The organism is Sphingomonas degradans, from assembly GCF_053502645.1.
In genome coordinates this window covers 3048405-3103346 of record NZ_CP177172.1, presented here as the reverse complement: position 1 = coordinate 3103346, position 54942 = coordinate 3048405, and the positions used below count along the sequence as shown (strand labels likewise).

The following is a 54942-nucleotide window of genomic DNA, read 5'->3' as shown; positions in this document are numbered from 1 at the left end:
TGCTGTCGTCGAAGCTGTTGCCGGTGATCTCCACCCGGCGCGCGCGCAGCTTGATGTAATGGCCGCCGGTGCCGCGTTCGAAGCGCGAGCGCGTGACCGTCACCAGCCCGTCGACCGCGAGGTAGATCGAATGGCTGCAATTCTCGGTCTCGCACTGGCCAAGGCCCGAAAAGGTACTGCGGTCGATCGTGATGTGCCGGACCGTCTCGTGCCCGCCGCCAAGGATGCCTTCCTGACTGTCGAGGAACATCGCGTTGGTGACGGTCAGGTCGCCCATCTCGATGCGGATGCCCGCGCCATTGCCGTCGGGGACGCTGTATCCCCGGAACACGATGCCATCGACCGCCGATCCGCGCCCGCGCAGCACGAACGCCGCCTTGTCCTCGCACACTTCGCGCTCGAAGATCGCCGTGCCGGGTTGCACCGCCTTGAACGTGATCTTGCCCCCGGTCTGCACCGTGCATTCGCGATAGGTGCCGGGCGCGATCAGGATGGTGGCGGTGCCGTCGCGCACCGCAGTGACGGCCTGGTCGAGATGGGCGAAGCCTTGCCCCGTCTCGGCGATGACGAAGGGCGCCCGCTGCTGGGCGGCGGCGGGGGTGGCGAGGGCGAGGAGCAGGATCAGGGCGCGCATGGCTTTGCCTTAGCCTCGGACCGTTAACATTCCGGCACGCGGGGCCGCGTGCGTTTGGGCGCAAGCATCGGGGCGTGCGCGGCGCGCGCCTGTTCTAGCCCGGCGGCTCCACAAACGGAGTTGCAGGAATGAAGCTGATCGAAGGCAAGATCGCAATCGTCACGGGCGCGAGCGCCGGTATCGGGCGCGCGGCGGCGCGGCTGTTCGCGGCAAATGGCGCGGCGGTGGTGCTGGTCGCCCGGCGTGGGGACATGCTGGCGGCGCTGGCCGATGAGATTCGCGGCGCGGGCGGGCGCGCGCTAGCGGTCGCGGGCGACGTGACCGATCCGCAGACGCATCACGACGCCGTGGAAGCCGCGCTGGCCACCTTCGGGGGCCTCGACATCGCCTTCAACAATGCCGGGCTGGTCGGGGCAATGCGCCCGTTGGCCGAACTGGAGCCGGGGGAATGGGGTGCGGTGCTCTCCGCCAACCTGACTGCCGCGTTCCTGGGGGCCCGTGCGCAGATCCCTGAGATGCTGGCGCGCGGGGGCGGGGCGATGGTGTTCACGGGCAGCTTCGTCGGCAACAGCGTGGGGCTGCCCGGCATGGCGGCCTATGCCGCGGCAAAGGCCGGGCTGATGGGGCTGGTCCGGGGAATCGCCGCCGATTACGGCGCGCAGGGCATTCGCGCCAACGCGCTGCTGCCGGGCGGGACCGCAACCGACATGGCCGGCGATGTCGACCAGCGCGCCTGGGCGGCGGGGCTCCATGCGATGAAGCGCCTCGCCGAACCGGAGGAAATCGCCCGCGCCGCGCTGGTCCTGGCCAGCGACATGGCCAGCTTCGTTACCGGATCGGCGCTGTGGGCCGATGGCGGCAACGCGGCGGTGAAGCTGTGACCGGCCTCAGCGCAGCGTCTTGATGATGCCGGAAAAGTCGAGGCCCGCGCCTTCGCCTGCGACGAACGCCTCGTACAGCTCGGCTGCCCGTGCGCCCATCGGCGTGTCGGCGCCGACGCTGGCCGCCGCCGCCATCGCGAGGCGCAGGTCCTTGAGCATCAGCGGCGCGGCGAACCCGCCCTGATAGTCGCGGTCGGCGGGGGTTTCCGGCCCCACGCCGGGGACCGGGCAATAGCTGGTCATCGACCAGCTCTGCCCCGAGCTGACCGAGGCGATGTCGTAGAAGCGCTGGAGGTCGAGCCCCAGCTTTTCCGCCAGCACGAACGCTTCGCAGGTCGCGATCATCTCGGCGCCGAGCAGCATGTTGTTGCAGATCTTGGCTGCCTGGCCCGCGCCGCTGCTGCCGGCGTGGATCACGGTCTTGCCCATATCCGAGAGGAACGGCTCGGCGCGGTCGAACGCCGCCTGGCTGCCCCCGACCATGAAAGTGAGCGTCCCGGCATTGGCCGCAGCGATTCCGCCCGAGACGGGAGCGTCCACGGCGCTCAGCCCGCGCACCTGCGCGGCCTCGGCGACGCGGCGCGCAGTCTCCACGTCGATCGTCGAGCAATCGATCAGGATCGTCCCCGGCTCGGCGGCGTCGAACACGCTGTCGGTATAGAGGCTTTCGACATGGGTGCCGGCGGGCAGCATCGTGATGACGGCCTCTGCCCCCGCCACTGTCTCGGCGGCGCTGGCCATCGGCAGGCACCCCGCCTTTTTCGCGCGATCGAGCGCGTCGACGGACAGGTCATAGGCGCGGACGTCGTGCCCCGCCTTGGCGAGGTTCGCGGCCATCCCGCCGCCCATATTGCCCAGGCCGATAAATGCGATGCGAGTCATGTCTTCTTCCTTATCCCCCTCCCGCCTGCGGGAGGGGCTAGGGGAGGGGCCGCGCGTGCGCGGCGCTTCTTCTACGTCAGGCCCTCCCCCGGCCCCTCCCGCAAGCGGGAGGGGAGCAGAAGAAGGGGGAGGGAAATTCACTATTTCCCCGACCAGTTCCCCGGACGCTTCTCGACGAACGCCGCCATGCCTTCCTTCTGGTCCGCCGTGCCGAACAGCGCGTGGAACAGGCGGCGCTCGAACTGGACGCCCTGCGCCAGCGTCGTCTCGTACGCGGCGTTGACCATTTCCTTGTTCGCCTTGACCGCCAGCGGCGCCATGCCCGCGATCAGCGCCGCGGTCTTGACGGCTTCCTCGACCAGCTCGGCGGCGGGGAGGATGCGGCTGACCAGCCCGGCGCGCTCGGCCTCGTCGGCGTCCATCATCCGGCCCGTCAGGCACATTTCCATCGCCTTGGCCTTGCCCACTGCGCGGGTGAGCCGCTGCGAGCCGCCCATGCCGGGGGAGACCGCCAGCTTGATCTCGGGCTGGCCGAACCTGGCATTGTCCGCCGCGAGGATGAAGTCGCACATCATCGCCAGCTCGCATCCGCCGCCCAGCGCATAGCCCGAAACGGCGGCGATCACCGGCTTGCGCGTCGCGGTGACGCGATCATAGCCCGCGAAGAAATTGCCGCCGTACATGTCGGCAAAGCCCTTCGACGCCATTTCCTTGATGTCGGCGCCCGCCGCGAACGCCTTTTCGCTGCCGGTCAGCACCGCACAGCCCTGGCTGTCGTCGGCGTCGAATGCCTCCAGCGCGGCGATCAGCTCGGCCAGCACCTGGCTGTTGAGCGCATTGAGCGCCTGGGGCCGGTTGAGCGTGATGAGCGTCACCGCGCCGCGTTGTTCGACCAGCAAAGTTTCGTACGACATGTCTGTTCCTCAGGCCGGTGCCCAGGCCTCGGCCTCGGGCAGGGGGGCGAAAATCTGTTCGATCACATGATCGCTGACGCCGTCCAGCGTGGGCGGTTGCCAGCGGGGGGCATTGTCCTTGTCGACGATAACCGCGCGGACCCCCTCGCGGAAGTCCGGGCGCTGTACCACGCGGGTGCCGACGGCATATTCCTGGCGCATCTCGTCCTCGAAGGTCGGCATGTGACGCCCGTCTTGGAGGAGTCGCAGCGATACCTTCATCGCCTGGGGCGACTTGGTGGCGAGCGTGGCAAGCTGCGCGCGTGCCCAGTCGCTGCCATCGGCTTCCAGCGCGGCGACGATGCCCTCGACTGTCGCGGCGGCGAACAGCCGGTCGATCGCGTCGCGGTGCGCAAGGATCGCGGGTTCGGGGGCGGGGGCGGACAGCGCCGCCAGTGTTTCGGCGATCGCCTGCGGATCGGCGAGGATCGCTGCCTTGGCCTCCTCCAGCCGCGCGGCGGGGAGGAAGTGGGTGGCGAGGCCGAGCGCGAGGCACTCGGCCCCGTCGAGCCGTGCGCCGGTCAGCGCGATATACTCGCCCATATGGCCGGGCAGGTGCGCCAGATACCAGCCGCCGCCGACATCGGGGAACAGGCCGATGCCGGTTTCCGGCATCGCGAATTTCGTGTGCTCGGTCGCGACGCGGAACTTTGCGGGCTGCGAAATGCCCACGCCGCCGCCCATCGTCACCCCGTCCATGAACGCGACGACCGGCTTGGCGTAAGTGAACAGCCGGTGGTTGAGCTGATATTCGATGCGGAAGAATTCGCGTGCCGCCGCGCCGTCACCCGCGCCGCTCTCACCGATCATGCGGATGTCGCCGCCTGCGCAGAAACCGCGCCCCTCGGCGTGGTCGAGGATCACGGCCTCGATCGCGGGATCCGCGCGCCATGCGCCCAGCGCCTCGAGCATCGCCGCGCACATCGCGGTGTTGAGCGCGTGGAGCGCTTTTGGCCGGTTGAGCCGGATGCGGCCGACCCGGCCTTCGGTGGAGATCAGGACGTCTTCGGTCATTGGGTTCTCACGCGAAGGGGGCGAAGGGGCGGGGAGGGAGAAGGAAAGAAGATAGTGGTTCGCGCGGAGGCGCGGAGGCGCAGAGGGGCAGGTTATCTGGCGGCGACAGCCGCTCCTTAAACACCGTTGCCGCTTGGCACGCGAAGGGCAGGGAGGGCCGCTGGCGCGGCAAAGCGAAACGCTCTGCGCCTCCGCGCCTCTGCGCGAACCTCTTATTCTTCGCGTCTTCGCGCCTTCGCGTGAAAATCATTCGCGCACCAGCTCGCGTCCGATGATCATCCGCATCACCTGGTTGGTCCCCTCCAGGATCGAATGCACCCGCAGGTCGCGCCAGAAGCGTTCGATCGGATAGTCCATCAGATAGCCGTAGCCGCCATGGAGCTGGAGCGCGCGGTCGACCACGCTGCTGCCGGTGTCGGTGGCGAAACGCTTGGCCATGGCGGCGAACTGGGTCTTGTCGGGGGCGTTTGCCGTCACCTTGGCGGCGGCGAGGTACAGCAGCGCGCGGGCAGCCTCCAGCTCGGTCGCCATGTCGGCCAGCATGAACTGGGTGTTCTGGAAATCGGCGATCGCCTTGCCGAACTGCTTGCGGTCGCGGGTATAGGCAATCGCTTCGTCCAGGCAGCGCTGCGCCCCGCCCAGCGAACAGGCGCCGATGTTGAGCCGCCCGCCGTCGAGCCCCATCATCGCGATGCGGAATCCCTCGCCCTCGGCGCCGACCAGATTGGCGACGGGGACGCGGACGTCCTCCAGGATCACCTGCGCGGTCGGCTGCGAATGCCAGCCCAGCTTGCGCTCGTTCGCGCCGAAGCTGACGCCGGGCGTGTCCTTTTCGATGAGCAGGCAGGAAATGCCCTTCGGCCCGTCCTCGCCGGTGCGGACCATGACGAGGTACACGTCGTTCGCGCCCGCGCCCGAGATGAACTGCTTGGTCCCTGTCACCACATAGTGATCGCCATCCCGCACCGCCCGCGTCTTGAGCGCGGCGGCATCGGAGCCCGATCCCGGCTCGGTCAGGCAATAGCTGGCGATGCGGTCCATCGTGACAAGGTCGGGGAGATACCGGTCCTTCAGGTCCTGCGACCCGAAGCGATCGACCATCCACGCCGCCATGTTGTGGATCGAAATGAACGCCGAAGTGGACGGACAGCCATAGGCCATCGCCTCCATGATGAGCGCGGATTCGAGCCGCCCCAGCCCGATCCCGCCCGATTCCTCGGACACATAGATCGCGGCAAAGCCCTGTGCGGCGGCGGCACGGATCGTGTCACGCGGAAAGACGTGCTTCTCGTCCCATTCGGCAGCGAAGGGCGTGATCGCATCGGCAGTGAATTTGCGCGCCATGTCCTGGATGGCACGCTGGTCGTCGGTGAGGTCGAATTGGGTCATGGTTTGTCCGTTCCATCGGCACGCTGCGACACGGGCTCGTCGCCCAACAGCATGTCCCAGCCATAGGCGTATCGGCGCGCGCAATTTGCGGGCGTGGGTGAATGAAAGGTGATGCGGTTCAGGATAGGAAGATCGCGACGGTCGCCCTTCAGCATGGTCCCATCCAGCCACAGGACAGGCTCTCTTTCACCTCCGCTGTACTCCGGGACGGCCCAGAGCACGTAACGACCGAGCGCCTTTCCCCGGGATCTGAGAATAGACCAGCCCCCTCGATCCACGACCAATGCTCCGCGACGGCGATTGGCCCAGTGGTTGCCGTGCCGCAGCACGAGTTCTCCTGCTGCGCCATCGACGCGCAATGTGGCGGCGTGAATACCTGCATATTGCAGCGTCGCTGTTTCTCCGGTGTCCAGGTCTATCGCGATATCTTGCAGGCAGATGCGCGCGGGCCCTTTGTCCTGGAAGTCGGCAACCGGGCCGAGGATTTCATCGTTCACCGTCCTTGGCGGCTCGGCGTCTTGCGCGCGCGCGGCGCTGATGTTCATCACCAGCGCAACCGGCAGTAGCCAGTTCACTCCGCCCCCTCATGCAGCACGCGCTGCGCGAAAAGGGCGTTGGCGAGTTTGATCGTGTTGCGTTCGTACCAGCGCGGTGCGGGCAGGCCCTTTTCCCAGGCCATCGACTCGAGCAGCGTGCCCTGTGCGGAGGGCACGTCGGGCATCGCGGTGTGGATCGGATCGGCATAGGCCTGATCCGGCGAAATGATCTGCCAGCCGCGCCGCCGCAATTCGCGGATCACGTCGCCGATGTACAGCGCCGCCAGATCGGTTTCGTGGAGCAGAATTACCTGTGCGGGCTGGCGGCCGAGTGTCTTGATCGCCAGGCCGTCGGCGAACTCCGCCGCCTCGACCATCGTCTCGACATAGAGGTCGCGCAGCGCGGCGCGGTCGATCGTCTTGCCCGCCTTCACCGCCTGAATCGTGTTGCTCTCCATGTTCCAGTCCGACCCGTCCACCGTGACATAGCCGTTCTGGAGGCCCCGCGCCTTGAGCGCCGCGCGCAGGGCGTCGCGCTTCGCCTTGTCGCCGCGCCCTTCGTCGAGAAAGGGGAAGCGATACCAGGGGCGATAGCCGGGCTGCGGCTGCAACCACGCCTCGGCGCGGTCGAGATCGGCGAGATAGGTGTCCACCGGCGTCGCGGAAAGCGACAAATGGCTATAGCCATGGTTGGCGATCACATGCCCCGCGCGCACATAGCGCGCGATCCGCTCCGCCCCGCCGACGCCGTCCTCAACGCCGATCTGGCCGGGGTTCACGAACAGCCCGACCTTCACCCGCGCCTTGCGGAACGCGGCGATCAGCCGGTCGGTGCGTTCTTCGGGCGTCAGGAACGCGCCCCGGCTGCGCGGCACGTCGTCAAAGGTCAGCGCGATGCGCTTCTGCGCATGCGCCGGCGCGGAGAAGGCGAGCAGCGCGACCAGCAGCAGGATCAGCCGACGCATGGGCTCACCCCATCGTCGGGATGACGAACGCGCTGTCGCCGGTACCGCCGCCGTCGGGCCAGCGCTGGGTGACGGTCTTGGTCTTGGTCCAGAAGCGGACGCCCTCCATCCCGTGCTGGTTGATGTCGCCGAACGCGCTCCGTTTCCACCCGCCAAAGCTGTGATAGGCCACCGGCACCGGGATCGGCACGTTGATGCCGACCATGCCGACATTCACCCGCGCGGCGAACTCGCGGGCGGCATGGCCGTTGCGGGTGAAGATCGCGACGCCATTGCCGTACTGATGCTCGCTCGGCAGGCGCAGCGCGGTTTCGAAATCGGGCGCGCGGACGATCTGGAGGACCGGGCCGAAAATCTCTTCCTTGTACGCGCGCATATCGGGCGTGACGCGGTCGAACAGCGTGGGGCCGACGAAGAAGCCCTGCTCATGCCCCTGCAAGGTAAAGCCGCGTCCGTCCACGACCAGCTCGGCGCCTTCGTCCACGCCGGTCTGGATCCAGTTCTCGACGCGCTGCTTGTGCGCGGCGTTCACCACCGGACCGTAATGCGCCTCCGCATCGGTCGACACGCCCACGCGCAGCGCCCGGATCGCGGGAATCAGCTTTTCGCGCAGCGCCTCGGCGGTCTTGTCGGTCACCGGCACCACCACGGGCAGCGCCATGCAGCGCTCGCCCGCAGACCCGAACGCGGCGCCCGACAGGTCGGCGACGACCTGGTCCAGATCGGCGTCGGGCATGACGATGCCGTGGTTCTTGGCGCCGCCCATCGCCTGCACCCGCTTGCCCGCATCGACACCGCGCCGATAGACATAGTGCGCGATGTCGGACGATCCGACGAAGCTCACCGCCGAAATCGCCGGATGATCGAGGATCGCGTCGACCATTTCCTTGTCGCCGTGCACGACCTGAAGCACGCCTTCGGGCAGGCCCGCCTCCAGCATCAACTCGGCGAGGCGCACGGGGACGCTGGGGTCGCGTTCGCTGGGTTTCAGGATGAAGGCATTTCCGACCGCGATCGCCACGCCGAACATCCACATCGGGATCATCGCCGGGAAGTTGAACGGCGTGATGCCCGCGCCGATGCCCAGCGGCTGGCGCATCGAATAGACGTCGATGCCCGGCCCGGCGCCCTGGGTATATTCGCCCTTCAGCACATGCGGGATGCCGCAGGCGAATTCGATGACTTCCAGTCCGCGCTGGATGTCACCCTTTGCATCGGCGATCACCTTGCCATGTTCGGACGAGAGCAGATGGGCAAGCGCGTCCATGTTCGCCTCGACCAGCTCCTTGAAGCGGAACATCACGCGGGCGCGGCGCTGGGGGTTGGTTGCGGCCCATGCGGGCTGCGCGGCCTGCGCGGCGGCGATGGCGCGGTCGAGGTCGGCGGCGGTCCCCAGCGGCACCTGTGCCTGCACCTGGCCGCTATTGGGATCGAACACGTCGCCGTGCCGCGTCGCGGCCGCACCCGACGGGCCCATGATGAGATGGTCGATCCTGCGCATCAAAACTCTCCTTCGGCGGCCGGGTTCGCCCGACTCGCCTCGTGTAATTTTGTTGCGCAATGCCACAGCCGGGTCCGGCTGTCAGCCCTTGGTGCGGCCAATCGGTACGGGGAGAAGGCGACCCTGTTCGTCGGGGATCACCATCACCTCGACGCCGAACGCCTCGCGCAGCGGCTGGTGGGCCAGTGCCTCGGCGGCAGCGCCGAAGCGGACGACTTCGCCCGCCTTGAGCAACAGCACGTCGTCGGCAGCGCGCGCGGCCTGGACCAGGTCGTGGAGGACGATCACCACCCCGGTGCCGGTTGCGGCGATGGCGCGGAGCTGTTCGAGCATGTCGAGCTGGTGGACGGGGTCCAGGCTGGCGAGCGGCTCGTCCGCCAGCAGCCATTGCGGCGCCCCGGCGATGACGCGCGCCAGCAGTACCCGCGCGCGCTCGCCGCCCGACAGCGCATCGGCGCCGCGCCCGGCAAGGTGCGTCGTATCGGTCGCCGCCATCGCGTCCTGCACCGCCGCGCGGTCCGCCGCCGATGCCCCGGCAAAGGGCGAACGGTGGGGCAGGCGGCCCAGCGCCACCAGTTCCTCCACCGCGACGTTCCAATGCACCGATGCGTCCTGCGGCAGATAACCGATCAGCCGCGCCCGCTCGCGCGGCTCGATCCGCGCGACAAGGCGGCTGCCCAGGCGCACCTGCCCGCGATCGGCATCGACCAGCCCGGCCAGCGCGCGGACCAGCGTGGTCTTGCCCGAACCGTTGGCGCCCAGAATCGCCGTCACCCGACCGGGGCGGAAGCGTGCGGCCACGCCGCGCAAGACGCTGCGCTTGCCCAGACTGACCGACAGGTCGCTGACGCTCAGTTCCATGCCGATCGCCTGTGCTTCAGGAGGAGAAGGAGGAAGAACGGCGTGCCGATCAGCGCCATGGCGACGCCCAGCCGGATTTCGGCGGCGCCGGGGGCAAGCCGCACCAGGCTGTCCGCCGCCAGCACCAGCGCCGCGCCGCCCAGCGCGCTCGGCACCAGCAGCGCCGAGGGGCGCGCGCCGACCAGCGGGCGCATGACATGCGGCACGATCAGCCCGACGAACCCGACCACGCCGGTCACCGCGACGCCCGCACCTACGCCCAGCCCGGAGCCGAGCACCACCAGCATCTGCACCCGCGCCAGCCGCACGCCCAGCGAGCGCGCCGCATCCTCGCCCAGCGTCAGCGCATCCAGCGCGCGCCCGGTGAACAGCAGCGCCGCGCACCCCGCTGCCATGAAGGGCAGGGCAAGCTGCACCTCGGCAAAGCTGCGGTCGGTCAGCGATCCCATGATCCAGTCGATGATCTCCGCCGTCGCATAGGGATTGGGCGCGATCGAGATGAGGAACGCAGTCAGCGCGCCGCCCAGGCTGGCGAGGACAGTGCCCGCCAGGATGAAGGTCACCGCGCTGTCGGCGCGCCATGCCAGTCCGGCGAGCAACAGCATCGATCCGCACGCCGCCGCCATTGCGCAGCCGAAGATCACCAGCGGCGCGCCGGTGCCGAGCAGCACGATGGAGGCAACCGCGCCCAGCGCCGCGCTGGACGACACGCCCACCACCGCCGGATCGGCCAGCGGATTGCGCAGATAGCCCTGCAGCACCGCGCCGGTCAGCCCCAGCGTCGCGCCCAGCGCCAGCCCCAGGATCGCGCGCGGCAGCCGCAGACCGATCACGATCCACCAGCGCGGATCGCCGCCGAACCAGGCGTCGAGCGGCACCCACACCTTGCCCGCCATCAGCGATCCGGCGAACAGCAGCGCGACGAAAAGCGCCAGCCCGGCGATCAATGCCCCGCGCTTCACGGCGTCACCGTGCGGCGAATATCGGCCAGCCGCGTCATCGCGCGCGCGATCACCGGCCCGCCGCAATTGACGAGCGTGCGCGGGAACTGCGCCTGCACTACCCGCGCCCCGCTATGCGCCAATGCCCAGCCGCGCATTTCCGCCGCCCGCGACGATGCGGCGCGGCCCGGCGCGTCGGGCACCAGCATCACGCGCGGCGGATCGGCGACGACATGCTCGATCGGCAGCGTGCCGGTGTGCTGGAGCCCATAATGCGCGGCATGGTCGCTGAACCCTGCGCGCACCATCATTTCATCGAGCAACGTACCACCCCCGGAAACCAGATTGCCGCTGATCCACAACAGCGCGGGGACCGGAGCATCGGCGCGTGACGCCTGCGTGACGGCGCGCTCGATCCGCGCGACCATCGCCTCGCCCGCCGGCACGGCATCGACGGCGCGGGCGAGTTCGCGGACCTGCGCCACGCTGGCGGCGATCGTGTTCGGCGAATCGAGATACAGCGTTTTCAGCCCCGCGCGGGCATAGGCCTCGCGCGTGCTGGGCGGCGTGAACGTGCTGGCGATCACCAGTGCCGGGTGCAGCGCGATCACTTCCTCCGCCGTGCCGGTGGTCGCGCGGAAGCGGCGGGCGAGGGCGAGGTCGATCGACGTCGCGCTCGGGTCCTGCGAATAGCGGCTGATCGCGGCGATCCGGGACGGCGGCACCAGTTCGATCAGCATCGCGTCGGCGCACGGGTTGGTCGAGACGATCGCGCCGCCATCGCGCGGCGGCGGCGCGGCGCATCCGGCAAGCGCTGCGCACGCCAATAGCGCGGCGGGGCGGAAAGGGCGGAGCCGGCGCGCGCGCTGCATTGTTTTCCCGCCCCCCATCGCCCTGCGCTCTAGCCGGGGTGCGTGCCGGGCAGCAAGCCCACGAAAAACCGTGCTTTGTCTCGGGAGTGTAACACGCGGAAAAGACGGCGTTTACCAAAAGGCCGCTAGGCAGCGGGCATGTACCTCGCCGCATCGCTTCGCGACATCGCAGAATCCGAACCCTCGCTTGCCCGGTGGCTGACTCCGGCGGAGACGGCGGCCCCCGCGCTGCCGCACGATTCGTCGCTGGCGCGCGCGGTGCGGGTGTTCACCGACAATATCGCACTGCGGCTGGTGCCCGTGCTCGATGCCGAGGATCGGCCGATCGGGGCGATTTTCGAAGAGGATGTGCGGCGGCTGCTGCTCAATCCGTTCGGGCACGCGCTGATGCACAATCCCAGTTATGGCCATGGCATCCGGCGGCATATCCGCCCCTGTCCGACGGCCGAACTGACCGAGGGGCGGCAAAAGCTGCTCGACGTCTATCGCGGCGCGGGCGGCACCGAGGGGATGATCCTCACGCGCGGCGGGCGGCTGTTCGCCGTCCTGTCCAACCGGCGGATGATGCAGCTGGCCGCAGAGCATGCGCGCGAAGGGGCCGAGCGTCGGCTGGCGCGCGCGGCGCGGATCGAAGCGGCCAGCGCCGGATTCGAGGCGCAGGCGACCACGCTGGTGCGCGCGATGGAGGCGCTGGCGTGCGATGTGAAGCACGATGCCGGCGGCACGGCGGACCGGGCGACCGGGCTGGGCGAACGCGCGGTCGCGGTGGCGAGCGCGGCGGCGCAGACCTGTGACAACATGGCCGAGATCGCCGCGCGCGGTCGCGAACTGGCGCAGGCGCTCGCGGGGATCGGCGACAGCGCACGCGGCGCCCGCAATGCCGCGAACGGTGCCTCGGATCTGGTCGCGACCGGCAGCGCGCGCACCCGCGAACTGCTCCGCGCGGCGCAATCGATCGACTCGGTCATCGCCCTCATCAGCGACATCGCCCGGCAAGTGAACCTGCTCTCGCTCAACGCCACGATCGAAGCGGCGCGGGCGGGAGAGGCGGGGCGCGGCTTCACGGTCGTCGCCAACGAAGTGAAGCAGCTATCGACTCAGACCGGCACGGCGGCGGCACGGATCACGGCGCTGGTCCACGACCTCCGCCGGGGAATCGACGACGTGGCATCGGGCCATGCCGAGGTGGAACATGCCATCGCGGCGATGACGGCAATGGCGGTCTCGGTCGAGGATGCGGTGGCGCTGCAGGAGACCGCGACTCGCACGATCGCGCGCAATGTGGACGAGGCGGTCAGCGCCAGCACCGGCATCCAGCACGATGTCGAGGCGATCGGCGACACGTCGTGCGCCGCGTCCGACACGGCGCGTTCGATGCGGCTATTGGCCGAACGGCTGGAGGGGGAGGCGGGGGCGCTGTCGCGACACGTCGATGCGTTTCTGCTCGAAGTGCGCGACGCCTGATCCGCGCGCACTGGCAGCGATTCGCCGCCGGTGCCGAGTCGCGGAATGGGTGCGTGGTCTGCGTCAGGCGGCTTCTTCGTTCGCGGCGACCGGCTGCGGCGCGGCGAGGGCGCGCGGCGCTGCTGCGGCGACGGGCGCTGCGTCGAGGTTGCTCATATGCTTGAGCCGCCCGTCGACATGGCCGCCATTCTCGACCGTGATCGTCTCATATTCCACATCGCCGCTGATTCGGGCCGAGCGCTCGACCGTCAGCGTCTTGACGCGCACCGTGCCTTCGATCGCGCCGGCGATCCGCGCGACGTCGGCAGTGACGCTGCCGAAGATCTGGCTGTCGGCGCCCTGGGCCAGCGTTCCGCACGTCACGTCGCCCTCGATCCGGCCATCGATATGCAGGTCCGCCGTCGCGGCGAGGTTGCCGGTGACGACCACGTCGGGGCCGATCACCGAAAACATGCCGCGCCCGCGACCGCCGCCATTCTGCGACGGTGCCGCCGGCATGGCCGAGCGATCATCGCGGCCCCCGCGATTGCTGCTCTTGAACATTGGTTTACTCCCCATAGCTCGGACCCCGGGTCCCCGCGCGCTGCGTAGCATATTGCGCCGCATCGGGCAGCATCCAAATCCCCCCGGTGCGTTCCACCCGGGGATTGTCGTTGGCGGCGCCCATGGGCCGCAAAGCGATCAGGAAGCACGCGGAACCAAGCATCGTAACCGAGCCGAAACAACCCGCCAGCGGGCTCTGAAGCGCCACCGCGACCAGCCCCGCCAGCGCGCCGATCGCCCCCGCCAGCGCGACCGCGCGCTGGCCCGCAGGCGCGGGTCGGAGCAGCAGCAACGCGGCCACCACCAGCGGCACTGCCAGCGCGCCGGCGCCCATGCCGGGGATCGCCGCGACCGGGATCAGCGCGGCGACCAGCGGCGCGCGCCACCCCCGCGTGCGCGCCGCGACTCGCTCGCCTGCCACGCACGCCAGGTGAAAGGCGAGCAGCCCCGCGCCGCCTGCGACAAGCAGCCCCAGCAGCCCGACAAGCGGCGTGCCGCGCAGCACGTCCCACCATCCCGGTATCGTCGCCCCGAACCCGCCGAGCGCGAGCACCCCCGCGACGGCGGCGGTCGACGCCGGCATCGCCGGCCAGCGGCGGAGGGCGCGCAACAGCGTTGCCGACCCATATTTGAGATGCACGATCATGCTAGGTGGGATAGACGCCAAGTCGTTAGCGCCCGGTTATCCGCTCGCTTGCCGTCTGCCGCTTTCGGCCCGTCGGGGCGGCCATTGACCGCTATTGCTTGCGACGCTATAGGCGCCACCGTTCCACAAGGGGGCCATATGGCCATTTGCCCTCGCGGAACAAAGAGCTGAACGTTGCTGGAGACGCAATGGCCCGGGGGGTCAAGGACACCCGGGGCCTTTTCGTATTCTCATCTCAGGGCTCCAGCAAAAGTAACCGCCGGGCTGTCCGGTAACGCAAAAGGTGAAGGGCTTCATGCCAACGATCAACCAGCTGGTCCGCAAGGGCCGCGAGCCGCAGAAGGCCAAGTCCAAGGTCCCTGCGATGGAACAGAACCCGCAGAAGCGCGGCGTCTGCACCCGTGTCTACACCACGACCCCGAAGAAGCCGAACTCGGCATTGCGCAAGGTTGCGAAGGTCCGCCTGACCAACCAGCGCGAAGTCATTTCGTACATTCCGGGCGAAGGCCACAACCTTCAGGAGCACTCGGTGGTCCTGATTCGCGGCGGCCGTGTGCGCGATCTTCCCGGCGTTCGCTATCACGTCCTGCGCGGCGTGCTCGATACGCAGGGTGTGAAGGATCGCCGTCAGTCGCGTTCCAAGTACGGCGCTAAGCGTCCGAAGTAAGCCGGTCGGCTCCAGCAGGCGTAAGGGCCGCTGGAGCGTCAGACCTCAAAGGCTGAAGTTTAGAAGGAAAAACCAATGGCTCGTCGTCGTCGTCCCGAAAAGCGGGAAATCCTGCCTGATCCCGTGTACGGGGATGAGGTTCTCACCAAGTTCATGAATTCGGTCATGCTGGACGGCAAGAAGTCCGTGGCCGAAGGCATCGTCTATTCGGCACTGGAAACGGTCGAGCAGCGCGCCAAGCGCGAGCCGATCGGCGTGTTCCACGATGCGCTGAACAACATCAAGCCCGGCATCGAAGTCCGCAGCCGCCGAGTCGGTGGTGCGACCTATCAGGTCCCCGTCGAAGTGCGTCCGGAGCGTGCACAGGCACTGGCGATCCGCTGGCTGATCTCGTCGGCGCGCAACCGCAGCGAGCACACCATGTCGGCACGCCTTTCGGGCGAGCTGATGGATGCCGCCAACAACCGCGGCAACGCGGTGAAGAAGCGCGAAGACACCCATCGTATGGCCGAGGCGAACCGCGCCTTCAGCCACTATCGTTGGTAAGCCCAATCCGGCGGTGAAAGCCGCCGGGCTGGCGCTGGCAAAAACCGACCCTATATCGTGCGGAGCCGGATCGTCCGGCTCCCCACATCGCTAAGGAAGCAACGATCATGGCCCGCAGCCATCCGCTCGAGCGTTATCGCAATATCGGCATCATGGCGCACATCGACGCCGGCAAGACGACGACCACCGAGCGCATCCTCTATTACACCGGCAAGTCCTATAAGATCGGCGAAGTGCATGAAGGCACGGCGACGATGGACTGGATGGAGCAGGAGCAGGAGCGCGGGATCACGATCACGTCCGCTGCCACGACGTGCAAATGGCGCGCGTCCGAGGGCAAGGGCGAAGAGCATCTGATCAACATCATCGACACCCCCGGCCACGTCGACTTCACGATCGAAGTCGAGCGTTCGCTGCGCGTGCTCGACGGTGCGGTCGCGTGCTTCGACGGCGTTGCCGGCGTTGAGCCGCAGTCCGAAACCGTGTGGCGTCAGGCCGACAAGTACGGCGTGCCGCGCATGTGCTTCGTCAACAAGCTGGATCGCACCGGCGCCGACTTCTATTTCTGCGTCAACTCGATCATCGAGCGCCTAGGCGCCCGTCCTGCCGTGCTGTATCTCCCGATCGGCATCGAAGGCGGCTTCAAGGGCCTGGTCGACCTGGTCGAGAACCGCGCGATCATCTGGCTCGAAGAGAGCCTGGGTGCGAAGTTCGAATATCAGGAAATTCCTGACGATCTTAAGGAAAAGGCCGCGAAGTATCGCAGCGACCTGATCGAAATGGCCGTCGAGCTCGACGATTCGCTCATGGAGGCGTATCTCGAGGGCAACGAGCCCAGCACCGCCGACCTGAAGAAGCTGATCCGCAAGGGTACGCTCAGCATGGCGTTCGTGCCGGTCGTGTGCGGCTCGGCGTTCAAGAACAAGGGCGTGCAGCCCCTGCTCGACGCCGTCGTCGACTATCTGCCTTCGCCGCTGGACGTTCCGGCGATCAAGGGCGTCAAGCTCGACGGCGAGACCCCGGACGAGCGTCCTTCGTCGGATACCGAGCCCTTCTCGGCGCTGGCGTTCAAGATCATGAACGATCCGTTCGTCGGCACGCTGACCTTCGCGCGCATCTATTCGGGCAAGCTGGAATCGGCTTCGACCGTGCTGAACTCGGTGAAGGACAAGAAGGAAAAGGTTGGCCGCATGCTGCTGATGCATGCGAACAGCCGCGAGGACATCCAGGAAGCGTTCGCGGGCGACATCGTCGCGCTGGCGGGCCTGAAGGACACCACCACGGGTGACACGCTGTGCGCGCAGAACGCACCGATCATCCTGGAGCGCATGGAATTCCCCGAGCCCGTGATCGAGCTGTCGGTGGAGCCGAAGACCAAGGCCGACCAGGAAAAGATGGGCGTCGCGCTCAATCGCCTGGCACGCGAAGATCCGTCGTTCCGCGTGTCTTCGGACGCCGAGAGCGGCCAGACCATCATCAAGGGCATGGGCGAGCTCCATCTCGAGATCCTGGTCGATCGCATGAAGCGCGAGTTCAAGGTCGAGGCGAACGTCGGCGCGCCGCAGGTGGCGTATCGCGAATATCTCGCGAAGCCGGTCGACATCGACTACACGCACAAGAAGCAGTCGGGCGGCACCGGCCAGTTCGGCCGCGTGAAGGTCAAGCTCACGCCGGGCGAGCGCGGTTCGGGCTTCGTCTTCAAGGACGAGATCAAGGGCGGTAACATTCCGAAGGAATATATCCCCGCGATCGAAAAGGGCTTCCGCGAGACGGCTGCTACGGGTTCGCTGGTCGGCTTCCCGATCATCGACTTCGAAGTGCTGCTGTATGACGGTGCGTACCATGACGTCGACTCGTCGGCGCTGGCCTTCGAAATCACGGCGCGTGCCGCGATGCGCGAAGCAGCGCAGAAGTCGGGCATCAAGCTGCTCGAGCCGATCATGAAGGTCGAAGTCGTGACCCCGGAAGACTATCTGGGCGACGTCATCGGCGACATGAACAGCCGCCGTGGCCAGATCCAGGGCACCGATACGCGCGGCAACGCGCAGACGGTGGACGCGATGGTGCCGCTGGCGAACATGTTCGGCTATGTGAACGCGCTCCGCTCGTTCACCCAGGGCCGCGCGCAGTACAGCATGCAGTTCTCGCATTACGATGAAGTGCCCGCGAACGTCGCCGACGAAGTGAAGGCGAAGCTGGCGTAATCACAAAACTGTCGCTATGGGGCCGCGTCCGGCGATTCCCATAGCGGCGCGGAATTGAGAATCAGAAGGTAGGAAAACAATGGCGAAGGCAAAGTTTGAGCGGAACAAGCCGCATCTCAACATCGGCACCATCGGCCACGTCGACCATGGCAAGACGTCGCTGACGGCCGCTATCACGAAGGTCCTGGCTGAGACGACCGGCGGCACCGCCGTCGATTTCGCCAACATCGACAAGGCGCCGGAAGAGCGCGAGCGCGGCATCACGATCTCGACCGCACACGTCGAGTACGAGACGAACGCACGCCACTATGCGCACGTCGATTGCCCGGGCCACGCCGACTATGTGAAGAACATGATCACCGGCGCTGCGCAGATGGACGGCGCGATCCTGGTCGTGTCGGCAACCGACGGCCCGATGCCGCAGACCCGCGAGCACATCCTGCTCGCCCGTCAGGTCGGCGTGCCGGCGATGGTCGTGTTCATGAACAAGGTCGATCTGGTCGACGACGAGGAAATCCTCGAGCTCGTCGAAATGGAAATCCGCGAGCTGCTCAGCTCGTACGAATTCCCGGGCGATGACATCCCCATCATCCGCGGTTCGGCTACCTGCGCGCTCAGCGGTTCGAACGACACGTTCGGCAAGGACGCCGTTGTCGCGCTGATGGCAGCGGTTGACGAATACATCCCGCAGCCGGAGCGTCCGCTGGACAAGCCGTTCATGATGCCGATCGAAGACGTGTTCTCGATCTCGGGTCGCGGCACCGTGGTGACCGGCCGCGTCGAGACCGGCATCATCAAGGTTGGCGAGGAAGTCGAGATCGTCGGCATCCACGACACCCGCAAGACCGTCGTGACCGGCGTGGAAATGTTCCGCAAGCTGCTCGACCAGGGCCAGGCTGGCGACAACGTCGGTGCGCTGCTGCGCGGCGTGGGTCGTGAAGAAGTCGAGCGTGGCCAGGTTCTGGCCAAGCCGGGTTCGATCACGCCGCACACCGAGTTCAAGTCGGAAGTGTACGTCCTGTCGAAGGACGAAGGCGGTCGTCACACGCCGTTCTTCGCGAACTATCGTCCGCAGTTCTACTTCCGTACCACGGACGTGACCGGCACCGTCGAGCTGCCCGAGGGCACCGAAATGGTGATGCCGGGCGACAACGTCGCGCTGGGCATCAAGCTCATCGCGCCGATCGCCATGGACGTCGGCCAGCGCTTCACCATCCGTGAAGGCGGCCGCACCGTCGGCGCCGGTGTCGTCAGCGGCATCGACAAGTAAGCTAAAAAGACAAAGCAGCCGCTCGGTACCCTCCAAAAAGAGGGTGCCGGGCGGTTGCCTTTTTATAGAGGCCCCTGTAAGGGCGCCCCTCCAGTTTTTAAGTAACAGCAAGTGCCTCGCACAGAGGCCCGCTCTTTCGCATCGGTAGGGACCATGGAAACGCAGAATATCCGCATTCGCCTTAAGGCGTTCGATCACCGCGTGCTCGACCAGGCGACCGGCGACATCGCCGACACCGCCCGACGCACCGGCGCCCTCATCCGTGGCCCGATCCCCCTTCCGACTCGCATCGAGAAGTTCACGGTCAACCGTGGCCCGCACATCGACAAGAAGTCGCGTGAGCAGTTCGAAGTCCGCACCTACAAGCGCATGCTGGACATCGTGCAGCCGACTCCGCAGACCGTCGATGCGCTGATGAAGCTCGACCTCGCCGCCGGCGTCGACGTCGAAATCAAGCTGGCCTGATCCGGCACTGCCCCCATCGCTTTCCGCCCACCGCAACGGGGGCGGGAAGGGGTGGACAAGGAAGCGGTGCTGACGTAAAGGCGCCCCTCCAAAGAGATTCGCGACCCTCCTTGTGAGAGTCGCAGGTTCCTCGACCGGATCGATCCCCGATCCAACGCAAGGAGCGCGAGGGCGCAGAACGCGCACTCAAAAACGCATAGGGATACCGCCGGTGCCGGCCTTTGTGGTTGGCATCGGGTCTGCGTCCCCCGTCGTCTCCGCCCTTGGGCGGGGTTCAGCCCGGACGGGGGCTCGCATTACATTTTGGGCTGAGTCACGCACCCGAGGGAATGGTCCTGAGGGTGCCTCTGTATAGGAGCAATGGATCATGCGCACTGGCGTGATCGCGAAGAAGTTGGGGATGACCCGCCTGTTCCAGGACGACGGCCGCCACGTGCCGGTTACCGTTCTGGCCCTCGAAGGCGTTCAGGTAGTCTCCATCCGCGAACAAGATCGTGACGGTTATACGGCCGTCCAGCTCGGCGCCGGCACGGCGAAGAGCAAGAATGTCGCCAAGCCGCAGCGCGGCCACTTCGGCAAGGCCGAAGTCGAGCCCAAGGCGGTTCTCGCCGAATTCCGCGTTGACGCGGACGGCCTTCTGGAAGTGGGCGCCGAGATTTCGGCCGACCATTATGTCGCGGGCCAGCTCGTCGACATCCAGGGCAAGACGCAGGGCAAGGGCTTCCAGGGCGGCATGAAGCGCTGGGGCTTCGGCGGTCTGCGCGCCACGCACGGCGTGTCCGTGTCGCACCGTTCGCTCGGTTCGACCGGTCAGCGCCAGGATCCGGGCAAGGTCTTCAAGAACAAGAAGATGGCCGGCCACATGGGCGACAAGAACCGCACGCAGCAGAACCTCGAGATCGTCGGAACCGACGTCGAGCGTGGCCTGATCTTCGTGAAGGGCTCGGTGCCCGGCTCGAAGGGCGGCTGGCTGCTCGTCAAGGACGCGGTCAAGGTTTCGCGCCATGCCGACGCTCCGTTCCCCGCCGGCCTGAAGCAGGTCGCAAACAACAATGACGCCCCTGCGGAAACCCCGGCTGTGACCGAGGCTCCCGAGGCGACCGAAGGCCAGGAGGGCTGAACGTGAAGGTCAAGGTTCAAACCCTCGACGCGACCGGCAACGGCGACATCGAGCTTCAGGACGATATTTTCGGTCTGGAGCCCCGCGCTGACGTGCTGCACCGCGTCGTCACCTGGCAGCTCGAAAAGCGTCGCGGCACGGCCCGCGGCACGCGCGAGCGCTCTGACGTCGCCCGCACGGGCAAGAAGTTCGGTCGCCAGAAGGGCGGCGGTACCGCCCGTCACGGCGATCGCCGCGCTCCGGTGTTCATCGGCGGTGGTAAGGCGCACGGCGCCCGCGTTCGCGACTTCAATCCGTCGCTGAACAAGAAGATCCGCACGCTGGGCCTGAAGATGGCGCTGTCGAGCCATGCCAAGGCAGGTTCGCTGGTCGTCATGGACAACCTGACGATCGACGCCAAGACGAGCGCGCTCAAGGGCAGCTTTGAAAAGCTGGGCTTTGGCAAGACCCTGGTGATCGACGGCGACACCGTCGAGACGAGCTTCGCTCTGGCTGCGGGCAACCTGCACCAGATCAACGTGCTCCCCGCGATCGGCGCCAACGTCTATGACATCCTGAAGCACGACACGCTGGTCCTGACCCGCGCTGCCGTCGAGAAGCTGGAGGCGCGCCTCAATGGCTAAGAAGCAGACTGCGGTCGACAACCGTCACTATGACGTGATCGTTGCCCCGCACATCACCGAGAAGTCGACGCTCGTCTCCGAGCACAACGCCGTTGTGTTCAAGGTCGCCGGCGACGCCACCAAGCCCGAGATCAAGGCCGCCGTCGAGGCGATCTGGAACGTCAAGGTGACCGGCGTCAACACGATCGTCCAGAAGGGCAAGACCAAGAAGTGGAAGGGCGCTCCCTACAAGCGTTCGGACATCAAGAAGGCTATCGTGACGCTCGCTGAAGGCGATCAGATCGACGTGACCTCGGGGGTCAACTCGTAATGGCACTCAAGAATTATAATCCGACGACGCCGTCGCAGCGCGGGCTGGTCCTGATCGACCGTTCGAGCCTGTACAAGGGGCGTCCGGTCAAGGCTCTCACCGAGGGCAAGACCAAGACGGGTGGCCGCAACAACAAGGGTCACGTCACGTCGCGCGGCATCGCCGGCGGCCACAAGCAGCGCTATCGCATCGTCGATTTCAAGCGCCGCCTGTGGGACGTCGAGGGCACGGTCGAGCGGATCGAGTACGATCCCAATCGCACCGCGTTCATCGCGCTGATCAACTACGGCGAAGTCGAAGGTAAGGCGCACGTAGCCTACATCATCGCGCCGCAGCGTCTGGCGGTTGGCGACAAGGTGATCGCCGGCAAGAAGACCGACGTGAAGCCGGGCAATGCCATGGAGCTGGGTTCGGTCCCGGTCGGCACCATCGTCCACAACGTGGAGATGAAGCCGGGCAAGGGTGGCCAGATCTCGCGTTCGGCCGGCACTTATGTGCAGGTCGTGGGTCGCGACAAGGGCATGGTGATCGTTCGCCTGAACTCGGGCGAGCAGCGCTATATCCACTCGAACTGCATGGCGACGGTCGGTGCGGTGTCCAACCCGGACAACCAGAACACCAACCTGGGCAAGGCCGGTCGCAACCGTTGGCTGGGCAAGCGCCCGCTGACCCGCGGCGTCGCCAAGAACCCGGTCGACCATCCGCACGGCGGCGGCGAAGGCCGTACCTCGGGCGGCCGTCACCCGGTTACCCCCTGGGGCAAGCCGACCAAGGGTGCGCGCACCCGCCACAACAAGGCGACGGACAAGATGATTATCCGTTCGCGTCACGCGAAGAAGAAGGGCTGATAGATGGCTCGCTCCGTATGGAAGGGTCCCTTTGTGGACCTGCACCTTCTCAAGAAGGCCGAGACCGCTCAGGACTCCGGCGGTCGTTCGGGTCCGATCAAGACCTGGTCGCGACGCTCGACGATCCTGCCGCAGTTCGTTGGCCTGACCTTCAACGTCTACAACGGCCGCAAGTTCGTGCCGGTGTCGGTGAACGAGGACATGGTTGGCATGAAGCTGGGCGAGTTCGCTCCCACCCGCTTCTTCCCCGGCCACGCAGCCGACAAGAAGGGTAAGCGCTAATGTCTAAGCCCAAGGCTCCCCGTCGCGTCGCCGACAATGAAGCATTGTCGGTCGGCACGCAGATCCGCGGTTCGGCGCAGAAGCTCAACCTGGTTGCGGGCCTGATCCGCGGCAAGAAGGCTGGCGACGCGCTGAACATCCTGTCCTTCTCGAAGAAGGCAATGGCTGAAGACGCGCGCAAGGTGCTGGCATCGGCCATCGCCAACGCCGAGAACAACCACAACCTCGATGTCGACGCGCTCGTCGTCGCCGAGGCGTCGGTCGGCAAGTCGATCACGATGAAGCGCTTCGCGACTCGCGGCCGTGGCAAGTCCACCCGCATCCTGAAGCCGTTCAGCCGTCTTCGCATCGTCGTCCGCGAGCAGGAAGAAGCATAATGGGTCACAAGAGCAACCCGATCGGTCTGCGTCTTCAGATCAACCGCACCTGGGACAGCCGCTGGTTCGCCGAGGGCGCGGACTATGGCCGCCTGCTGCTGGAAGATCTCAAGATCCGCCAGTTCATCGTCAAGACGCTGCCCCAGGCCGCGATCTCGAAGGTGGTCATCGAGCGTCCGGCCAAGCTGTGCCGCATCTCGATCTACGCTGCCCGTCCCGGTGTCATCATCGGCAAGAAGGGCGCGGACATCGAAAAGCTGCGCAAGACGCTGAGCGCGATGACCTCGTCCGACGTCAGCCTGAACATCGTCGAGATCCGCAAGCCGGAAGTCGATGCCAAGCTCGTTGCGCAGGGCATTGCCGACCAGCTCGAGCGTCGTATCGCCTTCCGCCGCGCCATGAAGCGTGCGGTGCAGTCGGCGATGCGTCTGGGCGCCGAGGGCATCCGGATCAACTGCGGTGGCCGTCTCGGCGGCGCCGAGATCGCGCGTTCGGAATGGTATCGCGAAGGCCGGGTGCCGCTGCACACGCTGCGCGCCAATATCGACCATGCGACTGCCGAAGCCCACACCGCCTATGGCGTGTGCGGCGTCAAGGTCTGGATCTTCAAGGGTGAGATCCTGGGCCATGACCCGATGGCGCAGGACCGTCTCAACATGGAGGCTCAGACCTCCGGCGTGCGCCCGTCGCGCGACGACCGCCGCTAAGGGAATAGAGCAATGCTGCAACCGAAGCGCACCAAGTTCCGCAAGGCGCACAAGGGCCGCATCCATGGCGACGCCAAGGGTGGCACCAGCCTGAACTTCGGGTCCTATGGCCTGAAGGCGATGGCGCCGGAGCGTATCACCGCACGCCAGATCGAGGCGGCTCGCCGCGCGATCACGCGTCACATCAAGCGTCAGGGTCGTCTCTGGATCCGCATCTTCCCGGACGTTCCCGTGTCGTCGAAGCCTGCCGAAGTCCGCATGGGCTCGGGTAAGGGTTCGCCGGAATTCTGGGTGGCCCGCGTCAAGCCCGGCCGCATCCTGTTCGAGCTCGACGGCGTTCCCGGCCCGCTCGCGGCGGAAGCGTTCGAGCGTGCGGCGATGAAGCTGCCGATCAAGGTCAAGGTCGTGGCCCGCCTCGGCGACACGTCGCACCTGGAGGGTTGATACAATGACCAAGGCTACCGATTTCCGGGCGAAGACCGAGGATCAGCTCAGCGAGCAGCTGGGCAACCTCAAGCGCGAAGCTTTCAACCTGCGTTTCCAGGCGGCGACCAGCCAGCTTGAGAAGCCGTCGCGGGTCAAGGAAGTGCGTCGCGACATCGCCCGCATCAAGACGCTGCAGAACGAGCGCTCGCGCTCGGCAGCGAAGTAAGGAACGAGACCATGCCGAAGCGCGTGCTGACCGGGAACATTGTCTCGGACAAGGGTGACAAGACGGTGGTTGTGCTGGTGGAGCGTAAGGTCAAGCACCCGCTCTACGGCAAGATCATCCGTCGGTCGAAGAAGTATCATGCCCATGACGAGGGCAACGAGTACAAGGCGGGCGAAACCGTGCGGATCGAAGAGACCGCGCCGATCTCCAAGCTGAAGACGTGGAAGGTCATCGAGCGGGTCAACACCCACGCGACGCCGACCACGAGCGACGCCGCATAATCGTCATCCCGGCGCAGGCCGGGAACTCAGGCCCCAAGCCTGAGGCACGAGGCCCCGGCTTTCGCCGGGGTGACGAGGTAGCAAACTGGAACCACCGGGCAGGTCCCGGAAGGCCAAACGAGAAGGAACCGGATCAATGATCCAGATGCAGTCCAATCTCGACGTCGCTGACAACAGCGGCGCGAAGCGGGTGCAGTGCATCAAGGTGCTGGGCGGCTCTAAGCGCCGCTTTGCCGGCGTTGGCGACGTCATCGTCGTCAGCGTCAAGGAAGCACAGCCCCGCGGCAAGGTGAAGAAGGGTGACGTGCATCGCGCGGTCATCGTTCGCACGGCCAAGGACATTCGCCGCGCCGATGGCTCGGTGATTCGTTTCGACGGCAACGCCGCCGTGCTGGTCAACAAGAACGAGGAGCCGATCGGCACCCGTATCTTTGGGCCGGTGGTCCGCGAGCTTCGCTCGAAGGGCTATATGAAGATCATCTCGCTCGCGCCTGAGGTGCTGTGATGGCTGCTGCCAAGATCAAGAAGGGCGACCAGGTCGTCGTCCTGTCCGGTAAGGACAAGGGCCGTACCGGCGAAGTCGTCAAGGCCATGCCGAAGGACGGCAAGGTCGTCGTGTCGGGCCTGAACGTCGCCGTGCGCCACAAGAAGCCGACCCAGGGCAGCCCCCAGGGCGGCCTGGAGCGTTCGGAAGCGCCGCTGCACATCTCGAAGGTCGCGCACGTGACCGCCGACGGCAAGCCGACGCGCGTTCGTTTCGAGGTTCGCGACGGCAAGAAGGTTCGCGTCGCCGTCAAGACCGGGGAGGTCATCAATGGCTGATACCTACACGCCGCGCATGCGGAAGCTGTACGACGAGACCATCGCCAAGGCGATGACCGAGAAGTTCGGCTACAAGAACGTCATGGAAGTTCCGCGCATCGAAAAGATCGTGCTGAACATGGGCGTTGGCGAAGCGACTCAGGACAAGAAGCGCGTCGAACAGGCTGCGCAGGAAATGGAACTGATCGCCGGCCAGAAGCCCGTCGTGACCAAGGCGAAGAAGTCGATCGCACAGTTCAAGCTGCGCGAAGGCATGCCGATCGGTTGCAAGGTTACCCTGCGCCGCGAGCGGATGTTCGAATTCCTCGACCGCTTCATCACGATCGCGCTGCCGCGCGTTCGCGACTTCCGTGGGCTGAACCCGAAGTCCTTCGATGGCCGTGGCAACTATGCCTGCGGCATCAAGGAGCAGATCGTGTTCCCCGAGATCAACTATGACCGCATCGACAAGGTGCGCGGCATGGACGTGATCGTTACCACCACCGCAAAGACCGACGAAGAAGCCCGTGAGCTCCTCCGTCTCTTCGGCTTCCCGTTCCCCAAGGCGGACGGTGAGCAGAAGCAGGCCGCGTAAAGGAAAGAGAACTTAAGTCATGGCGAAACTGAGTTCGATCAACAAGAATGAGCGTCGCAAGCTGCTGGTGAAGAAGTACGCCGGCAAGTATGCGAAGCTCAAGGCGATCGCGAACGATGAAAGCTTGGAAGAAACCGAGCGTCTGATCGCACGTCTCAAGATGGCGGAGATCCCCCGCAACGGCAATCCGACCCGGATTCGCAACCGTTGCGAGCTGACCGGCCGCCCGCGCGGTTATTACCGCAAGTTCCGTCTCGCCCGCGTCATGCTGCGTGATCTGTCCAATAAGGGCCTGATCCCCGGCGTCACCAAGTCGAGCTGGTAAGGACTGAACGATGGCTTTGACCGATCCCCTGGGTGATATGCTCACCCGCATCCGCAACGGCCAGCGCGCCCGGAAGGACTCTGTCCTCACCCCGGCGTCCAAGCTGCGTGCGCGGGTGCTCGACGTCCTCCAGCGCGAGGGCTATATCCGTGGTTACAGCGAAGAGCAGATGGGCCCCGCGGCCGGCATCCGCATCGAGCTGAAGTATTTCGAGGGCCAGCCTGCGATCAAGCACGTCGCGCGCATCTCGAAGCCGGGTCGCCGGGTGTACAGCGGTTCGCAGGAACTGCCGCGCGTCCGCAACGGCCTGGGCATCACGATTGTCTCGACGCCGCGTGGCGTTCTGTCCGACGCGGAAGCGCGCGAACAGAATGTCGGTGGCGAAGTGCTCGCGGAGGTCTTCTGATGAGCCGCATTGGCAAGAAGCCGGTTCCCATGCCGGCAAACGTGACCGCCACGATCGAAGGCGGCGTGCTCAACGTGAAGGGGCCCAAGGGCACCCTCACGCTGACGATGCGCGACGAGATCAGCTACACGCTCGAGGACGGCGCCATTTCGGTGCAGCCGGCCAACGGCACCAAGCAGGCGCGTGCCTTCTGGGGCATGCACCGCACGCTGGTGCAGAACCTGATCACCGGCGTGACCGACGGCTTCTCGAAAAAGCTGCTGATCACCGGCGTCGGTTATCGTGCGGCATCGCAGGGCAAGGTGCTCAAGCTCCAGCTCGGCTATTCGCATGACGTCAATTTCGACATCCCCGAGGGGATCGAGATCAAGACGCCGGATCAGACCACGGTCGAGATCTCGGGCATCGACAAGCAGAAGGTCGGCCAGGTGGCCGCAGAGATTCGTCGTTGGCGCAAGCCCGAGCCCTACAAGGGCAAGGGCATCAAGTACGACGGCGAGTTCATCTTCCGTAAGGAAGGGAAGAAGAAGTGATCAGCACCAAGGGTCTTTCGCTTTTCGCAAAGCGTCGCCGCCGCAACCGTACTGCGCTTCGCGCGCGTGCGGGTGGCCGTCCCCGGCTTTCCATCCATCGCTCGGGCAAGCACATCTATGCCCAGGTGATCGACGATGCCCAGGGCAAGACGATCGCCGCCGCTTCGACGCTGGAGAAGGACGTGCGCGGCGTGACCGGCGCGAACATCGCCGCGGCGCAGGAAGTCGGCAAGCGCGTTGCAGAAGCTGCCAAGGCAGCCGGCGTGACGCAGGTCGTCTTCGATCGCGGTGGCTTCCTCTACCACGGTCGCGTCAAGGCGCTGGCGGATGCCGCGCGTGAGAGCGGATTGGAGTTCTAAGATGGCCGATGAAATCAACACGACCGACGCACCGGTCGAGGCGCAGGACGCCGGTCAGGCTACCGAGCAGCAGGGCCGTGGCCCGCGCGGCGGCCGTGGTCGCGGTGGCCCGGGCGGCGGTGACAACCGCGGCCGGGGTGGCCGGGACGGCAACCGTGGCCGTCGCGACGATCGCCGTGGCGGTCCGGACGATGGCGGCGAAGAGCTGATCGAGAAGCTGGTCCACATCAACCGCGTGTCCAAGACGGTGAAGGGCGGCAAGCGCTTCGGCTTCGCGGCACTCGTGGTCGTGGGCGACGGCAAGGGCCGTGCAGGCTTCGGCCATGGCAAGGCGCGCGAAGTGCCGGAAGCCATTTCGAAGGCGACTGCGGCTGCCAAGAAGGCAATGGTCCGCATTCCGCTCAAGGAAGGCCGCACGCTGCACCACGACGGCAACGGTCATTTCGGCGCAGGCCGCGTGACGCTTCGTTCGGCGCCGCAAGGCACCGGCATCATCGCGGGTGGCCCGATGCGCGCCATCTTCGAATCGCTGGGTGTTGCAGACGTCGTGACCAAGTCGATCGGCACGTCGAACCCCTACAACATGATCCGCGCTACGTTCGAAGCGCTGAACGAACAGACTTCGCCGAAGTCGGTTGCTCAGCGTCGTGGCAAGAAGATTGCCGACCTGCTCGGCCGCGGTGGTTCGCAGACCGCCGAGGCGGATGCTGCGGCCGTTGTGGAGTAATCGATCATGGCAACCATCAAGATCCAGCAGATCGGCTCGCCGATCCGCCGCACCAAGGATCAGCGCGCAACGTTGATCGGCCTGGGCCTCAACAAGATGCACCGGGTGTCGGAGCTGGAAGACAGCCCCGAAGTGCGCGGCATGATCCGCAAGCTGCCTCACATGGTGAAGGTGATCGAGGGCTGACGCCTTTGTTCGCTTGCAGTGAAAAACGAAAAGGGGCGGTGGGAAACCATCGCCCCTTTTTCTATCCCGAGAACTCGGTCGCGCCGTTGAACAGCCGGACCAGCTGCCGCCGCAGCGTCTGGCGCGTGTCATAGCCGGCAGCCAGCGCGCTTTTGGGCAGATCGGCGCAGCTATGGAGATGGGCGCTGTTCCTGACATCCTCGGCGCAGATGCGGACCCATTTGGCCGAACTGGCGAGCGCGCGGCGGTGCAGCGCCTGCGCCTTCGTGCAGAGCGCCGGCATGTCGTCGGTGCATCCCATCACCAGCGCGAGATAGGCGATATAGTCGCGGTGCCAGACCGAGGCGTCCACCGCGATCGCATCGGCGCTCGGCACGCTGTCGGCCAGGATCTCGCAGCCATTGCCGTCGATGAACGGCCCGTCATTGTGGAAGAAGCACGCCCGCGAGAGCGTCGCAAAGGCGCGATCCGGCTGCGCCTTCGCGGTCAGTCCGTTGCGATAGATGATGCCCAGATATTTGCAGGCATAGGGCCCGCTGCCCACGTCGTCCGAGCTGCACACCCGCGCCATCCGCTTCTCGGCGGCGCGATAGTCGCGCAAGGCACGATTGAGGAAGTAGATTTTTCCGGCGTCATAGCATCCGCCCACCTGGAAGCCGGCCTCGCACGACAGGTCGTAGCTGGCCAGCGCGGCGACCGCGTCTCCGCGCTTTTCTGCGGCCACGCCCGCTTCCCAGCAGGTATCGACGTTCGATGCCTGTCGGCAGTCGGCGACGCGCTGACCTGCCGTTCGGCCCTTTGCAGGCTCGGCGGCGCGGGCGGTTGGAACGGACAGGGCGGCACTGCATAGCAGGAGTGCCGAGACGGACGATAACCAACGCATGCATTCCTCTCCCCGATAGGACCGCAAACTGGCCGCCGCCGCGAGCGCGACCGCATCGAAAGTGTTCAACCCATTTTGCCGGTTTTTGCTCCGGCGTCCGCCCAGGCAAGTTTCGCGGGAAATCAAGCGCAAGGCGTCCATCCTTGTCGCGCCGGGCGGGCCTGCTAAGCTCGGCGGCGCAACTGGTATCCGGGGAGCGCATGTGTCCACCTTCATCTCAATCCTCGGTCTCCCCATGGGCGCGGCGGCTGCGCTGCTCGCGCTGCCCCTGCCTGTCAGCGCGCAGCCGGCGGTAGCGGGGACGGTGGCGCGCGATCCGATTCCAGATGCCGTGGCCGGGGACTATGTGCATTCGGAGATGGAGCTGGTCGCCGGCATCCGGCTCGCGCCCGACGGGTCGTTTCAATACGGCCTGACCGTCGGGTCGCTGGACGAGCGGGCACAGGGCCGCTGGAAGCGCGTTGGCGCGCGGATCGAACTGACCAGCACGCCGCGCCCCGTGGCGCCCGAGATCGTCGCCGGGCCGGTCGAGCAGGCACCCGGCGAGCCCTTCGCGATCCGCCTGCTCGCCCCCAATGGGCAGGACATTCCCGGCATCGACCTGCTGATCGGGTTCGACAAAGGCGAGCCGCTGGAGTCGTACGTGGCCGGAGGGCCCTGGTCGCTGCCGGCGGGCGAGGGGCGGGTGCCGCAGTCCGTCACCTTCTTCAAGCGCGCCTATCGCATCCAGTCCGCACGCCTGCCCCTGCGCGCGCAGGCCGGGACGATCGCCACGTTCAGGCTGATCCCCAACGATTTCGGAGTCGTCGACCTGACCGGCGCCTATCTGGAGGCGGACGGCACCGACCTGATCCTCCACCGCCCCGAAGGCGAGATGCGGTTCCGCCGCAGCAAGGACTGAGCGGCGATCGATCAGTCCGCAGTGTTGTTGGGCTTTTGCATCAACTTGGGGAACCTGGTTTCGGAGCTGTAAGGCAGCCCTGAAGCGCGCGGCATGATCCGCAAGCTGCCTCACATGGTGAAGGTGATCGAGGGCTGGGGCCTTTGGTCGGTTTTACCGGCAAACCAGAAAAGGGCGGGGGCAACCTCCGTCCTTTTTGATGGGAAGCTCCCGAGCGAAAATCCGGAGGACGGGTTGACTGCCGGACCTGGGTATTACCACTATGCGAATCTCAGAGGTGGCGGCGGCGGGTGTTTAAATGGCTGAATTGGTTGAAGACTGCCGCAGGTGCGGTGCTAAATCGATCACCTTCGACTTGCTAGGCGACAGTCCTTCTAGGTTGGCCGACGGAAATTGGGTTTTTGAGGCTTTCGCGCGCTGCCGGCGGTGCAATGGTTGTTCAATTACCCTGTTGTCTACCAAGGCGCCGGTAAATGGTGGTTATTCGGCTGGGACTGTATCCGCCTACGTCGGATCTGTTCACTTTTTGAGTTTCTCACGATTCGTTACGGTGGCGAATGACGTCTCCATTTCTGCTCCGGAACATTTGCCGAGCAACGTAGCTAGAGCGGGTTCACGACGGGTGGAATCACGGGGGATTCCCTTTTCGCTGATCGTGTGATTCATAGGCAGCCGTCACGAAGGAGGCGGCGATGGGTTGGCGACCTGGGCAGAGTTACTCGCAGGATTTGCGTGATCGGGTGCTGGCGGCGGTGGACGGCGGGATGCCGGTCCGCGAGGCAGCAGTGCTCTTCAAGGTCAGCGTGGCCTATATCTACAAGGCTCGGATCCGGCGGCGGCTGACCGGCGATGCCGGGATCAACCCGAACCGCGGCCGCCCGCCGCGCAAGCTCTCCCCGGCGCAGGAACTGGCGCTGGCGGAGCACATCCGCTCGCAACCAGGGATCACGCTGGCGCAGGCACAAGCCTGGCTGTTGGCCGAACACGGAATCGGGCTCAGCACCGGCGCGATGTGGAATGCGGTGCGGCGGCTCGGCCTGTCGTTTAAAAAAAGCCCTGCACGCAGCCGAGCAGGAGCGGCCGGACGTGGCGGCGCGGCGCACGCTGTGGCGGGCAGCCCAGCCGTTCATCGACCCTGAAAGCCTCGTCTTCCTCGACGAGACAGGGGTGAACACCAAGATGGCGCGGCTCTATGGCTGGGCGCCGGTCGGCGAGCGCTGCCGCGATCGCGTGCCGTTCGGACACTGGAAGACGATGACGTTCATCGCCGGCCTGCGCCTGACCGGCATGACCGCGCCCTGGGTGCTCGATGGGCCGATGGATGGCGATGCCTTCCGGGTCTATGTCCGCGACGTCCTGGCCCCCACGCTCCGGCGCGGCGATGTCGTGGTGCTCGACAATCTGCCCGCCCACAAGGTGGCCGGCATCCGCGAGGCGATCACCGCCCGGCGCGCCCAGCTCTTCTACCTGCCTCCCTACAGCCCCGACATGAACCCGATCGAGATGGCCTTCGCCAAGCTCAAGGCACTCCTGCGCCAGCAGCCAGCCCGAACCGTCGATGCTCTTGTCGAGCGCATCGGCGAACTCCTTGATCGCTTCCCGCCCTGCGAATGTGCCAACTTCTTCCAGGCCGCTGGATATCAACGGTCAATGTGAAATTGCTCTAGGTGCTTTGAGGAAGGGGCTGCGAGCTTCTCAATCGGCGCCTATAACGCCGCTGCCGCGATGTTTCGGCTTGCGTTAGACCTCGCCACCAAATCACTTCTGCCGGACACGCCTTCAGCGGCAGGCGGGCCAAACAATGCCGAGCGCAAACGGCTTTACGACCGTTTGGAGTACCTCTTTTCAGCCAGTCTAATCGCACCTGAGCTGCGCGATCTTGCGGATTGTGTGCGTGAAGATGGAAACGACGGTGCGCACGACGGCACGCTGAACAAGGAAGATGCTGAGGATTTGATAGACTTTACCGAGCAGCTCTTGGAACGTGTATATACCGAGCCCGCTCGTCTTCGCTTAGCGAAGGCACGCCGGGAAGGGCGGCGGTCCGGTGGCGAATAGTGGGCATTGCGACATCGAAGCATTCAGGCCCCACTTCAACGCGATGATGCCTGCTGCATCGCCCTGATCGGCGGTCCCGCCAAACAAGAGTCGACATTCCCCGCTTCCCCCGCTATGGCCCGCCGCTTCCCATCAGCGCGAAAAAAGCGAAAGCGAGTGCATTTTATGAAGCTCAACGAAATCAACGACAACGAAGGCGCACGCCATCGTCGTATGCGCATCGGCCGTGGCATCGGTTCGGGCAAGGGCAAGACCGGTGGCCGCGGTGTCAAGGGTCAGAACAGCCGCGAGGGTGTCTCGATCAACGGCTTCGAGGGCGGTCAGATGCCGCTCCACATGCGTATCCCGAAGCGCGGCTTCAACAACATCTTCGCCAAGGACTATGCCGAGGTGAACCTGGGCGCGATCCAGAAGGCTGTCGACGCCGGCAAGCTGACCGCGACCGACATCACCCAGGCCGAGCTGAACGCGGCGGGCCTGACCCGTGGCGGCAAGGACGGCGTCCGCCTCCTCGCCAAGGGTGAGCTGACCGCGAAGCTCAACTTCACGGTTGCCGGCGCGTCCAAGTCGGCGATCGAGGCCGTCCAGAAGGCTGGCGGTTCGGTGACGATCCCCGAGATCGTGCCCGCAGCCGACAAGCACAAGGCGAAGCACCGTGTCGCGCAGAACGCCCGCAAGGCGGACAAGGCGACCAAGGTTGCGGCCGCTAAGGGCTGATATTTCCGCTTGGGCTTAGACAAGCCTGCGGAACTACCTATATGGGCGGCGGGGGCTAGGGATAGGTCCCGCCGCCTTTTCAATTTCGGGACAGGGTAATCGATGGCTAGCGCAGCCGACCAACTCGCCTCCAGCATCAGCCTTGCGAAGTTTTCCAAGGCCACCGAACTCAAGAAGCGCCTGTGGTTCACGCTGGGCGCGTTGATCGTTTTCCGGCTGCTCAGCTATGTGCCGTTGCCCGGTGTCGATCCGACTCAGCTCAACCTGCTCGCACAGCAGACGCAGGGCGGGGTGCTCGATTTCTTCAACAACTTCACCGGCGGCGCGTTGCAGCGCATGTCGATCGTCGCGCTGGGCGTCATGCCCTATATCACCGCGTCGATCGTCGTGCAGCTCGCGACCTCGCTCAGTCCCACGCTCAACGCCATCAAGAAGGAAGGCGAGAGCGGCCGAAAGCGGCTGAACCAGTATACCCGCTATGGCACGGTCGCGCTGACGGCGGTGCAGGGCTATTTCATCGCGGTCGGGCTTGAGAGCTTCGGCGCGTCGCAGGGGCTGCAGGCGGTGATCGTCCCCGGCCTGTTGTTCCGCGTCGGCGCGGTCATCAGCCTTGTCGGCGGCACGCTGTTCCTGATGTGGATCGGCGAACAGATCACGAGCCGCGGCATCGGCAACGGCATTTCGCTCATCATCATGGCGGGCATCGTCGCGCGCCTGCCGACCACGCTGGTCCAGCTGTTCGAAAGCGGCCGCACGGGCACGATCAACCCGCTGATGCTGGTGCTGGTCATCGCCGGAGTCGCGGCGCTGGTGCTGTTCATCTGCTTCATGGAGCGTGCCCAGCGCCGCATCCTGATTCAGTATCCCAAGCGCCAGACCGCGCGCGGCGTGCAGGCCGAGCGCAGCCATCTGCCGCTCAAGCTCAACACCGCCGGCGTGATCCCGCCGATCTTCGCGTCGTCGCTGTTGCTGCTGCCGCTGACGATCACCCAGTTCGCCGGCCAGGCGACGGCGGGCGACAGCTGGTGGGGCGATCTGGTCATCAACCTGAATACCTATCTGCGCCACGGCTCGCCGCTGTACATGGCGCTGTATGGCCTCGGCATCGTGTTCTTCTCGTTCTTCTACACCGCCGTGGTGTTCAATCCCGAGGAAACCGCCGACAACCTCAAGCGCTATGGCGGGTTCATCCCCGGCATCCGTCCGGGCAAGAACACCGAAGCCTATTTCGATTACGTGCTGACGCGCATCACCGTGATCGGTGCGGCCTATCTGACCGTGATCTGCCTGGTGCCGGAATATGCCTTCTCGGCGATGGGCGTTCCGTTGCTGATGGGCGGCACTAGCCTTCTCATCGTTGTCAACGTAACGATGGACACGGTTACGCAGATTCAGTCGCATTTGCTGGCACACCAGTATGGCGATCTGATCAAGAAGGCCAAGCTGAAGGGCCGCATGCGCTGAACGCGCAGCACTTTGTGGGGAGCACGAGTGAATATTATCCTGTTGGGCCCTCCTGGCGCCGGTAAAGGCACCCAGGCAGGCAGGCTCGAAGCGGACCGGGGCATGGTCCAGCTTTCGACCGGTGACATGCTGAGGGCCGCCGTAAAGGCGGGCACGCCCACGGGCCTCAAGGCGAAGAGCGTGATGGAGGCCGGGGAACTGGTCTCCGACGAAATCGTGTCCGGTATCATCGGCGAACGGCTCGACATGGCCGACACCGAAAAGGGCGCGATCTTCGACGGCTATCCCCGTACGGCGGCGCAGGCCGAATCGCTCGATTCGCTGCTCGCCGATCGCGGTCGCCAGCTCGATTATGTGATCGAGCTGGTCGTCGACGAGGATGCGCTGGTCGATCGCATCACCGGCCGCTTCACTTGCGCCAAATGCGGCGCCGGCTATCACGATCGCTACAAGCTGCCCAAGGTGGCGGGCGTGTGCGACGTGTGCGGCAGCGAGGAATTCAAGCGCCGCCCGGACGACAATGCCGAGACCGTGCGCACCCGCATGGCCGAATACCGCGCCAAGACCGCGCCGATCCTGCCGCTGTACGAAGCGCGCGGCCTCGTCCGCCGCGTCGACGGCATGGCCGATATGGAAGAGGTAGGCCGCCAGATCGCGGCGATCCTCGACGGCACAGACTGATTTAGCGCCGGCCCGAAAGGGCAAGCGCGAACAAGGGGCATCGGCGGACACGCCGGTGCCCCTTTTCGTTTGGGGCGACACGGCGAGGGCGCAATCGCCCCGAAATCCCCGTCGGAAATGACAAAATCTTCATGCGGGCGTCACCGCGCTGCGGGGCGGGGAGGGGTAGTACCGCCCCAGAGCCGCCCAACTCCTCCGGCTCTGTTGAGTACAAGGATGCGTTCATGACGCTTTCGCAACGCCTTCTCCCCGCCGTGGTGTCTCCCCTGTGCACTGCGGATCTGCCTGCCGGCGCGATGCCCCTTGCATCGGCAAGCCCCCGCGTTGCGAAGATCCTCAAGGCGATCAAGACCGCCATGCGCATGCATAAGGCGGCACGATAATCTCCTCGGCCGGCGCCCCCCAATCACCCTGGCGCTGGCCGCGGCCGGCGGAAAGCTCCCCCTTTCCGCCGGCCGCCCCCCCCTCTATCACGGGTGGCGCAGCGACGCCGTCTCCGCGTCGCGTCGACCAGTTCCAGGCGAGCCGCATGACCCGCAAGATCCTCATCGTCGAAGACGACGCCCAGACCGCCGCCTATGTGGCAAAGGGGCTGAGCGAGGCCGGCTTTGCGGTCGAGACCTGCGGCGACGGGCGCGACGGGCTGTTCCTTGCCTCCGAAGGCATATTCGACGTGATGATCGTCGATCGGATGCTGCCCGGCCTCGACGGGCTGGCGATGCTCAACGCGCTGCGCGCCGCCGGCATCCGCACTCCCGCGCTGGTGCTCTCCGCGCTCGGTACGGTGGACGATCGCGTGAAGGGCCTGCGCGCGGGCGCCGACGACTATCTCACCAAGCCCTTTTCCTTTGCCGAGCTGCTCGCGCGAGTCGAGGCATTGCTGCGCCGCGCCGATGGCAGCGCCGCCGAGGTCCAGACGACGCGGCTGACGGTGGGCGATCTCGAGATCGACCTTCTGGCACGCACCGTGACGCGACAGGGCAGGGCGATCCTGCTCGGCGCGCGCGAGTTCAACCTGCTCGAATTTCTCGCCCGCAACGCCGGACAGGTCGTGACGCGCACGATGATGCTCGAAAAGATCTGGAACTATCACTTCGATCCGGGCTCGAACGTGGTGGACGTCCATATCGGCCGCCTCCGCCGCAAGCTGGAGGAAGGGTTCAGCGCGCCCATCCTGCACACCGTGCGCGGCGCGGGATACCGCCTGGCGCTCGACGCCTGATGCGGCTGACGATCACGGCGCGGATTGCGCTGCTCGCGATCACGCTGTCGCTGCTCACCGGGTTGGCGATGATCGGCTTCGTCTGGCACCAGACGCATGACGACGCGGTCGGGCAGTTGCGCCGCGACAGCACCGAGCAATCCGATACGCTGGAGGCGCTGTGGCGCTCGGGCGGGATGGCCGCGCTCCGGCAGGGGATCGATGCGCGCCAGCCCGATGATCCGTCGCTCGTCCAGCTGGTCGTCGACGGCAACGGGCACCGGCTGTTCGGCAAAGGGCCGGAGCAGCTCGCCTTTGCCCCGGAGGCGCCGCGCTTCCGCATCGGCACGCTCGGCATCACCGGGCCGTGGCGCCGCGACGCGGGGGTGATCGTCCGCCCGATCGGGGCGAACTGGCTGGTCAGCGGGCGATTGCTCGACGATTGGGAGCGCGCCCAGCATACGATCGAGCGGGCGCTGATACTCGCGGTGCTGCTGTCGGTGCTGTTCGGCACGGCGGGCGGGCTGGTGCTGACGCGCTATGTCACGCGGCGGCTGAACGGGATTGCCGATGCGGTCGGCGGCGTGGCGGCGGGTGACCTGACACGCCGGGTCGGCGTGGTTGGCGGCGGCGGGGACGCCTTTGATCGGCTTGCGGTGCGGATCGACGCGATGCTCGACCGGATCGACGGGCTGATGACCGAGCTGCGGGTCGTCACCGATTCGATCGCGCACGACCTGCGCTCGCCGCTGGCCCGGCTGCGTGCCCGTGCCGAGGCGGCGCTTGCGGCCGAGGAGCCGCAACAGCGCGACTCGGCGCTGGCCGGGCTGATCGTCGAGACCGATCTGGTGATGCGGATGCTGGCGGTGCTGCTGGAGATCAGCCGCTCGCAGGCGATGACGCGTGACATGCTCCAGCCGCTCGCGCCCGCCGTGCTGGTCGAGGAAATCGCCGACCTGTACGGTCCGGTGATCGAAGAGGCGGGGCTGAGCTTCTTCGTCGAGCTGCCGACGGTGCAGCCGCCGCCGCTGCCGCTCCACCGCGAGCTGCTGTCGCAGGCGCTGGCGAACCTGATCGACAATGCGATGCGCCATGCCGGAGGCGGCGGCGAAATCGCGCTGTGGCTGGCGAGCACGCCCGGCGAGGTCCGCATCGCCATCGCCGATCGCGGCCCCGGCATCGCCCAGGCGGATCGCGCGCAGGCGCTCAGCCGGTTCGGACGACTCGACACCGCGCGCAGCCTGCCGGGCGCCGGGCTGGGCCTCGCGCTGGTCGAGGCGGTGGCGCGGCTGCACGGGGGCAGGCTGGAGTTGTCGGACAATGCGCCGGGGCTGATCGTCACGATCGTGTTGCCGGTGGCGTGAGCTATGGCGCCACGCCTCCCGAACGCGCCATTGCGGGCGCTCGGCGCGACGGGATTCCCGGTGCGGGACCGGTGCAGCTTGGCGGCGGGGCAATGTTGGTGTATGCAATTGGTTCCCACCAAACAACAGCGCAGCGCTTGACAGCGTCGGCGTGGGTGCATATGTCGCCCATCTTCCGAAGCATCGGTTGGACCGGCGGCGCGCTCTAGCGCGCGTCGTGCCACTGCATTTTCGGATCAACGCGACGAGATGGGGCACGCTGCCATGCGGTGCCTCGTGGAGCTGGGAGAATAAATTTCATGGCACGTATTGCGGGTGTTAACATCCCGACCAACAAGCGCGTCGTTATCGCGCTTCAGTATATCCACGGCATTGGCGCGACCAAGGCCAAGGAAATCACCGCCAAGCTGGAAATCGCGCCCGAGCGCCGCGTGCAGGACCTGAGCGATCAGGAAGTGCTGCAGATTCGCGAAGCGATCGACGCCAGCTACACCGTGGAAGGCGATCTGCGTCGCCAGACCGCGATGAACATCAAGCGTCTGATGGATCTCGCCTGCTACCGTGGCCTGCGCCACCGTAAGGGTCTGCCGGTCCGTGGCCAGCGCACGCACACCAATGCGCGCACCCGCAAGGGCAAGGCCAAGCCGATCGCCGGCAAGAAGAAGTAAGGTCAGGGGTCCAAAGATATGGCACGTGAACCGCAGCGCCTTCGCCGTCGCGAACGCAAGAACATCACCGCAGGCGTCGCCCATGTGAACGCCAGCTTCAACAACACCATGATCACGATCACCGATGCCCAGGGCAACGCGATCTCGTGGTCCTCGGCCGGCATGATGGGCTTCAAGGGCTCGCGCAAGTCGACCCCGTATGCGGCCCAGGTCGCCGCCGAAGACGCGGGCCGCAAGGCTGCCGAGCACGGCGTCCGCACGCTCGAGGTCGAGGTCAAGGGTCCGGGTTCGGGTCGTGAATCGGCGCTCCGCGCGCTGCAGGCCGTCGGGTTCCAGATCACGTCGATCCGCGACGTGACCTCGATTCCCCACAACGGCGTGCGCCCGTCCAAGCGTCGTCGCGTCTGATTTTATCTATCGTCCCGGTGGCGTCCCTGTGAGAGCAGGGGCGCGCCGGGATGGCTATATCGGCAGGATAGCCCCCCTCCTGCCCAACTCAGGGGAAGCCCGTGTCCGTCAACGCTAAGAATTGGCAGGAACTCAAGAAGCCCAATGGCCTCGAGAAGAAGCCCGGCGGCGATCCCAAGCGCAAGTCGACCTTCGTAGCGGAGCCGCTCGAGCGCGGTTTCGGCCTGACGCTCGGCAACGCGCTGCGCCGCGTGCTGCTCTCGTCGCTCCAGGGTGCGGCCGTGACCTCGATCAAGATCGAGAACGTCCTCCACGAATTTTCCTCGCTCGCCGGCGTGCGCGAGGATGTGACCGACATCGTCCTGAACGTGAAGCAGATTGCGATCCGCATGCAGGGCGAAGGCCCGAAGCGGCTTCAGCTTTCGGCAACCGGCCCGGCTGAAGTCAAGGCCGGCGACATCGCCGTGTCGGGCGACATCGAAGTGATGAACCCCGATCTGGTACTGTGCCACCTCGACGATGGCGCGACGCTCAACATGGAGCTGACCGCCGACGTGGGTAAGGGCTATGTCCCCGCCGCCGCGAACCGTCCGGCCGATGCGCCGATCGGCCTGATCCCGGTCGACGCACTGTACAGCCCGGTCCGCCAGGTGTCGTACAAGGTCGAGAACACCCGCGTCGGCCAGGAACTCGATTACGACAAGCTCACGCTGTCGATCGAGACCGATGGCACGATCACCCCGGAAGACGCCGTGGCCTATGCCGCGCGCATCCTCCAGGACCAGCTGGCTCTGTTCGTCCACTTCGACGACAGCGCGCTGACGCGTTCGGCACCGGTCGGCATGGCCGCTCCGGCGGCTCCGTCGGAAGGCGGCGCCGTGGGCGATACCGCGCAGATCAACCGTTACCTTCTCAAGAAGGTCGACGAGCTGGAGCTGTCGGTGCGTTCGGCCAACTGCCTCAAGAACGACAACATCATCTATATCGGCGATCTGGTCCAGAAGACCGAAGCCGAGATGCTGCGCACGCCGAACTTCGGCCGCAAGTCGCTCAACGAGATCAAGGAAGTCCTCTCGTCGATGGGGCTGCGCCTCGGCATGGAAATCCCGGGCTGGCCGCCCGAGAACATCGAAGAGATGGCAAAGAAGCTCGAGCAGGAAATCATGGGCTGAGCCCAGGATCTTCGCGAAAGACAAAGGGGGGCTCCGCAGCAATGCGGGGCCCTTTTTTGTGGCCGGAGGGCGCGCGGTCTGTTGCGATGCGCGGCCTTGATATGGCACGGCTCCGAAAATGGGCCTATCCGCTTCCAGAGTCATTTTTCGCGGTGTTGCGATCGGAATCGTCCTTGCGGTCGTCGCGATGTATCGCTGGATCGTCGGCGCCCCAGTCTCACCGAGAGGGCTATTCGAAATAGTTGCGTTCATATTGGCGATCGGAACTGTGGGGGCCATGGTCTCCCGATGGGAGCGGAGGCGACGCTCGACGGTTGCGACGCGCAGATCGGATATGTGGGCGCGGGTCTTTCTGCTCGGAATGTTGGTGCCCGGAGCGCTTGCACTGGGTTGGTCCATTGTGGCGGCGCTGATGACGGGGCAGATTTCTCCGGTTCTGTCATCGCTGCCTGCCATTGGCTGGACGGCGAATCCGCTGGGTTTTGTGGTGACGGTGCTTTTCCAGATTGTGCTCGGTCTGTGCGTGGTCCTGATGGTCTTCGCGGATCTGTGCGAGTTGAGAAGATATTTTGCTGCGCGCCGGTCATCCATCGGCTCTTGACGCGGTAACGGTTTTAGGCTTTTGACCCCGATCTCACGACATCGTGATTTGGTTTTTGAGCAGCCACCCGAAGCGCTGCCTGGTCTGGGGTTCCGTCGAACGGCCCCTTAACGAACGAAGGAAGATATCATGCGTCATCGCGTAGGCGGCCGTAAGCTGCAGCGTACCTCGGCCCATCGTCTGGCCCTGTTCCGCAACATGAGCGCCGCGCTCATCAAGCACGAGCAGATCACCACCACGGTCGCCAAGGCGAAGGAACTGCGTCCTTACGTCGAGAAGCTCATCACGCTGGCGAAGAAGGGTGGCCTGTCCAACCGTCGTCTGGCGCACGCCCGCCTGCTCGACGATGCGCAGCTGGTGAAGCTGTTCGACGTTCTGGCCGCGCGCTACGCCGACCGCAACGGCGGCTATACCCGCATCATCAAGGCTGGCATCCGCAAGTCGGACGCCTCGCCGATGGCGATCATCGAGTTCGTCGACCGTGACGTTTCGGCCAAGGGCCAGGATTCGGGCCCGGTCTACAGCGACGACGATTTCGCCGACGCAGCCTGATCGGACTCGTCCTTCGGGACATCAAAAGGGCGGTCGCACTCCGGTGCGGCCGCCCTTTTCGTTTTGCGCGGCGGCGATGCACTCCCTAGGCTGGGCGGCCAACTGGAGCCCCGCCTTACAATGCGTCACGCCTTGATCCTGCCCCTGCTGCTCGCCACTTCGGCATTCGCTCAAACCCAGACGGATACCCCGCGCCCCATGACCAAGTTCGCCTACCCCGAAACCCGCCGTGTCGATGTCGTCGAGGAGCATTTCGGAGAGAAGGTCGCCGATCCCTATCGTTGGCTGGAAAACGACGTCCGCAACGATGCGGAAGTCGCGGCCTGGGTCGCGGCGGAGAACAAGGTGACCGACGCCTATCTGGCGACGCTGCCCGGCCGCGACGTGTTCCGCGCGCGGATCAAGCAGCTGTTCGACTATGAGCGCTTCGGCGTGCCCCAGAAAAAGGGCGGCCGCTTCTTCTACATGCACAATTCGGGGCTCCAGAATCAGGCGGTGCTGTTCGTCCGCGATACGCTGGACGGGCCGGGCCGCGTGCTGATCGATCCCAATGGCTGGTCGCAGGATGGCGCGACGGCGCTGTCCGAATGGGCGCCGTCGGAGGATGGCAAATACCTGCTCTACGCGATCCAGGATGGCGGCACCGACTGGCGCACTGCGCGCGTGCTCGACGTAGCCACGGGCAAGGACCTGCCCGACACGGTGCATGGCATGAAATTTACGCTGAGCGCGGTCTGGGCAAAGGACGGCAGCGGTTTCTTCTACGCCCGCTATCCCGATGTTGCGGCGGACGCGAAGTTCCAGGCGCTGAACGAGAATCACCGGATCTATTTCCACACGCTCGGCACCCCCGACAGCGCCGACCGCCTTGTCTATGAGACGCCCGACACGCCGAAGCGCAGCCATTATCCGCAGGTCACCGACGATGGCCGCTGGCTGGTCATCACCACCAGCGAGGGCACCGATGATCGCTACCAGATCACGCTGGTCGACCTGCGCGATCCCAAGGCGACGCCGCGCACGCTGATCGCGGGGCTGGAGAACAGCTGGAGCCTGGCGGGCAACGAAGGCACCAAATTCTACTGGACGACCAACAAGGGCGCGCCGCGCGGGCGGATCGTCACGATGGACGTTTCCGCCGCCAACCCGCAGCCCCAAGCGCTCGTGGCGGAGGACGCGGCGACGCTGGAAGGCGCGGCGATCATCGGCGGCACGCTGATCGCCAGCTATCTGGTAGATGCCCGCACCGAAATCCGCCGCTTCGCGCTGGATGGCACGCCGCTGGGCGCGCTGCCGTTGCCCGGCATCGGCACCGCATCGGGCTTTGGCGGCGAGGCCGACGATCCCGAGACGTTCTTCGCCTATACCAGCTTCAACGAACCGACGACGATCTATCGCTACAACGTCGCCACGGGGCAAGTTTTGCCCTGGGCCAAGCCCAAGCTGTTGTTCGATCCGGCGGCGTTCGTGGTCGAGCAGCGCTTCTATGCGTCGAAGGACGGCACGCGCGTGCCGATGTTCGTGGTGCGCAAGAAGGGCGTGACCGGCCCGGCACCGACTTTGCTCTATGGCTATGGCGGGTTCGGCATTTCGCTCACCCCCGGCTTCTCGGGCTCGCGACTGGCGTGGATCGAGCAGGGCGGGGTGCTGGCGGTCGCGAATCTGCGCGGCGGTGGTGAATATGGGAAGGCGTGGCACGATGGCGGGCGGCTTGCGAACAAGCAGAACAGCTTCGACGATTTCATCGCGGCGGGCGAGTATCTGATCGCGCAGGGCATTACCGGCAAGGGGCAGCTGGCGATCCAGGGCGGCTCCAATGGCGGGCTGCTGATCGGCGCGGTGGTGAACCAGCGGCCCGATCTTTTCGCGGCGGCGCTGCCGGCGGTGGGCGTGATGGACATGCTGCGCTTCGATCGCTGGACCGCCGGGCGCTATTGGGTGGACGATTATGGCGTGCCCGCGAAGGAAGCCGATTTCAAGCGGCTGCGCGGCTATTCGCCCTATCACAATGTCCGCTCGGGCGTGGCCTATCCGGCGATCCTGGCGAGCACGGCGGACACCGACGATCGCGTGGTGCCGGGGCACACCTTCAAATATGTTGCGGCGATCCAAGCAGCGGCCATCGGCGACAAGCCGCATCTGGTGCGGATCGAGACGCGCGCCGGCCACGGTTCGGGCAAGCCGACCGACAAGGTGATCGAAGAAGCCGCCGACCTCTGGGCCTTTGCCGCGCAGTGGACCGGGCTGGAGGTTAAAGCCCGCTGACAGTCCCGTTAAGCCCCGTGACAGACAAGGCGCCGTAAAACTCGTTCCACGATAGTAATGGAAGGGGTGGGGTATGCGGTTTGGGAAGCTTGGGTGCGCGCTCGCATCGGTGGCGGTGCTGGCGATGGCGGTGCCGGTACAGGCGCAGTCGCGGCAGGATCGCGGCCGGGGCGACCGGGGCCATCACGGGCACGGGCATCATCGCGGCGACAAGGACGATGGCGTCGGCGGGCTGCTGGTCGGGGCGCTGCTGGTCGGCGGGCTGGTGGCGCTGACGGCGGGCGAGAACAAGCGCCGCGCGCGCGAGGCGGCGTATCACGAGGATTATCAGGCTCCGCCCGTCGATCCCGCCGCCGTCCCCGCCTATGCCCCCGGCTCGCCCGTCGCCGACATCCCCGCGCCGGGCGCCGCCGAATATGACGGGTTGTACGACGAGGAGGCGGCGCAGGACCGCTGCGCCTCCGCCGCCGAGGTCGAGGGGCAGAATTACGCGCGCCTCGCCCGCGTCACGTCGATCAGCGAATATCGCTGGAACGGTCGCAGCTGGGTGGTGAAGGGGATGCTCGAACTCGCCAGCAGCTATAGCGACACCGCGCGGCGCAGCTTCCCGTTCCGCTGTGCGCTCAAGGCGGGCAGGGAGCCCGTGATCGCGATCGCGGAGCTTGGGCCGGACGCATGATCTTTACAGAGCCGGGCGACCTATCTATCGCCCGGCCATGACGGCTGAGCACAACGAATCCATCCTCATTATCGACTTCGGCAGCCAGGTGACCCAGCTCATCGCCCGCCGTGTCCGCGAAGCGGGCGTCTATAGTGAGATCGCCCCCTTCACGACTGCCGCAGAGGCGTTTGCGCGGATCAAGCCCCGGGGCGTGATCCTCTCCGGCTCGCCCGCGTCCGTGCTGGACGACGGCAGCCCCCGCGTGCCGCAGGAGATTTTCGATTCCGGCCTGCCGGTGCTCGGCATCTGCTACGGCGAACAGGTGATGATGCACCAGCTGGGCGGCGAAGTGACGCTGGGCGACAGCGGCGAGTTCGGCAGCGCGTTCATCGAAGTCGGCGAGAGCTGCGCACTGTTCGACGGGCTGTGGGCACCGGGCGAAAGCCATCAGGTGTGGATGAGCCATGGCGACAAGGTCACCCGGCTCGCCCCCGGCTTCCGCGCCGTCGCGGCCAGCCCCGGTGCGCCCTATGCGGTGATCGCCAATGACGAGCGCCGCTACTACGCGATGCAGTTCCACCCCGAAGTCGTCCACACCCCCGATGGCGCGAAGCTGCTCGCCAATTTCGTGCGCCATGTCTGCGGGCTGCACGGCGAATGGACGATGGCCGAATTCCGCGCCGCCAAGATCGCCGAGATCCGCAAGCAGGTGGGCACGGGCCGCGTGATCTGTGGCCTGTCGGGCGGCGTCGACAGCGCGGTGGCGGCGGTGCTGATCCATGAGGCGATCGGCGACCAGCTGACCTGCGTGTTCGTCGATCACGGCCTGATGCGGGCAGGCGAGGCCGATCAGGTCGTCAGCCTGTTCCGCAACAGCTACAATATCCCGCTGGTCCATGTGAACGCCGAGGCGATGTTCCTGGAGGGACTGGCCGGGGTCACCGATCCCGAAAAGAAGCGCAAGTTCATCGGCGGCGCGTTCATCGATCTGTTCGAGGCGGAAGCGAAGAAGATCGGCGGCGCCGAGTTCCTCGCACAGGGCACGCTCTATCCCGACGTGATCGAAAGCGTCAGCTTCACCGGCGGCCCCTCGGTGACGATCAAGAGCCACCACAATGTCGGCGGCCTGCCCGAGCGGATGAACATGAAGCTGGTCGAGCCGCTGCGCGAGCTGTTCAAGGATGAGGTCCGGGCGCTGGGCCGCGAGCTGGGGCTGCCCGAGGCGTTCGTCGGCCGCCACCCGTTCCCCGGACCCGGCCTTGCGATCCGCATCCCCGGCGAAGTGACCAAGGAACGCTGCGACATCCTGCGCAAGGCGGATGCGATCTACCTCGAGGAAATCCGCGCCGCCGGGCTGTACGACACGATCTGGCAGGCATTTGCGGTGCTGTTGCCCGTGCGCAGCGTCGGCGTGATGGGCGACGGCCGCACCTATGACAGCGTACTCGCCCTTCGCGCAGTGACGTCCACCGACGGGATGACCGCCGTCGCGTTCCAGTTCCCCGGCGACTTCCTGCCGCGGGTGGCGACCCGCCTCGTCAACGAGGTGCGCGGCATCAATCGCGTGACCTACGACTATACCAGCAAGCCGCCCGGCACGATCGAGTGGGAATGATTTCCCGCCTGGCGGCCTGACGCCATGAAAAAGCCCGCAGCGATGCGGGCTTTTTTGCTTGGGGCGTGCGCGGGCCCGGCGGCGCTTTGCGGGCCCCAGCTTCCCCCGATGGCGGCGTCGCGTACGGGAGTCCGCGGCGAATTGCGGGTCAAAATTGTCTGACTATTTGACCAATCCTCTCGAATTGGGCCATGAAGGCCCCGAAACCGCGCAGCCGCATCAGTGCAAGACGCAGGCGCGCGAGGGAGCGGGAGGGTGGCTTGATTCGGTTTGCGACATTGCGGAACAGGGGCGGTGCGGTGCGTGCGCTGCTGTTGGCGCTTGCGGCGGCGGGCGTGACGCTGGCGGCGCCCGCCTCGGCCCAGCGCGAGCGGCTGTCGATCAACGACGGCTGGCGTTTCCAGCGCGGCGATGCGCCCGGCACCCAGGTCGATCTGCGCTATCAGATCCGCCCCGAGGTCAAGCTACGCCCCGACGGCGCCGATTTCGATGCAGGCACGATGGAGGACGCCAAGGCCGCCACGCGCGACGGCCCACTCAAGCCATACATCATGCCCACCGGCAACAATCTCATCCGCGACGCGGCCAAGCGCTATCGCCGCCCGGCAGGCGATCCGGGGGCGGATCTCGCCTATGTCTCCGCCACGCTGGACGACAGCAAGTGGCAGCGCGTCACGCTGCCCCATGACTGGGCGATCACCGAGGCGTTTCTCGACAAGGGCCCCTATGGCGGGATGGGGCGGCTGCCCAGCTGGGGCATCGGTTGGTATCGCCGCAAGCTCGACATCCCCGCCGCCGATCGCGGCAAATCGGTGTTCCTCGATATCGATGGCGCCCAATCCTATGCCGTGGTGTGGCTGAACGGCCATCTCGTCGGCGGCTGGCCCTATGGCTATAACAGCTGGCGGGTGGACCTGACTCCCTATCTGGTGCCGGGGGGCGTCAACCAGCTGGCGATCCGGCTCGACAATCCGATGGAATCGTCGCGCTGGTATCCGGGCGGCGGCATCTATCGCAACGTCTGGCTGACCAAGACCGATCCGGTCCATGTCGCGCAGTGGGGGACCAGGATCACCACGCCCGAAGTGTCGGCGGAATCGGCGCGGGTCGAACTGGCGCTGACGGTCGAGAACCTGGCCAAGGGGGCGGCGGCGGTGACCGCCACCACCGAGATCTACGCAATCGATGCCAGCGACAAGCGGCTGGGCCGCGCCGTCGCCCGGTTCGCGCCCACCGGCGTCACGGTGGCGCCCGAAGGCCAGACCACCGTCACGGTATCGGCGACGATCGCCAAGCCGCGCCTGTGGGGCCCGCCGCCGACCCAGACGCCGAACCGCTATGTCGCGGTGACCCAGCTGCGGCGTGACGGGCGCGTGATCGACACGGTCGAGACGCGGTTCGGCGTGCGCGCGCTGTCGTTCGATCCGGCGCGCGGAGTGATCGTCAACGGCGAGCGCATCCTGCTCAACGGCGTGAACCAGCATCACGACCTGGGCGCGCTGGGCGCCGCGTTCAACGAACGCGCGGCGCAGCGTCAACTCGACATCCTCGCCGACATGGGCGTCAACGCGATCCGCATGGCGCACAATCCGCCCGCCCCCGAGCTGCTCGACATGACCGACCGGATGGGCTTCCTGGTCATGGACGAAGTGTTCGACGTGTGGGCGCGGCGCAAGACTCCGCTCGATTTCCACCTGATCTTCGACGACTGGCACGAGCAGGACCTGCGCGCGATGATGCGGCGCGACTACAACCATCCCTCGGTCACCCTGTGGAGCGTCGGCAACGAAGTCGGCGAGCAATGGACCGGCGAGGCCGGCGCCGCGATCGCTCGCAAGCTGGTCGCGATCGCGCACCAGGAGGATAGCCAGCGCCCGGTCGTGGGCTCGATGAACACCGCCACGCCGGACTCGCCTTTCGCCGCCGCCTTCGACGCGATCGCGCTCAATTACCAGGGCGCCGGCGTCCGCACGCGCGCGCCGACCTATGCCGCCTTCCGCCAGAAATTCCCCGACAAGATCATCCTCAGCTCGGAAAGCGCGGCGGCCTATAGCAGCCGGGGCGACTATCAGTTCCCGGTGCCGGGCGGCGTCAGCAACCCGGTGCGCCCCGGCGCGGGCGCCGACTGGGACCGGCGCCAGGTGAGCGCATACGAGCTGTTCGCCGCGGATTTCGGCGGGTCGGCCGATCGCACCTGGGCCGCGCAGGATCAGAACCCCTATGTCGCGGGCGAGTTCGTGTGGACCGGCTTCGACTATCTGGGCGAGCCCGCGCCCTTTTACGAAGCGCGCAGTTCCTATTTCGGGATCGTCGATCTCGCTGGTTTCCCGAAGGACCGCTATTGGCTGTACAAGGCACGCTGGCGCCCCGATGCGCGCTTTGTCCACATCCTGCCGCACTGGAACTGGCCGGGGCGCGAGGGGGCGTTCACGCCGGTGCACGCCTTCACCTCGGGCGATGAGGCGGAGCTGTTCGTCAACGGCGTGTCGCAGGGGCGGCAGAAGCGCGCGCCGTACCAGTACCGGTTCCGCTGGGATTACGTGAAATACGCGCCGGGAGAGATCCGCGTGGTGGCGTACAAGGACGGCAAGCCCTGGGCGGAGGAGACGGTGCGTACTGTGGGCGCGGCAACCGCGATCGCCGCAATGCCCGATCGCGCGACGATTCGGGGCGATGGCAAGGACCTGTCGTTCGTCAGCATCGACTTGCGCGACGCCCGAGGGAACCCCGTCCCGACCGAGAACCGGCCCGTCACCGTCTCGATCCAGGGGCCGGGCGAGATCGTCGCCACGGACAATGGCGATCCGACCGACTTCACGCGCTTTCCCTCTACCACGCGCAAACTGTTCAACGGGCGCGCGCTGGCGATCGTGCGCGGTGTGGCCGGTGCGCGCGGCACGGTGACGCTGCGGGTCGAGGCGGCGGGGCTGCCGGCGGCGACCACGGCGATCACCCTGCAATGACCGACAAAGGAGCTTCGAGCATGCACCGCTTTGGAATCGCAGGGGCAGCGGCAACGGCGCTGCTATGGTCGGGCGCGGCATGGGCGTGCGAGGGCGCGGTGTCGATCTGCGCGAAGGACAGTCGCGGCGCGCTGGCGCTGATCCGGGGCGGGGTGCCGGCCACCTTGGTTTTGGATGCGCAGGCCGATCCGGCGGTGCGCCACGCGGCAGAAGGCTTTGCGCAGGATCTGGAGCGCGTCGGCGGCACGCGGGCCTCGCTCGCCGGCACGGTCGACGGCGCACATGGGCCGCTGGTCATCATCGGCGTTGCGGGGCAGAGCCCGATCATCGACGGCCTGGTCCGTGCGGGCAAGCTGCGCGTGGACGACCTGACGGGCCATTGGGAAGCATTCCGCCAGGTGGTGGTCGATCGCCCGGCGCCGGGCATCGACCGCGCGCTGGTGATCGTCGGCGCGGATCGCCGGGGCGCGGTGTTCGGCACCTATGACCTGTCGGAAAAGATGGGCGTGTCGCCCTGGCACTGGTTCGCCGACGTGCCGGTCGTGCGCCGCGCCAGCGTGTATGTGACGGCGGGCAGCCGTACCGACGCGCCCAAGGTCCATTATCGCGGCTTCTTCCTCAATGACGAGGACCCGGCGCTGAAGGGCTGGGCGGAGAAGCACTTCGGTGGCGTCAACGCGGCGATGTACGCGCACGTCTTTGAACTCGGCCTGCGGATGAAGGCCAATTATCTGTGGCCGGCGATGTGGGGCAAGGCGTTCAACGTCGATGATCCGCGCAACATGACGCTGGCCGACGAAATGGGCGTGGTGATGGGCACGTCGCACCACGAACCGATGATGCGCGCGCAGAAGGAATGGCATCTGAAGCAAAGCCCCTATGCGGGCGGGGCGTGGGATTACCGGAAGAACGCGGTCAACCTGCGCGGCTTCTGGCGCGGCGGGATCGAGCGGATGATGTCGAAGGGCGGGGGCCGCCGTTATGACAGCCTGGTCACCGTGGGGATGCGCGGCGATGGCGACGAGCCGATGGCGGAGGGCACGGCCACCGCGCTGCTGCAAGGCATCGTCGCCGAGCAGCGCAGGATCATCGCCGACGTGACCGGCGCCCCGGCGGAACAGACGCCGCAGGTCTGGGCGCTCTACAAGGAAGTGCAGGATTATTACGACCACGGCATGACCGTGCCGGACGACGTCACGCTGCTGTTTTCGGACGACAATTGGGGCCAGATCCGCCGCCTGCCGCGCGCCGATGCCGCGCCGCGCGCGGGCGGGTACGGCGTCTATTACCATTTCGACTATGTCGGCGGGCCGCGCAGCTACAAATGGCTCAACACCAACCAGATCGAAAAGACCTGGCAACAGATGGACCTGGCCTATCGCCGGGGCGCCCGCGCGCTGTGGGTGGTCAATGTCGGCGATCTGAAGCCGATGGAGTATCCGCTCGATTTCTTCCTCAAGATGGCGTGGAATCCGGAGGCGATGACGCCGGCGGCGCTGGCGGCCTATCCGGTGGAATGGGCACGGCGGAACTTCGGTGCGGCGCAGGCGGGGGCGATCGGCGAACTCGTCACCACCTACGCGCAATATGCCGCGCGGCGTAAGCCCGAGCTGGTCGATGCCGACAGCTTCGCGCTGGGGCCGGTCGGCGCGACGCTCGACGGCGGCGAGTTCGGGCGGATCGTCGCGGAGTGGCAGGCGCTGGAACGCCGCGCGCTGGCAGTGGGCAAGACGCTGCGCCCCGAGCAGCGCGACGCCTATTTCCAGCTGGTCGAGCATCCGATCCTGGCGGTCTCGAACCTGTACCAGCTCTATTATGCGGTGGCATGGAACAAGCGGCTGGCGGCGGCGGGCGACCCGCGCGCCAATGGCTTTGCCGACGCGGCCGAGGCGCGCTTCGCCGCCGACAAGGCGCTGACCCAGCGCTACCACAGCATCAACGGCGGCAAATGGGACGGGATGATGGCCCAGACCCATTTCGGCTATGTCAGCTGGTCCGATCCGAAGGAGGATGTGATGCCGGCGGTCACGCGCGTCGCGGGCACCGCGCCGGCCACCCCCGCGCCGGTCGCCGGGCGGGCAGCCGCAGTGCCGGGGGTTGTCGCGATCGAGGCGCCGGATTTCACGCGCGCACAGGGCGGGAAGGGGCTGGCCTGGACCGTGATCCCGCATCTCGGCCGCACCAAGGGCGCGGTGCTGGCGCTGCCCCAGGGCGCAGCCTCCACCACGCCTGCGGATGGCGTGCAGCTGGAATATGCCGTGACGCTCGACCGGGCAGGGCCCGGCGCGATTGATCTGTTCCTCGCGCCGACGCTCGACACGGCGGGGCGTGGCGGCATCCGCGTGGGGGTGTCGATCGACGATGGCCCGGTCACGATGCTGTCCTCGACGCTGGAGCCGACGCCGGGACCGGAGGCGACGCGCGACCAGAAGGCCTGGGCGCAGGCCGTGCGCGACAATGTTCATGTCCTGACCGCAGAGCTGGGCCCGCTGGCGCAGGGGCGGCATCGCGTGAAGATCTGGCGGATCGACGACAATCTGGTGCTGCAAAAGCTGGTGGTGCGCACCGTGCCGCTGCCCGCCAGCTATCTGGGGCCGGTGCCGGTGCGGTAAGGGATTTGCGCCGCGCAGGATCGAAAGCCGTCGCCTGCGGTTGATCGGGGACCGCAAACCCCGGACAAAGGCGCCATGTCGATCACCACCAACCCCGAATGGCAGCAAATGGCGCTATATGCCGTGGGCGCCGCGTTGCTGCTGATCCTGATCTTCAGGATACCCTTTATCGGCCGCATCCTGCGCGCGCTGTTCTCGTTCGCGCTGCTGGCGGTGTGCGTGTTCGTGCTGCTGCAGCAGGCGCCGTTCGATCCCAATCTGGCGGGCATTCCCGCCCGGCTGGGGCTGGACGACCAACAGATGTCGGGCGACGAAGTGCGCATCCGCATGGCGCGCGACGGGCATTTCTGGGCGCGGGTGACGCTGAACGGCGTCGAGCGGCGGATGCTGGTGGACAGCGGCGCGACCATCACTGCGCTGTCCGAACGCACCGCGAAGGCGGCGGGGGTGGAGCCCGGCGCCGGCCTTGTGCCGATCCTGATGCGCACCGCCAACGGCACGGTCCCGGCCCAGACCGGGCGCGTCGCGCGGCTGGGCGTCGGCGCGATCGAGGCGCGCAACCTGAAGGTCGTGATCTCGCCCGCGCTGGGCGATTTCGACGTGCTCGGCATGAACTTCCTGTCGCAGCTGGAATCTTGGCGCGTCGAGGGACGCACGCTGATCCTGGTACCCAAGAGCGGGCGCACCGCCGCGCGCTGAGGCGGCGGATCGTCTATCGTTCGCGCGCGCCACGCGGTATCGCGGCGGCATGACCACGCATCTGACCCCCATCGCTCCCGCCACCCCGCACGACGCGGGCGCCGTCATCGCGCTGTGGGAGGCGTGCGGGCTGACTCGACCGTGGAACGACCCCGCCGCCGATTTCGCGCTCGCCTTGCGGGGCCCGCGCTCGACCGTGCTGGTCGCGCGCGGCGAGGCGGGGATCGACGGCAGCGTGATGGTAGGCTTCGACGGGCATCGCGGCTGGGTCTATTATGTCGCCGTCCACCCCGACCGCCGCCGCGCGGGCCTCGGCCGCGCGTTGATGGCGGCGGCGGAAGACTGGCTGCGCGCCGAGGGAGCGCCCAAGCTGCAACTCATGGTCCGCGAAGGCAATGACGCCGCGATCGGCTTCTACACCGCGCTGGGGCTCGAACGGCAGCCGGTGGTGACGCTCGGGCGGTTCCTGAGCGCGTAAGCAGCGGCTGCATTTCACGCCGCCGCACGCTATGGCTCCGCCGTTTCGCGAACCCCGAAGGACAAGCACGTGGCGTTGACTCTCTATGGCATCCCAAATTGCGACACGGTGAAGAAGGCGCGGACCTGGCTGGACCAGAACGGCGTCGCCTACGCATTTCACGACTATAAGAAACAGGGCATCGACGCCGCGCGCATTGCGCGGTGGATCGCGCTGGTGGGGTGGGAGCCGCTGCTCAATCGCTCCGGGACCACGTTCCGCAAGCTGCCCGACGCCGACAAGCAGGGGATCGACGCGGAGAAGGCGACGGCGCTGATGCTGGCCCAGCCTTCGATGATCAAGCGCCCGGTGGTCGAATATCCCGGCGGGCTGCTGGTCGGCTTTGCCCCGGATCGGTTCGCCCAGGCGCTGCTCTGATGGCCGACGAGGAGAAGCTCCGCGTCCGCGCCGAGCAATTGCCGCTGTTCGAGACGATGGTGCTCCATGGCCAGGTCTCGGGCGGGGAGGCGATGACGGCGGCGCTGGAGGCGGCGATCCGCGCGAAGATGGCGCAGGACGGCGGGATCGAGCGATCGAACGTCGGCGGCTGGCACTCGCGGACCGACATGCTCGACTGGGGCGGCGCGGCTGCGGCACAGCTCGCGGACACGGCGCTGCGCATGGCGAAGCGCATGTCCTATTTCGACGCGCGCGACCCGGCCAGCGTCGAATGGAGCGTGCGAATGTGGGCCAATGTCTCGCCCCCCGGCGCGCTCAACATGAGCCACGCGCATCCCGGCGTGCTGTGGGCGGCGGTCTATTATATTGAGACGGGCGAGGCGGATGCGGGCGGCGAACTCTATTTCGAGGACCCGCGCTTCCCGCTGCCGCTGATGACCTTTCCCGGCTTTCGCGTGCTCGGCCCCGACGGCCAGCCGCAGCAGGTGGAGCACCGGATCGCGCCCAAGCGCGGCGACCTGGTGCTGTTCCCCGCCTGGGTCCGCCACGGGGTGCGGCCCTATCGCGGCACCGGCGAGCGGATCTCGATCGCGATGAACCTCAGCGCCCGCGAGCGCTAAGTCTGTCGCGGTGCCGGCGAGACAGGTTAGTTTCCGCCGATACCGAGCAGCTCGATCTTGAACAACAGCGTCGCGCCGCCCGGAATCGGGCCGGCACCTTCGGGACCATAGGCAAGGTCGGAGGGCGTCGCGATTTCGATCGTGTCGCCCACGCCCATCATGGGCACCGCAAGCTGCCATGCCGGGATCAGCTGGCCCAGCGGGAAGGTGGCCGGCTCGCCGCGCGCATACGAGCTGTCGAATTCGGTGCCGTCGGTGAGCGTGCCGACATAGTGCAGCGTCACCACGTCGTTCACCGTCGGGTGCTTGCCGCTGCCATCGCCCTTGATCCGGCGCCAGCGCAGCCCGCCTTCCATCGCGTGCCACCCATCGGCGCCCTTGCGTTCGGCCAGCGCGAGCTGCTGCTTGTTGAGCCACGCCGCGTCCTGCGAGCGGCTGGCGGGGGCGGATTGCTGCGGCTGGCCCGCGCGCGCCACGGCCAGCCCGGCGCCGCACGCCGCCACCACTGCAATCAATCCGATCAGCTTGTTGCGATCCACGTGCCCTGTCCTTTTTGGAATCGGAAATGTTGGCGCGGGCATCAGCCCAAAACGTGCTGCGTTGCAACGACAAACGATGGACTCGCCCTCTTGCCCCGAAGCCCGTCACCCCGGGCTTGACCCGGGGCCCCGCTTCTTTCTCGGTTAGGGCCGCCTCCGCCGTGCGTCGCGGCGCCCTCCGCTGGCGCCGCGCGTCCGCCCCGGCTAAAGAGCCCCCATGTCTCACATCACGATCGACACCGCGACCAGCCGCGCCACCCCCACGCCGACGCCGATGAAGCGGCTCACCGTCCCCGCGATCCGCAACCGCAAGGGTGCGGAGCCGCTGGTGATGCTCACTGCCTACACGACGCGGATGGCGCAGCTGCTCGACGCGCATTGCGACCTGCTGCTGGTCGGCGACAGCCTGGGGCAGGTGATCTACGGCCTGCCGTCGACACTGCCGGTGACGCTGGACATGATGATCGCGCATGGCGCCGCCGTGGTGCGGGGCAGCTATCATGCCGTGGTCGTCGTCGACATGCCGTTCGGCAGCTATGAGGCCAGCCCCGAACAGGCATTCGCCTCGGCATCGCGCGTGCTGGCCGAAACCGGCGCGGCGGCGGTGAAGCTGGAGGGCGGCGCGACGATGGCGCCGGTGGTGGAGTTCCTCACCCGGCGCGGCATCCCGGTGATGGGGCATATCGGGCTGACGCCCCAGGCCGTGAACGCGCTGGGCGGCTATGGCGCGCGCGGGCGCAGCAACGCCGAACATGCCCAGATCATCGACGATGCCCGCGCGATCGCCGAAGCCGGTGCGTTCGGGATCGTGGCGGAGGGCGTGGTGGAAACGCTGGCCAATGAAATCACGGCGGCGGTATCGGTGCCCGTCATCGGCATCGGCGCATCCGCGCAGTGCGACGGCCAGGTGCTGGTGATCGACGACATGCTGGGCATGTTCGAGCGGACCGCGCGATTCGTGAAACGCTATGACGATCTGGCTGGCCGCATTTCCGCCGCGGTTGAGACCTATGCCG

At 66.5% G+C, this 54942-nt stretch carries 65 protein-coding genes (2 of these 65 running past the window's edge); 50 read left to right on the top strand and 15 right to left on the bottom strand.

From position 1 onward, the window contains the following. Positions 1-634, bottom strand: the 5' portion of a protein-coding gene (locus ACG3SL_RS14210; protein ID WP_448661823.1) for a right-handed parallel beta-helix repeat-containing protein. Its footprint begins 293 nt before the window's first position; only the first 634 of its 927 coding nucleotides appear in the window; its start codon is at positions 632-634; the stop codon falls past the left edge of the window. Positions 635-762: 128 nt separating this feature from the next. Here ACG3SL_RS14210 and ACG3SL_RS14205 point away from each other — a divergent pair, with 128 nt between their 5' ends. After that, positions 763-1515, top strand: coding sequence for an SDR family oxidoreductase (locus ACG3SL_RS14205; protein WP_448661822.1), 753 nt, complete (start codon positions 763-765; stop codon positions 1513-1515). Positions 1516-1521: 6 nt separating this feature from the next. Here the strand turns inward: ACG3SL_RS14205 and mmsB are convergent, their stop codons facing one another. From mmsB to ACG3SL_RS14155, 10 genes are all read right to left on the bottom strand, one after another. After that, entirely contained in the window at positions 1522-2397 is an 876-nt protein-coding gene (mmsB, locus tag ACG3SL_RS14200; RefSeq protein ID WP_448661821.1) for a 3-hydroxyisobutyrate dehydrogenase, read from the bottom strand. 140 nt (positions 2398-2537) lie between these two features. After that, positions 2538-3311 carry an enoyl-CoA hydratase gene (locus ACG3SL_RS14195; protein ID WP_448661820.1) on the bottom strand — a complete coding sequence of 258 codons (774 nt, stop codon included), beginning with the start codon at positions 3309-3311 and terminating at the stop codon, positions 2538-2540. Positions 3312-3320: 9 nt separating this feature from the next. Next, positions 3321-4364, bottom strand: a complete 1044-nt coding sequence (locus ACG3SL_RS14190) for an enoyl-CoA hydratase/isomerase family protein (protein ID WP_448661819.1) — start codon at positions 4362-4364, stop codon at positions 3321-3323. Between the two features lie 246 nt (positions 4365-4610). After that, positions 4611-5753: an acyl-CoA dehydrogenase family protein gene (locus ACG3SL_RS14185; protein WP_448661818.1), complete on the bottom strand. Its 1143-nt coding sequence runs from the start codon at positions 5751-5753 to the stop codon at positions 4611-4613. Then, complete coding sequence (locus tag ACG3SL_RS14180) at positions 5750-6328, bottom strand: hypothetical protein (protein WP_448661817.1); 579 nt, start codon at positions 6326-6328, stop codon at positions 5750-5752. Before ACG3SL_RS14180 ends, ACG3SL_RS14185 begins: the two co-directional genes overlap by 4 nt. After that, positions 6325-7254 (bottom strand): polysaccharide deacetylase family protein, encoded by a 930-nt coding sequence (locus ACG3SL_RS14175; RefSeq protein ID WP_448661816.1) that lies wholly within the window; start codon positions 7252-7254, stop codon positions 6325-6327. The genes ACG3SL_RS14180 and ACG3SL_RS14175 overlap by 4 nt, the downstream gene beginning before the upstream one ends. A 4-nt stretch (positions 7255-7258) precedes the next feature. Further along, a complete protein-coding gene (locus ACG3SL_RS14170; RefSeq protein WP_448661815.1) occupies positions 7259-8755 on the bottom strand; it encodes a CoA-acylating methylmalonate-semialdehyde dehydrogenase in 1497 nt (498 codons plus the stop codon). An 81-nt stretch (positions 8756-8836) separates the two neighbouring features. Then, positions 8837-9616, bottom strand: a complete 780-nt coding sequence (locus ACG3SL_RS14165) for an ABC transporter ATP-binding protein (RefSeq protein ID WP_448661814.1) — start codon at positions 9614-9616, stop codon at positions 8837-8839. After that, positions 9607-10578 carry a FecCD family ABC transporter permease gene (locus ACG3SL_RS14160; protein ID WP_448661813.1) on the bottom strand — a complete coding sequence of 324 codons (972 nt, stop codon included), beginning with the start codon at positions 10576-10578 and terminating at the stop codon, positions 9607-9609. Before ACG3SL_RS14160 ends, ACG3SL_RS14165 begins: the two co-directional genes overlap by 10 nt. Continuing rightward, positions 10575-11429, bottom strand: coding sequence for an ABC transporter substrate-binding protein (locus tag ACG3SL_RS14155; protein WP_448661812.1), 855 nt, complete (start codon positions 11427-11429; stop codon positions 10575-10577). Before ACG3SL_RS14155 ends, ACG3SL_RS14160 begins: the two co-directional genes overlap by 4 nt. A 138-nt stretch (positions 11430-11567) precedes the next feature. On the opposite strand from ACG3SL_RS14155, the gene ACG3SL_RS14150 reads away from it, so the two are divergent. After that, positions 11568-12893 carry a methyl-accepting chemotaxis protein gene (locus tag ACG3SL_RS14150; protein ID WP_448661811.1) on the top strand — a complete coding sequence of 442 codons (1326 nt, stop codon included), beginning with the start codon at positions 11568-11570 and terminating at the stop codon, positions 12891-12893. Between the two features lie 63 nt (positions 12894-12956). On the opposite strand, the gene ACG3SL_RS14145 is transcribed toward ACG3SL_RS14150, so the two are convergent. Further along, a complete protein-coding gene (locus ACG3SL_RS14145) occupies positions 12957-13436 on the bottom strand; it encodes a bactofilin family protein (protein WP_448661810.1) in 480 nt (159 codons plus the stop codon). A 4-nt stretch (positions 13437-13440) separates the two neighbouring features. Beyond that, the gene (locus ACG3SL_RS14140) at positions 13441-14082 is read right to left on the bottom strand and encodes a hypothetical protein (protein ID WP_448661809.1); all 642 of its coding nucleotides are present in this window, start codon (positions 14080-14082) and stop codon (positions 13441-13443) included. Between the two features lie 295 nt (positions 14083-14377). Between ACG3SL_RS14140 and rpsL the strand changes: the two genes are divergently transcribed. The 24 genes from rpsL (at position 14378) to rpmD (ending at position 28366) form a co-directional block, all read left to right on the top strand. Then, the gene (gene rpsL, locus ACG3SL_RS14135; RefSeq protein ID WP_029936467.1) at positions 14378-14749 is read left to right on the top strand and encodes a 30S ribosomal protein S12; all 372 of its coding nucleotides are present in this window, start codon (positions 14378-14380) and stop codon (positions 14747-14749) included. A 75-nt stretch (positions 14750-14824) separates the two neighbouring features. Beyond that, a complete protein-coding gene (gene rpsG / locus ACG3SL_RS14130; RefSeq protein WP_029936466.1) occupies positions 14825-15295 on the top strand; it encodes a 30S ribosomal protein S7 in 471 nt (156 codons plus the stop codon). Positions 15296-15402: 107 nt separating this feature from the next. Then, the gene (gene fusA / locus ACG3SL_RS14125; protein WP_448661808.1) at positions 15403-17499 is read left to right on the top strand and encodes an elongation factor G; all 2097 of its coding nucleotides are present in this window, start codon (positions 15403-15405) and stop codon (positions 17497-17499) included. Positions 17500-17578: 79 nt separating this feature from the next. Continuing rightward, complete coding sequence (gene tuf / locus ACG3SL_RS14120; protein ID WP_448661807.1) at positions 17579-18769, top strand: elongation factor Tu; 1191 nt, start codon at positions 17579-17581, stop codon at positions 18767-18769. A gap of 153 nt (positions 18770-18922) precedes the next feature. Further along, the gene (gene rpsJ / locus ACG3SL_RS14115) at positions 18923-19234 is read left to right on the top strand and encodes a 30S ribosomal protein S10 (RefSeq protein ID WP_034161642.1); all 312 of its coding nucleotides are present in this window, start codon (positions 18923-18925) and stop codon (positions 19232-19234) included. Between the two features lie 367 nt (positions 19235-19601). Continuing rightward, complete coding sequence (gene rplC, locus ACG3SL_RS14110; protein ID WP_448661806.1) at positions 19602-20354, top strand: 50S ribosomal protein L3; 753 nt, start codon at positions 19602-19604, stop codon at positions 20352-20354. Between the two features lie 2 nt (positions 20355-20356). Beyond that, a complete protein-coding gene (rplD, locus tag ACG3SL_RS14105) occupies positions 20357-20977 on the top strand; it encodes a 50S ribosomal protein L4 (protein ID WP_448661804.1) in 621 nt (206 codons plus the stop codon). After that, positions 20970-21287, top strand: coding sequence for a 50S ribosomal protein L23 (locus ACG3SL_RS14100; RefSeq protein WP_448661803.1), 318 nt, complete (start codon positions 20970-20972; stop codon positions 21285-21287). Before rplD ends, ACG3SL_RS14100 begins: the two co-directional genes overlap by 8 nt. After that, positions 21287-22135: a 50S ribosomal protein L2 gene (gene rplB / locus ACG3SL_RS14095; protein WP_448661801.1), complete on the top strand. Its 849-nt coding sequence runs from the start codon at positions 21287-21289 to the stop codon at positions 22133-22135. The genes ACG3SL_RS14100 and rplB overlap by 1 nt, the downstream gene beginning before the upstream one ends. 3 nt (positions 22136-22138) lie before the next feature. Further along, complete coding sequence (gene rpsS / locus ACG3SL_RS14090) at positions 22139-22417, top strand: 30S ribosomal protein S19 (RefSeq protein WP_448661800.1); 279 nt, start codon at positions 22139-22141, stop codon at positions 22415-22417. Further along, a complete protein-coding gene (gene rplV, locus ACG3SL_RS14085; protein ID WP_448661799.1) occupies positions 22417-22794 on the top strand; it encodes a 50S ribosomal protein L22 in 378 nt (125 codons plus the stop codon). The genes rpsS and rplV overlap by 1 nt, the downstream gene beginning before the upstream one ends. Further along, positions 22794-23501 carry a 30S ribosomal protein S3 gene (rpsC, locus tag ACG3SL_RS14080; RefSeq protein WP_448661798.1) on the top strand — a complete coding sequence of 236 codons (708 nt, stop codon included), beginning with the start codon at positions 22794-22796 and terminating at the stop codon, positions 23499-23501. Before rplV ends, rpsC begins: the two co-directional genes overlap by 1 nt. A gap of 12 nt (positions 23502-23513) precedes the next feature. Further along, complete coding sequence (gene rplP, locus ACG3SL_RS14075; RefSeq protein ID WP_448661796.1) at positions 23514-23945, top strand: 50S ribosomal protein L16; 432 nt, start codon at positions 23514-23516, stop codon at positions 23943-23945. Between the two features lie 4 nt (positions 23946-23949). Then, the gene (rpmC, locus tag ACG3SL_RS14070; protein ID WP_448661795.1) at positions 23950-24153 is read left to right on the top strand and encodes a 50S ribosomal protein L29; all 204 of its coding nucleotides are present in this window, start codon (positions 23950-23952) and stop codon (positions 24151-24153) included. An 11-nt stretch (positions 24154-24164) separates the two neighbouring features. Then, positions 24165-24434 (top strand): 30S ribosomal protein S17, encoded by a 270-nt coding sequence (gene rpsQ, locus ACG3SL_RS14065; protein WP_448661793.1) that lies wholly within the window; start codon positions 24165-24167, stop codon positions 24432-24434. Between the two features lie 136 nt (positions 24435-24570). Further along, entirely contained in the window at positions 24571-24939 is a 369-nt protein-coding gene (gene rplN / locus ACG3SL_RS14060; protein WP_448661792.1) for a 50S ribosomal protein L14, read from the top strand. Then, positions 24939-25256: a 50S ribosomal protein L24 gene (gene rplX / locus ACG3SL_RS14055; protein WP_448661791.1), complete on the top strand. Its 318-nt coding sequence runs from the start codon at positions 24939-24941 to the stop codon at positions 25254-25256. Before rplN ends, rplX begins: the two co-directional genes overlap by 1 nt. Next, positions 25249-25830 carry a 50S ribosomal protein L5 gene (gene rplE, locus ACG3SL_RS14050; protein WP_448661790.1) on the top strand — a complete coding sequence of 194 codons (582 nt, stop codon included), beginning with the start codon at positions 25249-25251 and terminating at the stop codon, positions 25828-25830. The genes rplX and rplE overlap by 8 nt, the downstream gene beginning before the upstream one ends. A gap of 19 nt (positions 25831-25849) precedes the next feature. After that, positions 25850-26155: a 30S ribosomal protein S14 gene (gene rpsN / locus ACG3SL_RS14045; protein WP_448661789.1), complete on the top strand. Its 306-nt coding sequence runs from the start codon at positions 25850-25852 to the stop codon at positions 26153-26155. Between the two features lie 10 nt (positions 26156-26165). Then, the gene (gene rpsH, locus ACG3SL_RS14040) at positions 26166-26561 is read left to right on the top strand and encodes a 30S ribosomal protein S8 (protein WP_044333367.1); all 396 of its coding nucleotides are present in this window, start codon (positions 26166-26168) and stop codon (positions 26559-26561) included. Further along, positions 26561-27094, top strand: coding sequence for a 50S ribosomal protein L6 (gene rplF / locus ACG3SL_RS14035; protein WP_448661788.1), 534 nt, complete (start codon positions 26561-26563; stop codon positions 27092-27094). The genes rpsH and rplF overlap by 1 nt, the downstream gene beginning before the upstream one ends. Then, entirely contained in the window at positions 27094-27453 is a 360-nt protein-coding gene (gene rplR, locus ACG3SL_RS14030; RefSeq protein WP_448665132.1) for a 50S ribosomal protein L18, read from the top strand. The genes rplF and rplR overlap by 1 nt, the downstream gene beginning before the upstream one ends. 1 nt (position 27454) lies before the next feature. Then, positions 27455-28180 (top strand): 30S ribosomal protein S5, encoded by a 726-nt coding sequence (gene rpsE, locus ACG3SL_RS14025; protein WP_448661787.1) that lies wholly within the window; start codon positions 27455-27457, stop codon positions 28178-28180. Between the two features lie 6 nt (positions 28181-28186). Next, positions 28187-28366: a 50S ribosomal protein L30 gene (gene rpmD / locus ACG3SL_RS14020; protein WP_448661786.1), complete on the top strand. Its 180-nt coding sequence runs from the start codon at positions 28187-28189 to the stop codon at positions 28364-28366. Positions 28367-28427: 61 nt separating this feature from the next. Here rpmD and ACG3SL_RS14015 read toward each other — a convergent pair whose 3' ends face one another. Beyond that, entirely contained in the window at positions 28428-29090 is a 663-nt protein-coding gene (locus ACG3SL_RS14015; protein ID WP_448661785.1) for a hypothetical protein, read from the bottom strand. A gap of 361 nt (positions 29091-29451) precedes the next feature. Between ACG3SL_RS14015 and ACG3SL_RS14010 the strand changes: the two genes are divergently transcribed. The 23 genes from ACG3SL_RS14010 (at position 29452) to ACG3SL_RS13900 (ending at position 53387) form a co-directional block, all read left to right on the top strand. Continuing rightward, a complete protein-coding gene (locus ACG3SL_RS14010) occupies positions 29452-30150 on the top strand; it encodes a hypothetical protein (RefSeq protein WP_448661784.1) in 699 nt (232 codons plus the stop codon). Between the two features lie 93 nt (positions 30151-30243). Then, positions 30244-30456: a hypothetical protein gene (locus ACG3SL_RS14005; RefSeq protein ID WP_448661783.1), complete on the top strand. Its 213-nt coding sequence runs from the start codon at positions 30244-30246 to the stop codon at positions 30454-30456. Between the two features lie 386 nt (positions 30457-30842). Then, positions 30843-31806, top strand: a protein-coding gene (locus tag ACG3SL_RS14000; RefSeq protein WP_448661782.1) for an IS630 family transposase whose coding sequence is annotated in 2 segments (ribosomal slippage) — positions 30843-31193 and positions 31195-31806 — 963 coding nt in all. Because the reading frame shifts where the segments join, the coding sequence is not laid out codon by codon here. 42 nt (positions 31807-31848) lie between these two features. Then, entirely contained in the window at positions 31849-32208 is a 360-nt protein-coding gene (locus ACG3SL_RS13995; RefSeq protein ID WP_448665131.1) for a DUF4145 domain-containing protein, read from the top strand. A gap of 165 nt (positions 32209-32373) precedes the next feature. Then, complete coding sequence (gene rplO, locus ACG3SL_RS13990) at positions 32374-32925, top strand: 50S ribosomal protein L15 (protein WP_448661781.1); 552 nt, start codon at positions 32374-32376, stop codon at positions 32923-32925. A 102-nt stretch (positions 32926-33027) separates the two neighbouring features. Beyond that, positions 33028-34389, top strand: a complete 1362-nt coding sequence (gene secY / locus ACG3SL_RS13985) for a preprotein translocase subunit SecY (protein ID WP_448661779.1) — start codon at positions 33028-33030, stop codon at positions 34387-34389. A gap of 27 nt (positions 34390-34416) precedes the next feature. Further along, a complete protein-coding gene (locus ACG3SL_RS13980) occupies positions 34417-35070 on the top strand; it encodes an adenylate kinase (RefSeq protein WP_448661778.1) in 654 nt (217 codons plus the stop codon). A 529-nt stretch (positions 35071-35599) separates the two neighbouring features. Beyond that, positions 35600-36292 carry a response regulator transcription factor gene (locus tag ACG3SL_RS13975; protein ID WP_448661777.1) on the top strand — a complete coding sequence of 231 codons (693 nt, stop codon included), beginning with the start codon at positions 35600-35602 and terminating at the stop codon, positions 36290-36292. Next, a complete protein-coding gene (locus ACG3SL_RS13970) occupies positions 36292-37635 on the top strand; it encodes an ATP-binding protein (RefSeq protein ID WP_448661776.1) in 1344 nt (447 codons plus the stop codon). Before ACG3SL_RS13975 ends, ACG3SL_RS13970 begins: the two co-directional genes overlap by 1 nt. A 299-nt stretch (positions 37636-37934) precedes the next feature. Next, positions 37935-38303, top strand: coding sequence for a 30S ribosomal protein S13 (gene rpsM / locus ACG3SL_RS13965; RefSeq protein WP_448661775.1), 369 nt, complete (start codon positions 37935-37937; stop codon positions 38301-38303). An 18-nt stretch (positions 38304-38321) separates the two neighbouring features. Then, positions 38322-38711, top strand: a complete 390-nt coding sequence (gene rpsK, locus ACG3SL_RS13960; protein WP_066583941.1) for a 30S ribosomal protein S11 — start codon at positions 38322-38324, stop codon at positions 38709-38711. A gap of 101 nt (positions 38712-38812) precedes the next feature. After that, complete coding sequence (locus tag ACG3SL_RS13955; RefSeq protein ID WP_448661774.1) at positions 38813-39883, top strand: DNA-directed RNA polymerase subunit alpha; 1071 nt, start codon at positions 38813-38815, stop codon at positions 39881-39883. Positions 39884-40217: 334 nt separating this feature from the next. After that, complete coding sequence (locus ACG3SL_RS13950; protein ID WP_448661773.1) at positions 40218-40484, top strand: hypothetical protein; 267 nt, start codon at positions 40218-40220, stop codon at positions 40482-40484. A gap of 129 nt (positions 40485-40613) precedes the next feature. Beyond that, positions 40614-41036, top strand: a complete 423-nt coding sequence (gene rplQ / locus ACG3SL_RS13945; RefSeq protein WP_448661772.1) for a 50S ribosomal protein L17 — start codon at positions 40614-40616, stop codon at positions 41034-41036. A gap of 120 nt (positions 41037-41156) precedes the next feature. Next, positions 41157-43301 carry a prolyl oligopeptidase family serine peptidase gene (locus ACG3SL_RS13940; RefSeq protein ID WP_448661771.1) on the top strand — a complete coding sequence of 715 codons (2145 nt, stop codon included), beginning with the start codon at positions 41157-41159 and terminating at the stop codon, positions 43299-43301. Positions 43302-43374: 73 nt separating this feature from the next. Next, complete coding sequence (locus tag ACG3SL_RS13935) at positions 43375-43980, top strand: hypothetical protein (RefSeq protein WP_448661770.1); 606 nt, start codon at positions 43375-43377, stop codon at positions 43978-43980. A 37-nt stretch (positions 43981-44017) separates the two neighbouring features. Next, positions 44018-45577, top strand: coding sequence for a glutamine-hydrolyzing GMP synthase (gene guaA / locus ACG3SL_RS13930; protein ID WP_448661769.1), 1560 nt, complete (start codon positions 44018-44020; stop codon positions 45575-45577). Between the two features lie 299 nt (positions 45578-45876). Beyond that, entirely contained in the window at positions 45877-48540 is a 2664-nt protein-coding gene (gene galB, locus ACG3SL_RS13925) for a beta-galactosidase GalB (protein ID WP_448661768.1), read from the top strand. 20 nt (positions 48541-48560) lie between these two features. Next, positions 48561-51152 carry a glycosyl hydrolase 115 family protein gene (locus ACG3SL_RS13920; protein WP_448661767.1) on the top strand — a complete coding sequence of 864 codons (2592 nt, stop codon included), beginning with the start codon at positions 48561-48563 and terminating at the stop codon, positions 51150-51152. A gap of 75 nt (positions 51153-51227) precedes the next feature. Further along, positions 51228-51851, top strand: a complete 624-nt coding sequence (locus ACG3SL_RS13915; protein ID WP_448661766.1) for a retropepsin-like aspartic protease family protein — start codon at positions 51228-51230, stop codon at positions 51849-51851. A 49-nt stretch (positions 51852-51900) separates the two neighbouring features. Further along, the gene (locus tag ACG3SL_RS13910; protein ID WP_448661765.1) at positions 51901-52329 is read left to right on the top strand and encodes a GNAT family acetyltransferase; all 429 of its coding nucleotides are present in this window, start codon (positions 51901-51903) and stop codon (positions 52327-52329) included. Positions 52330-52398: 69 nt separating this feature from the next. Then, positions 52399-52746 carry an ArsC family reductase gene (locus ACG3SL_RS13905; protein WP_448661764.1) on the top strand — a complete coding sequence of 116 codons (348 nt, stop codon included), beginning with the start codon at positions 52399-52401 and terminating at the stop codon, positions 52744-52746. Beyond that, positions 52746-53387 (top strand): 2OG-Fe(II) oxygenase family protein, encoded by a 642-nt coding sequence (locus ACG3SL_RS13900; RefSeq protein WP_448661763.1) that lies wholly within the window; start codon positions 52746-52748, stop codon positions 53385-53387. The genes ACG3SL_RS13905 and ACG3SL_RS13900 overlap by 1 nt, the downstream gene beginning before the upstream one ends. A 26-nt stretch (positions 53388-53413) precedes the next feature. Here the strand turns inward: ACG3SL_RS13900 and ACG3SL_RS13895 are convergent, their stop codons facing one another. Further along, the gene (locus tag ACG3SL_RS13895) at positions 53414-53926 is read right to left on the bottom strand and encodes an FKBP-type peptidyl-prolyl cis-trans isomerase (RefSeq protein WP_448661762.1); all 513 of its coding nucleotides are present in this window, start codon (positions 53924-53926) and stop codon (positions 53414-53416) included. A gap of 217 nt (positions 53927-54143) precedes the next feature. On the opposite strand from ACG3SL_RS13895, the gene panB reads away from it, so the two are divergent. Beyond that, positions 54144-54942: the 5' portion of a 3-methyl-2-oxobutanoate hydroxymethyltransferase gene (gene panB / locus ACG3SL_RS13890; protein ID WP_448661761.1), read on the top strand. 59 nt of this gene lie beyond the right edge of the window; 799 of the gene's 858 nt are visible here — the first part of the coding sequence; its start codon is at positions 54144-54146; its stop codon lies off the right edge, out of view.

Coding starts and splice junctions, on each gene's coding strand:
- ACG3SL_RS14205 (WP_448661822.1), top strand. CDS start 763: ATGAAGCTGATCGAAGGCAAGATCGCAATCGTCACGGGCGCGAGCGCC.
- mmsB (WP_448661821.1), bottom strand. CDS start 2,397: ATGACTCGCATCGCATTTATCGGCCTGGGCAATATGGGCGGCGGGATG.
- ACG3SL_RS14195 (WP_448661820.1), bottom strand. CDS start 3,311: ATGTCGTACGAAACTTTGCTGGTCGAACAACGCGGCGCGGTGACGCTC.
- ACG3SL_RS14190 (WP_448661819.1), bottom strand. CDS start 4,364: ATGACCGAAGACGTCCTGATCTCCACCGAAGGCCGGGTCGGCCGCATC.
- ACG3SL_RS14185 (WP_448661818.1), bottom strand. CDS start 5,753: ATGACCCAATTCGACCTCACCGACGACCAGCGTGCCATCCAGGACATG.
- ACG3SL_RS14175 (WP_448661816.1), bottom strand. CDS start 7,254: ATGCGTCGGCTGATCCTGCTGCTGGTCGCGCTGCTCGCCTTCTCCGCG.
- ACG3SL_RS14170 (WP_448661815.1), bottom strand. CDS start 8,755: ATGCGCAGGATCGACCATCTCATCATGGGCCCGTCGGGTGCGGCCGCG.
- ACG3SL_RS14165 (WP_448661814.1), bottom strand. CDS start 9,616: ATGGAACTGAGCGTCAGCGACCTGTCGGTCAGTCTGGGCAAGCGCAGC.
- ACG3SL_RS14155 (WP_448661812.1), bottom strand. CDS start 11,429: ATGCAGCGCGCGCGCCGGCTCCGCCCTTTCCGCCCCGCCGCGCTATTG.
- ACG3SL_RS14150 (WP_448661811.1), top strand. CDS start 11,568: ATGTACCTCGCCGCATCGCTTCGCGACATCGCAGAATCCGAACCCTCG.
- ACG3SL_RS14145 (WP_448661810.1), bottom strand. CDS start 13,436: ATGTTCAAGAGCAGCAATCGCGGGGGCCGCGATGATCGCTCGGCCATG.
- ACG3SL_RS14140 (WP_448661809.1), bottom strand. CDS start 14,082: ATGATCGTGCATCTCAAATATGGGTCGGCAACGCTGTTGCGCGCCCTC.
- rpsL (WP_029936467.1), top strand. CDS start 14,378: ATGCCAACGATCAACCAGCTGGTCCGCAAGGGCCGCGAGCCGCAGAAG.
- rpsG (WP_029936466.1), top strand. CDS start 14,825: ATGGCTCGTCGTCGTCGTCCCGAAAAGCGGGAAATCCTGCCTGATCCC.
- fusA (WP_448661808.1), top strand. CDS start 15,403: ATGGCCCGCAGCCATCCGCTCGAGCGTTATCGCAATATCGGCATCATG.
- tuf (WP_448661807.1), top strand. CDS start 17,579: ATGGCGAAGGCAAAGTTTGAGCGGAACAAGCCGCATCTCAACATCGGC.
- rpsJ (WP_034161642.1), top strand. CDS start 18,923: ATGGAAACGCAGAATATCCGCATTCGCCTTAAGGCGTTCGATCACCGC.
- rplC (WP_448661806.1), top strand. CDS start 19,602: ATGCGCACTGGCGTGATCGCGAAGAAGTTGGGGATGACCCGCCTGTTC.
- ACG3SL_RS14100 (WP_448661803.1), top strand. CDS start 20,970: ATGGCTAAGAAGCAGACTGCGGTCGACAACCGTCACTATGACGTGATC.
- rplB (WP_448661801.1), top strand. CDS start 21,287: ATGGCACTCAAGAATTATAATCCGACGACGCCGTCGCAGCGCGGGCTG.
- rpsS (WP_448661800.1), top strand. CDS start 22,139: ATGGCTCGCTCCGTATGGAAGGGTCCCTTTGTGGACCTGCACCTTCTC.
- rplV (WP_448661799.1), top strand. CDS start 22,417: ATGTCTAAGCCCAAGGCTCCCCGTCGCGTCGCCGACAATGAAGCATTG.
- rpsC (WP_448661798.1), top strand. CDS start 22,794: ATGGGTCACAAGAGCAACCCGATCGGTCTGCGTCTTCAGATCAACCGC.
- rplP (WP_448661796.1), top strand. CDS start 23,514: ATGCTGCAACCGAAGCGCACCAAGTTCCGCAAGGCGCACAAGGGCCGC.
- rpmC (WP_448661795.1), top strand. CDS start 23,950: ATGACCAAGGCTACCGATTTCCGGGCGAAGACCGAGGATCAGCTCAGC.
- rpsQ (WP_448661793.1), top strand. CDS start 24,165: ATGCCGAAGCGCGTGCTGACCGGGAACATTGTCTCGGACAAGGGTGAC.
- rplN (WP_448661792.1), top strand. CDS start 24,571: ATGATCCAGATGCAGTCCAATCTCGACGTCGCTGACAACAGCGGCGCG.
- rplX (WP_448661791.1), top strand. CDS start 24,939: ATGGCTGCTGCCAAGATCAAGAAGGGCGACCAGGTCGTCGTCCTGTCC.
- rplE (WP_448661790.1), top strand. CDS start 25,249: ATGGCTGATACCTACACGCCGCGCATGCGGAAGCTGTACGACGAGACC.
- rpsN (WP_448661789.1), top strand. CDS start 25,850: ATGGCGAAACTGAGTTCGATCAACAAGAATGAGCGTCGCAAGCTGCTG.
- rpsH (WP_044333367.1), top strand. CDS start 26,166: ATGGCTTTGACCGATCCCCTGGGTGATATGCTCACCCGCATCCGCAAC.
- rplF (WP_448661788.1), top strand. CDS start 26,561: ATGAGCCGCATTGGCAAGAAGCCGGTTCCCATGCCGGCAAACGTGACC.
- rpsE (WP_448661787.1), top strand. CDS start 27,455: ATGGCCGATGAAATCAACACGACCGACGCACCGGTCGAGGCGCAGGAC.
- rpmD (WP_448661786.1), top strand. CDS start 28,187: ATGGCAACCATCAAGATCCAGCAGATCGGCTCGCCGATCCGCCGCACC.
- ACG3SL_RS14005 (WP_448661783.1), top strand. CDS start 30,244: ATGATCCGCAAGCTGCCTCACATGGTGAAGGTGATCGAGGGCTGGGGC.
- rplO (WP_448661781.1), top strand. CDS start 32,374: ATGAAGCTCAACGAAATCAACGACAACGAAGGCGCACGCCATCGTCGT.
- secY (WP_448661779.1), top strand. CDS start 33,028: ATGGCTAGCGCAGCCGACCAACTCGCCTCCAGCATCAGCCTTGCGAAG.
- ACG3SL_RS13975 (WP_448661777.1), top strand. CDS start 35,600: ATGACCCGCAAGATCCTCATCGTCGAAGACGACGCCCAGACCGCCGCC.
- ACG3SL_RS13970 (WP_448661776.1), top strand. CDS start 36,292: ATGCGGCTGACGATCACGGCGCGGATTGCGCTGCTCGCGATCACGCTG.
- rpsM (WP_448661775.1), top strand. CDS start 37,935: ATGGCACGTATTGCGGGTGTTAACATCCCGACCAACAAGCGCGTCGTT.
- rpsK (WP_066583941.1), top strand. CDS start 38,322: ATGGCACGTGAACCGCAGCGCCTTCGCCGTCGCGAACGCAAGAACATC.
- ACG3SL_RS13950 (WP_448661773.1), top strand. CDS start 40,218: ATGTGGGCGCGGGTCTTTCTGCTCGGAATGTTGGTGCCCGGAGCGCTT.
- rplQ (WP_448661772.1), top strand. CDS start 40,614: ATGCGTCATCGCGTAGGCGGCCGTAAGCTGCAGCGTACCTCGGCCCAT.
- ACG3SL_RS13940 (WP_448661771.1), top strand. CDS start 41,157: ATGCGTCACGCCTTGATCCTGCCCCTGCTGCTCGCCACTTCGGCATTC.
- ACG3SL_RS13935 (WP_448661770.1), top strand. CDS start 43,375: ATGCGGTTTGGGAAGCTTGGGTGCGCGCTCGCATCGGTGGCGGTGCTG.
- guaA (WP_448661769.1), top strand. CDS start 44,018: ATGACGGCTGAGCACAACGAATCCATCCTCATTATCGACTTCGGCAGC.
- ACG3SL_RS13920 (WP_448661767.1), top strand. CDS start 48,561: ATGCACCGCTTTGGAATCGCAGGGGCAGCGGCAACGGCGCTGCTATGG.
- ACG3SL_RS13915 (WP_448661766.1), top strand. CDS start 51,228: ATGTCGATCACCACCAACCCCGAATGGCAGCAAATGGCGCTATATGCC.
- ACG3SL_RS13910 (WP_448661765.1), top strand. CDS start 51,901: ATGACCACGCATCTGACCCCCATCGCTCCCGCCACCCCGCACGACGCG.
- ACG3SL_RS13900 (WP_448661763.1), top strand. CDS start 52,746: ATGGCCGACGAGGAGAAGCTCCGCGTCCGCGCCGAGCAATTGCCGCTG.